Origin of the sequence: Halomonas borealis (genome assembly GCF_004798905.1) — a bacterium.
GTDB classification, from domain to species: Bacteria; Pseudomonadota; Gammaproteobacteria; order Pseudomonadales; family Halomonadaceae; genus Halomonas; species Halomonas borealis.
In genome coordinates, this window is record NZ_SDMO01000012.1 from 57,672 (window position 1) to 114,396 (window position 56,725).

The 56,725-nt window shown below is 64.2% G+C and carries 36 protein-coding genes, 1 tRNA gene and 1 pseudogene (1 of these 38 running past the window's edge); 20 read left to right on the forward strand and 18 right to left on the reverse strand.

Features of this window, described 5'->3' with window-relative positions:
• Positions 1–856 carry the 5' portion of a ferredoxin family protein gene (locus ETC07_RS12195; protein WP_136248795.1) on the reverse strand. It extends 113 nt beyond the left edge of the window, so 856 of the gene's 969 nt are visible here — the first part of the coding sequence; its start codon is at positions 854–856; its stop codon lies beyond the left edge, outside the window.
• Positions 853–1,695, reverse strand: coding sequence for an ABC transporter ATP-binding protein (locus ETC07_RS12200; RefSeq protein WP_136248796.1), 843 nt, complete (start codon positions 1,693–1,695; stop codon positions 853–855). Before ETC07_RS12200 ends, ETC07_RS12195 begins: the two co-directional genes overlap by 4 nt.
• Before the next feature lie 487 nt (positions 1,696–2,182).
• On the opposite strand from ETC07_RS12200, the gene ETC07_RS12205 reads away from it, so the two are divergent.
• From ETC07_RS12205 to ETC07_RS12225, 5 genes are all read left to right on the forward strand, one after another.
• On the forward strand, positions 2,183–3,940 hold the full coding sequence (locus ETC07_RS12205; RefSeq protein WP_240724636.1) for an IucA/IucC family protein: 1,758 nt from the start codon (positions 2,183–2,185) through the stop codon (positions 3,938–3,940).
• Positions 3,933–5,306, forward strand: a complete 1,374-nt coding sequence (locus ETC07_RS12210) for a type III PLP-dependent enzyme (protein WP_136248798.1) — start codon at positions 3,933–3,935, stop codon at positions 5,304–5,306. The genes ETC07_RS12205 and ETC07_RS12210 overlap by 8 nt, the downstream gene beginning before the upstream one ends.
• A gap of 7 nt (positions 5,307–5,313) precedes the next feature.
• Positions 5,314–7,188, forward strand: coding sequence for an IucA/IucC family protein (locus ETC07_RS12215; protein WP_240724637.1), 1,875 nt, complete (start codon positions 5,314–5,316; stop codon positions 7,186–7,188).
• Complete coding sequence (locus tag ETC07_RS12220) at positions 7,182–8,045, forward strand: HpcH/HpaI aldolase family protein (protein WP_136248800.1); 864 nt, start codon at positions 7,182–7,184, stop codon at positions 8,043–8,045. Before ETC07_RS12215 ends, ETC07_RS12220 begins: the two co-directional genes overlap by 7 nt.
• A 104-nt stretch (positions 8,046–8,149) precedes the next feature.
• Positions 8,150–10,063 carry an IucA/IucC family protein gene (locus tag ETC07_RS12225; protein WP_240724638.1) on the forward strand — a complete coding sequence of 638 codons (1,914 nt, stop codon included), beginning with the start codon at positions 8,150–8,152 and terminating at the stop codon, positions 10,061–10,063.
• Between the two features lie 239 nt (positions 10,064–10,302).
• On the opposite strand, the gene ETC07_RS12230 is transcribed toward ETC07_RS12225, so the two are convergent.
• The 6 genes from ETC07_RS12230 to ETC07_RS12255 all read right to left on the reverse strand — a co-directional run bounded on the left by ETC07_RS12230 (position 10,303) and on the right by ETC07_RS12255 (position 18,131).
• Positions 10,303–10,926, reverse strand: a complete 624-nt coding sequence (locus ETC07_RS12230; RefSeq protein WP_136248801.1) for an RraA family protein — start codon at positions 10,924–10,926, stop codon at positions 10,303–10,305.
• Between the two features lie 227 nt (positions 10,927–11,153).
• Complete coding sequence (locus tag ETC07_RS12235; protein ID WP_136248802.1) at positions 11,154–12,212, reverse strand: FecCD family ABC transporter permease; 1,059 nt, start codon at positions 12,210–12,212, stop codon at positions 11,154–11,156.
• A 2-nt stretch (positions 12,213–12,214) separates the two neighbouring features.
• Positions 12,215–13,213, reverse strand: a complete 999-nt coding sequence (locus ETC07_RS12240; protein WP_136248803.1) for a FecCD family ABC transporter permease — start codon at positions 13,211–13,213, stop codon at positions 12,215–12,217.
• Complete coding sequence (locus ETC07_RS12245) at positions 13,207–14,229, reverse strand: ABC transporter substrate-binding protein (protein WP_136248804.1); 1,023 nt, start codon at positions 14,227–14,229, stop codon at positions 13,207–13,209. Before ETC07_RS12245 ends, ETC07_RS12240 begins: the two co-directional genes overlap by 7 nt.
• Positions 14,226–15,707 (reverse strand): DHA2 family efflux MFS transporter permease subunit, encoded by a 1,482-nt coding sequence (locus ETC07_RS12250; protein WP_136248805.1) that lies wholly within the window; start codon positions 15,705–15,707, stop codon positions 14,226–14,228. The genes ETC07_RS12245 and ETC07_RS12250 overlap by 4 nt, the downstream gene beginning before the upstream one ends.
• Positions 15,708–15,962: 255 nt before the next feature.
• Positions 15,963–18,131, reverse strand: coding sequence for a TonB-dependent receptor (locus ETC07_RS12255; protein ID WP_240724639.1), 2,169 nt, complete (start codon positions 18,129–18,131; stop codon positions 15,963–15,965).
• A 195-nt stretch (positions 18,132–18,326) separates the two neighbouring features.
• On the opposite strand from ETC07_RS12255, the gene ETC07_RS12260 reads away from it, so the two are divergent.
• A complete protein-coding gene (locus tag ETC07_RS12260) occupies positions 18,327–19,991 on the forward strand; it encodes a multidrug ABC transporter permease/ATP-binding protein (RefSeq protein ID WP_136248807.1) in 1,665 nt (554 codons plus the stop codon).
• A 131-nt stretch (positions 19,992–20,122) separates the two neighbouring features.
• Positions 20,123–22,264, forward strand: coding sequence for a TonB-dependent siderophore receptor (locus tag ETC07_RS12265; RefSeq protein WP_136248808.1), 2,142 nt, complete (start codon positions 20,123–20,125; stop codon positions 22,262–22,264).
• A gap of 61 nt (positions 22,265–22,325) precedes the next feature.
• Here ETC07_RS12265 and ETC07_RS12270 read toward each other — a convergent pair whose 3' ends face one another.
• The 4 genes from ETC07_RS12270 to ETC07_RS12285 all read right to left on the reverse strand — a co-directional run bounded on the left by ETC07_RS12270 (position 22,326) and on the right by ETC07_RS12285 (position 26,595).
• Positions 22,326–22,868, reverse strand: a complete 543-nt coding sequence (locus ETC07_RS12270) for a peptide-methionine (S)-S-oxide reductase (protein WP_136248809.1) — start codon at positions 22,866–22,868, stop codon at positions 22,326–22,328.
• Positions 22,869–22,901: 33 nt separating this feature from the next.
• Positions 22,902–24,905: a Fe(3+)-hydroxamate ABC transporter permease FhuB gene (gene fhuB, locus ETC07_RS12275; protein WP_136248810.1), complete on the reverse strand. Its 2,004-nt coding sequence runs from the start codon at positions 24,903–24,905 to the stop codon at positions 22,902–22,904.
• Positions 24,895–25,734 (reverse strand): iron-siderophore ABC transporter substrate-binding protein, encoded by an 840-nt coding sequence (locus tag ETC07_RS12280; protein ID WP_240724640.1) that lies wholly within the window; start codon positions 25,732–25,734, stop codon positions 24,895–24,897. Before ETC07_RS12280 ends, fhuB begins: the two co-directional genes overlap by 11 nt.
• A gap of 93 nt (positions 25,735–25,827) precedes the next feature.
• The gene (locus ETC07_RS12285) at positions 25,828–26,595 is read right to left on the reverse strand and encodes an ATP-binding cassette domain-containing protein (RefSeq protein WP_136248812.1); all 768 of its coding nucleotides are present in this window, start codon (positions 26,593–26,595) and stop codon (positions 25,828–25,830) included.
• Positions 26,596–26,848: 253 nt separating this feature from the next.
• Here ETC07_RS12285 and ETC07_RS12290 point away from each other — a divergent pair, with 253 nt between their 5' ends.
• The gene (locus ETC07_RS12290) at positions 26,849–28,648 is read left to right on the forward strand and encodes an ABC transporter ATP-binding protein (protein WP_136248813.1); all 1,800 of its coding nucleotides are present in this window, start codon (positions 26,849–26,851) and stop codon (positions 28,646–28,648) included.
• A gap of 19 nt (positions 28,649–28,667) precedes the next feature.
• Here ETC07_RS12290 and ETC07_RS12295 read toward each other — a convergent pair whose 3' ends face one another.
• The 5 genes from ETC07_RS12295 to ETC07_RS12315 form a co-directional block, all read right to left on the reverse strand.
• The gene (locus tag ETC07_RS12295; protein ID WP_136248814.1) at positions 28,668–32,597 is read right to left on the reverse strand and encodes an AAA domain-containing protein; all 3,930 of its coding nucleotides are present in this window, start codon (positions 32,595–32,597) and stop codon (positions 28,668–28,670) included.
• Positions 32,598–32,902: 305 nt separating this feature from the next.
• Positions 32,903–34,990, reverse strand: a complete 2,088-nt coding sequence (locus ETC07_RS12300; protein WP_136248815.1) for a TonB-dependent siderophore receptor — start codon at positions 34,988–34,990, stop codon at positions 32,903–32,905.
• Between the two features lie 104 nt (positions 34,991–35,094).
• Positions 35,095–36,036: a helix-turn-helix transcriptional regulator gene (locus ETC07_RS12305; protein ID WP_136248816.1), complete on the reverse strand. Its 942-nt coding sequence runs from the start codon at positions 36,034–36,036 to the stop codon at positions 35,095–35,097.
• Positions 36,033–36,818, reverse strand: a complete 786-nt coding sequence (fhuF, locus tag ETC07_RS12310) for a siderophore-iron reductase FhuF (RefSeq protein ID WP_136248817.1) — start codon at positions 36,816–36,818, stop codon at positions 36,033–36,035. Before fhuF ends, ETC07_RS12305 begins: the two co-directional genes overlap by 4 nt.
• A 272-nt stretch (positions 36,819–37,090) precedes the next feature.
• On the reverse strand, positions 37,091–39,211 hold the full coding sequence (locus ETC07_RS12315) for a TonB-dependent receptor (RefSeq protein ID WP_136248818.1): 2,121 nt from the start codon (positions 39,209–39,211) through the stop codon (positions 37,091–37,093).
• Positions 39,212–39,461: 250 nt separating this feature from the next.
• On the opposite strand from ETC07_RS12315, the gene ETC07_RS12320 reads away from it, so the two are divergent.
• Both ETC07_RS12320 and ETC07_RS12325 read left to right on the forward strand, forming a co-directional pair.
• Complete coding sequence (locus ETC07_RS12320; RefSeq protein ID WP_136248819.1) at positions 39,462–40,499, forward strand: hypothetical protein; 1,038 nt, start codon at positions 39,462–39,464, stop codon at positions 40,497–40,499.
• Between the two features lie 78 nt (positions 40,500–40,577).
• A tRNA-Ile gene (locus ETC07_RS12325) sits at positions 40,578–40,654 on the forward strand.
• 97 nt (positions 40,655–40,751) lie between these two features.
• Here the strand turns inward: ETC07_RS12325 and ETC07_RS12330 are convergent.
• Positions 40,752–42,602 (reverse strand): 3'-5' exonuclease, encoded by a 1,851-nt coding sequence (locus ETC07_RS12330; protein WP_136248820.1) that lies wholly within the window; start codon positions 42,600–42,602, stop codon positions 40,752–40,754.
• A 359-nt stretch (positions 42,603–42,961) separates the two neighbouring features.
• Here ETC07_RS12330 and ETC07_RS12335 point away from each other — a divergent pair, with 359 nt between their 5' ends.
• From ETC07_RS12335 to ETC07_RS12380, 10 genes and pseudogenes are all read left to right on the forward strand, one after another.
• Positions 42,962–45,352, forward strand: coding sequence for a DNA/RNA helicase domain-containing protein (locus ETC07_RS12335; RefSeq protein WP_136248821.1), 2,391 nt, complete (start codon positions 42,962–42,964; stop codon positions 45,350–45,352).
• 107 nt (positions 45,353–45,459) lie between these two features.
• Complete coding sequence (locus ETC07_RS12340; RefSeq protein WP_136248822.1) at positions 45,460–45,816, forward strand: nucleotide pyrophosphohydrolase; 357 nt, start codon at positions 45,460–45,462, stop codon at positions 45,814–45,816.
• 221 nt (positions 45,817–46,037) lie between these two features.
• Positions 46,038–46,814, forward strand: coding sequence for a type IV toxin-antitoxin system AbiEi family antitoxin domain-containing protein (locus ETC07_RS12345; RefSeq protein WP_136248823.1), 777 nt, complete (start codon positions 46,038–46,040; stop codon positions 46,812–46,814).
• Entirely contained in the window at positions 46,804–47,724 is a 921-nt protein-coding gene (locus ETC07_RS12350; RefSeq protein ID WP_136248824.1) for a nucleotidyl transferase AbiEii/AbiGii toxin family protein, read from the forward strand. Before ETC07_RS12345 ends, ETC07_RS12350 begins: the two co-directional genes overlap by 11 nt.
• 103 nt (positions 47,725–47,827) lie before the next feature.
• Positions 47,828–48,283, forward strand: coding sequence for a hypothetical protein (locus ETC07_RS12355; RefSeq protein ID WP_136248825.1), 456 nt, complete (start codon positions 47,828–47,830; stop codon positions 48,281–48,283).
• Between the two features lie 124 nt (positions 48,284–48,407).
• Positions 48,408–49,511: a dsDNA nuclease domain-containing protein gene (locus ETC07_RS12360; protein ID WP_168709222.1), complete on the forward strand. Its 1,104-nt coding sequence runs from the start codon at positions 48,408–48,410 to the stop codon at positions 49,509–49,511.
• Positions 49,512–49,531: 20 nt separating this feature from the next.
• On the forward strand, positions 49,532–51,235 hold the full coding sequence (locus tag ETC07_RS12365) for an SMC family protein (RefSeq protein WP_136248827.1): 1,704 nt from the start codon (positions 49,532–49,534) through the stop codon (positions 51,233–51,235).
• Positions 51,236–51,350: 115 nt separating this feature from the next.
• Positions 51,351–52,043: a hypothetical protein gene (locus ETC07_RS12370; RefSeq protein ID WP_136248828.1), complete on the forward strand. Its 693-nt coding sequence runs from the start codon at positions 51,351–51,353 to the stop codon at positions 52,041–52,043.
• Positions 52,044–53,104: 1,061 nt separating this feature from the next.
• Positions 53,105–53,212, forward strand: a pseudogene (locus tag ETC07_RS16525) (IS481 family transposase); the annotation flags it as partial.
• Between the two features lie 347 nt (positions 53,213–53,559).
• Positions 53,560–56,725: Ig-like domain-containing protein (locus ETC07_RS12380; protein WP_168709223.1), on the forward strand; the 3,166-nt coding region annotated here is incomplete at its 3' end.

The window sequence follows — 56,725 nt, forward strand, 5'->3', positions numbered from 1 at the left end:
GGCCCTCCTGCTCGCCGGCCTGCCAGCGGACCGGCAGCCGCCGGCGGGAGCCATCATCGTCACCATCGTCATCGATCAGGGCGTCCTCGACCGAGGCCCTGGCATGGTGGCCGCGGGCCGCGAGCCACTCCAGCGCCGCGACCTGGGCGCATTGCTCGACGGGCGTCAGCCGCGAGTCGCCGCGGTAGCAGGGCAGGTAGGGACGGTCCTCGCCCTCGGCCTCGAGCAGCCCCGGCACCTCGGCGGGGGTGATGCGGCCATACTTGCGCAGGGCGGGCAGCACCAGGGCGCTGGTGGCTAGCCGGCAGCCGCCCAGGTGAGTGCTCTCCCAGACCTCGAAGGGCCGCTCATCACGCGCCACGGCGCCGGCGATGGCCTGGTAGGTGGCATAGCCGAACTTGGCACAGCACTTGTCCTTCTTGCCGTGGGTACAGCACAGGATCAGCGGCCGGGTCACCTTCCCGACGGCCCAGGCGTCCAGCGCGGCGTCATCGGCGAAGGCCGCCAGGAAGGCCTCGAGTTCTTCCCGCGGGACCCGATACTCGCGGCATTCCGGCATCAGGAAGATGCGGTGGAGCTCGGCGTCCTCGCCGCGGCGGTGGATCAGGTTGACGCGGCGTCCCGCCTCGGCGAGGGCCCCGAGGCGCTCGCGCACCGCCTCGGGCATGTCCTTGGCCTGGCGCAGGCTGCGTAGCCACTTGGGGCGTGGCCAGCTGATCAGCAGGTTGCGCTCGGCGTGGGCGGCGCTACCCACCAGCGGGTCGCCGATGGCCAGGCTGTCCTCGGCGCAGAAGCGTTGGGCCGGTCGGGGGTTGGACGACCCTCGACGTTCCTCGGCGTGGCTGGGCGCGGTCATGGTGCCTGTCCTGCCAGCATTTGGCTCGGCGCCTCGGACCTGGCCAGCCGCGGCACGCAGACCGGCTGCCCGCTGTGGGGGTCGCGGATCACGTTGGCGTCGAGGTCGAATACCCGCTTCAGGTTGGCGGCGGTGAATATCTCGCCTGGTGTACCGCGTTCCAGGATGCGGCCGTCGCGCATCATCACCAGCTGGTCGGCGTAGGCCGCCGCCAGATTCAAGTCGTGGAGCACCACCAGCAGGGTACGGCCGTGCTCGTGGGCCAGGCGGGCGAGCAGGTCCAGCAGGTCCACCTGGACCTTGAGGTCGAGGAAGGTGGTGGGCTCGTCGAGCAGCAGCAGCTCGGTCTCCTGGGCCAGCACCATGGCGATCCAGCAGCGCTGGCGCTGGCCCCCTGAGAGCGCATCGACGCCGCGTTCGGCGAAGTCCGTGACATCGGCATAGGCCAGCGCCTCGCGGATGGCGCGGGCATCCCGTTCGGCATCCTGCCGCCACCACCCCTGGTGCGGGAAGCGTCCCATGCCGACTAGCTGCTTGACCGTGAGCCCCTCCGGGGCGGCAGGGCCCTGGGGCAGGATACCCAGGCGCTGCGCGACCTCGCGGGTCGGGCGGCGGTGGATGTCCTGGCCATCGAGGCAGACCCGGCCGGCGCTGGGCGTCAGGGTGCGCGCCAGGGTCTTCAACAGCGTCGATTTTCCGCTGCCGTTAGGGCCCAGCAGCACCGTCAGCTTGCCTTCGGCCACCGCCAGGTCGACGCCGTCCAGCACGCGGCGGGACTCGTATCCGGCGCGCAGGGCTTCGCCTGTCAGTCGCGGCGGCTTGGCGGGTGTCGAGGACATGGGAGGCCCGTGGTGTGATCTCGGAATCAAGGCACCCTAAGGCAATGAATTCTCATTTTCAATGAATGTAAACATCTTCGCTGTATCGTTCGATGCGCGGAGGGTTGGGGCCTAGACAGTCGGGCAGCAAGTGATTATCTTAACAATTCTCATTTGCGATACTGGGTTTGGATCAACGAGGCAAAGCCGGCGCTGCCCCGTCAGCAGGCGGCGATGCCATCGCCTGCAGGTGATAGCGCCGTTAGCGGGAGGGGCTTCGGCCAATGCCGGCGACTCTCTCGATGGCCATGATCATCCCCAACACCCCATGACGACTTCGCAAAGTGATGAGCGAGGGACACGCGGACTCACCGCTCGACGCATGCCGAGGACCGATGGACCGGCAAGCTACCGGTAGGTGAGTCGTCACAGGACGCAATCTTGCGGAGGCCACATGCGCTACGCCCGTTGCTCTCGTCGATCCGACGAGACGAGCCGACATGCATCCATGCATGCGTTGCTGAATTGCATCATCAAGGAAGTGGCAATCCCCCATGACAGCCTGGCCCATCGCTGGCCGGCCCATCGGGAGGGCCTGCCGGAACCGCTGCCTGGCACGCCGCTGCTGATCGAATGGTCGGCCTCGCTTGCGCTGTTCGTGATGGTGGACCGGCGTTCGGTGATCGGCAGCCACTTCTATCTCTCAGAGGTCTATCTTCGGGAGGCGGGGGCCACCGGCTGGTGCATCCCCGGAATGGCGGAGCTGATAGCCTCTCTGCTGGCGCACTGCCGCTGGCACGACGGGGCCCTCAACCGGGAACTCTGCGAGCAGGTCCTGCACAGCCAGGACGTCATGACGACCATCGTCGCCCATGCCGCCGACCGTCCCCGGCTCGATCCGCTGGCGGATTACCGGCGCAGCGAGCAGGGGCTGTGGTTCGGCCATCCCAACCACCCCACGCCCAAGGCCCGGCAATGGCCGTCTCACCTGCGGCAGGACAGACCCGCCTACGCGCCGGAATTCGGCGCCACCACGCCCCTGCACCAGTTTTCTTTCCCCGTGGCCGGGCTCTGCGTCCAGGCCAATCGCCTGAGTGCCCCGGACGTGCTGCCGCAGGTGGCGGATCAGCGCCATGCCGAGGGCGGCGATCGTGTGGTGCTCAGCATGCACCCGGTGCAGGCCGACCTGTTCCGCCGGGATGCCCGGGTGGCGGAGATGATCGAGAGCGGTATCATCGGCGATCTCGGCCAGAGCGGCTGGCAGGCCGCGCCCACCGCGTCGATGCGCACCTGGTACCTCGAGGGACATCCCTGGTTCCTCAAGGGGTCGCTTAACGTGCGCATCACCAACTGCGTACGCAAGAACGCCTGGTACGAGCTGGAGAGCACGCTGATCATCGATCGCATCATGCACCGGCTTGCCCAGCAGCAGGACGCGGCACTCCAGGCGCTGTGCGTGGCCCAGGAGCCGGCCACGGTGCACTGGACCCCCACCGCGGGCAGCGATGACGACCGGCGCTGGTTCCGCGAGCAGACCGGCATGATCCTGCGGGAAAACTTCTGCGAGCGCTTCTCCCCCGAGCGTTGCCTGCTCAGCGCGACGCTGTTCGCCCGGGATGCCCAGCTGGCGCCCATGGCGCTGGCCTTTATCGATGGGGAAGCCTCGGAAGATGGTGGTGAGCCCCTGCCGCCGGAAGGCCGGGTCCGGCAGTGGTTCCAGGCCTACCTGAGCACCTTGGTGGCGCCGGTGCTGGGGCTGTTCTTCCGCCACGGCATCGTCATGGAGCCCCATCTGCAGAATTGCGTGCTGATCCACGAGGCGGGCATGCCTCGGCGAATGCTGCTGCGCGACTTCGAGGGGGTCAAGCTGACCCACGACAAGGGCGTGGACTGGCTCGCCGGAGAGTCGTTGCCTCCCCGGGTGAGGGAGTCGATGACCTATCACCGCGAGCAGGGCTGGAACCGCATCGCCTATTGCCTGCTGGTCAATCATGTCGCCGAGGCGATCCTGGCGCTGAGCTGGCAGCGCCCGGACCTGGGCGAGGCGCTGTGGCAGGACACCCTGGGCGAGCTGTGCCGGGTGCGACGGACCCTGGGCCCGCAGGCTCCCGAGCTGGATGCCCTGCTGGCGGGAGGCGAGCTGCCCTGCAAGACCAACTTCAAGCTGCGGCTGATGGCGAAGGCGGATCGCCAGGCCGAGTACGTGGCGTTGCCGAACCCCTGGTATGCCACCCAGGCCGTGAACCGGGAGGTGGCCTATGGCTGAGCCCGCCGTGATTCCCGAGCACACGATTCCCAAGCGCATACTCGCCGCCATCGATGACCATCGACGGGCCTGCGATGACCCCATGGCGGCGTTCTTCTACGACCTGCCGGCGCTCAAAGCCCATGGCCGCGCCCTGAAGGCGGCGTTACCCCTTGGCGTCGAGCTCTACTATGCCATCAAGGCCAACAGCGAGGCGGCCATCATCGATACGCTGGCGCCGATCGTGGACGGGCTGGAGCTATCGTCCGGCGGCGAGATCGCTCGGGCCTGCGCCAGCGCGACGCCGCGCCCCTGGGTGCTCTCCGGCCCGGGCAAGCTGGACGCCGACATGCGCGAGGCCATGGCTCAGGGCGTCGAGGCCTTTCATGTCGAGAGCCTCGGCGAAGTGGCTCGCCTGCAGGCGATCGCGGCCTCGCTGAATCATGTCCAGCCCGTGCTGCTACGCATCAATCCGACCCTGCCCGAGGAGTTCTCCAGCCGCCTGCGTATGGCCGGCACCGCCACGCCCTTCGGCATCGACGAGGCGCAACTGGCCGATGCCGTGCGAGCGGTCGACGCCGCCGAGAACCTGGCCCTGGTCGGCTTTCATGTCCACGCGATGTCGCATCAGCGCTGTGAGCGGCGGCATCAGCGGCTGCTGGACGCCTACCTGGAGCGCTGGCCCCGCTGGCGCGCGCTGGCACGCGACCCCGAGCGAGTCACCCAGCTCAATGTGGGCGGCGGCATCGGCGTGAACTATCTTCAATCCTCTTCGCTCCACCCGCCCGCGCAGTTCGACTGGGCCGGCCTGTGCGAGGCCCTGGGAGCGCGCCTGGCGGCCATGCCCGAGCCGCCTAGAGTGCGCTTCGAGATCGGCCGTTTCCTCTCGGCCTTCTGCGGCTACTACGCCATCGAGGTGCTCGATACCAAGGTCAGCCACGGGGAAGGCTTCCTCGTCTGCCGGGGCGGCACCCACCAGTTCCGATTGCCCGCGGCCCAGGACCACGATCACCCGGTCATTCACCTGCCACACGACCCCGAGCGGGCGAGGGCGGGGGAGCGCCGTCCCTGGACCGTGGTGGGCCAGCTCTGTACCCCCAAGGACGTGCTGAGCCGCCATCAGGCGCTGGCTGGGGTGGCGGTGGGCGACCTGCTGGTGCTGCCGCTGGCCGGTGCCTATGGCTACAACATCTCCCACGCGGACTTCCTGTGCCATCCCCGTCCCGAGCAGGTCTTCGTCGGCGAGCCCCAGGATCGCCGTGAGCTCGAGGCGCGAGAGAGCGGGCGCGCCGAGCCCGCGAACTGGGCCCGCGAACTGAGCCAAGGCTCTGACCGAGCCACTTTGCCGATCCATGCTTTTTCGAAGGTAGCCTATGTCATCCCATGAACGCGTTATGCCGCCGGCCACGGCCATCGAGGACGATTCCGACGCCCCGCTATCCACTGCCACGCCGTTCGGCGCCGCGACGGACTGGCGCCATCACGCCCGCATCGAGCGGCGAGTCGTCGGCCAGCTGCTGCAGACCCTGCTCTTTGAGGACGTGCTGCCCTATGAGGCAGTCGCCGAGCCGGCATTCGGCAACACCGGGGCGACACGATTCGCCCTGACCCTGGGCGAGCGTCGCTATCGTGTCGGCGGTTGGCAATGCCACAGCTTCGATCTGATTCGCCTCGATCACGCCACCCTGGCGGTCGAGGGGCCGTCGGGATCGACGGAGCCGGTGAGCCTGCAACGGTGCCTCGAGGATATCGAGACGGCCCTGGGCGAGGCGACGATCCAGCCTGGCTTCGTCAATGAATTGACCCAGACCCTGATCAAGGACCTGCAGTCGGCCGCCTGGCCGGTGCCCTATACCGAGACACCGCAGGCGCTGGGCGCCGATGCCCTGGAGCAGTACTTCACCGACGCCCACAGCTATCACCCCTGCTACAAGTCGCGGCTCGGCTTCTCCCTGCGCGACAACCAGCGCTACGGGCCGGAATTCGCCCGGCCACTGCGGGCCCTGTGGCTGGCCGTGCCGAAACGCCTGGCCCATCAGGGCGCCGTCGACGGCTTGGCGCTGGCCGATCGGGTCGCCGAGGACGCCGGCCCGCGCGTGCTGGCGAGCCTGGACGACTACCTGGCCCGGCACCAACTGGCGCGAGACGAGGTCGTGCCGATGCCGGTGCATCCCTGGCAGTGGGAAAACGCTCTGGTGCCGGCGCTCTACCCGGAGCTCGCCAGCGGCGAGATCGCCGTGCTGGGCGAGGGTGAGGCGACCTATACCGCCCAGCAGTCGATTCGCACCCTGGCCCCAGGCGAGTCGGAAAAGCCCTATCTCAAGCTGGCGATGAGCATCACCAATACCTCCAGCACCCGCATCCTGGCGCGCCACACCGTGACCAACGGCCCCATCATCACCCAGTGGCTCCAAGGACTCATCGACACCGACGCCACCGCCAGGGGCGCGGGATTCGTGATCCTCGGCGAGGTGGCCGGCGTGGCGCTGGACGAACGGGCTTTCTCGGAGGCCCGCTACGACGACGTCTACGGCCAGGTCGGCGCGATCTGGCGCCAGAATATCGGCGACTTCCTCGAGGGCGGCGAAGGCGCCGTGCCCTTCAATGGGTTGAGCCAGTTCAGCCGAGACGTTGAGGGCGAGCCCGACGGCCCCTTCATCGCGCCCTGGGTGGCGCGCCACGGGCTGGAGGCCTGGACCCGGCAGCTCGTGCGTGTCGCGACCCTGCCGATCATCCACCTGCTGTTCGCCGAGGGCGTGGGCATGGAATCCCACGGCCAGAACATCGTGGTCATCCATCGCGACGGCTGGCCGCTGCGGGTGGCGCTGAAGGATTTCCACGACGGCGTGCGCTTCAGCACCGCCCATCTGGCTCGCCCCGAGCTGGCCCCGGCCCTGGCGCCCGTGCCCGAGCGTCATGCCGCCCTCAACCGCAACTCCTTCATCGTCACCGATGACCCGGAGGCGGTCCGCGACTACTCCTGCGATGCCTTCTTCTTCATCGCCCTGGCGGAGATGGCGATCTTCCTGCAGCGGCACTTCGGCCTGGCGGAATCCCGCTTCTGGGCCATGACGGCGGAGGAGATCACGGCCTACCAGCGCGCCCATCCCCAGCACGCCGAGCGTTACCGCTGCTTCGATGTCTTCGCGCCCCAGTGGGAGGTGGAGGCCCTGACCCGCCGTCGACTGTTCGGCGACGAGGCCCCCCAGATCAAGCACGTCCCCAATCCGCTGGCGGCCTTCGCGCCGGGCGAGGAGGACGCATGCTGAGGACCAACCGGCTCAAGCGGGCGCTGGCCGCAGGCCAGGAGGTCCACGGCATCATGGCCTCGCTGCCCACGGCCGCCTCCATCGAGCTGATCGCCGAGGCGGGCTTCGACTTCGTGGTGATCGACACCGAGCACGTGCTGATCAACCCGGAAACCGTCGAGCACATGATCCGCACCGCCGAGAGCTACCAGTTGACGCCCCTGGTGCGGGTGGCGGATGCCGATCCCAAGACCCTGCTGCGCCTGCTCGACGGCGGCGCCCAGGGGATCGTGCTGCCCAATGTGGAAGACGCCGCGACCCTCGCGCGTGCCGTGGCCGCCTGCAAGTACGCCCCGGAGGGCCAGCGCAGCCTCAACGCCGGGCGGCCCGGATCCTTCGGCAAGGCCTCCCTGGCGGACTACGTCGAGGCGGCCAACCGGGAGATCCTGGTGGTCGCCATGATCGAGAGCCGCCAGGGCGTGGAGCGGATCGGCGACATCTGTATGGTGCCGGGCCTCGACCTGGTGCTGGAAGGGGCGGCGGACCTGTCCCAGTCCCTGGGGGTGACCTGGCAGTCCGGCCATCCCGAGGTCGTCCAGGCGCTGGAGGCGGTCCAGCGCACGGCGAGCGAGCACGATGTTCCCTATTGCGCCTTCCTGCGTGACGCCAAGGCCAAGACCCGCTGGCGTGCGCGGGGCGTCAGTACCTTCATGCTGGGCGACGAGCGTGGCATCGCCTTTCGCGCCCTGCAGCGGGCGCTCGGCGAGGTCCGAGCGCCGGTAGAAAACGATGGCCGGGCGCCGGTGGCAAGCGATTTTCGGGCGTCGGTAGAAAACGATGGCCGGGCGCCGGTGGCGAGCGAGGTCCCCGATCCATGAAGTCTCCGATGGCGAATGTTTCTTCCACGGCGAATCGGCCGGGCGATGGCGCCCTCGAGCGTGCCGATCCCTCTCTCTCCTTCACTGCTATGGAGTGCACGACCATGAAATCTCTCGATGCCCAGCGCCATGCCGAGGCGCAGATCCTGCAGTCGCTGGTGGATGGCCTGCTGGTCGAGGGCCTGCTGGATGACCTCGGCGCGACCTGGCAGGCGCCCTTTGAGGCCGACGAACGGCTCGCCCGACTGCCGGCGTTCCGGCCCCACCTCGCCGATCCCGAGGCCCGTGTCTGGCGCTGGCCGCAGGGCCCGCACCGGGGTATCGTCATGCTGCTGCGGCCCGGCATCGCCCAGGCGTGGGAGAAGGCGGCCCACACGCCGGTGATCCTGTGGGATCACGACGGCGGGGACGGGGTCTCGCTCGATCCCGTGGCCTTCATGCGCCGGGTCTTCGGGGCCGCGTCCGACGACGATCAGGCCCTGAGCCAGGGTCAGAGCGTGTTCCTCCAGGCGCTGGCCGATAGCCTTCGGCAGGCGCAGAGCTCGGTGGACCACCGGGTGGAGACCCACCACCTGCCGGGGCGCGACACCGCCGCGCACTTCGCGATCATGGAGCAGTGGGCGTCGCTGCTCGACCGGCCTTACCACCCCACGGCCAAGGCCAAGCAGGGGCTCAGCGAGGCCGAGTATCGCGCCTACATGGCCGAGTTCAACGCCCCCATCCGACTGCGCTGGGTGGCGATGGCCCGCGACCGGGTGATGACCGGCGCCGGCGTCGATGAAGATTGCCCCGCGCCGGTGCAGTGGCTCGCCGGTGACGCGGCTCGCCAGGCCCTCGAGGCGGAACTGGCGTCGCGGGGCCTGGCCAGCAGCCACGTCGCCATTCCCGTGCATCCCTGGCAGCACGAGCACGCGCTGCCCCGTTGGTTTGAGGCGGCCTTCGCGGCGGGGGACTGCGTCTCGCTGGACACGGTCACCGAGCCCTGGCTCGCGACCTCGTCGCTGCGCTCGTTGGCCCCCACCACGGCGAGCCCGCACTTCCTGAAGCTGCCGATGGCCATCCATTCGCTGGGTGCTTCCCGCTACCTGCCGGCGGTCAAGATGGCCAACGGCGATCTCAGTGCCCGCCTGCTGCACCAGGCCAGGGACAAGGACACCCGGCTCGCCGAGGGGCTCCACCTGTGCGACGAGGGCAAGTGGTGGGCCTATATGCCGGAGGGGGCGACGCTGTTCGACGAGGCACCGCGGCATCTCTCGGCCATGGTGAGAAGCTACCCCCGCGCGCTGCTGGACGACCCGGGCGTGCGCCTGGTGCCCATGGCCACCCTGGGCACGCCGCTGCCGGGGGGCGAGCATCATGTGTTCGACGACTGGCTGGCCCAACGCGGCATGTCCGCCGATTCCGCCTCGGTGCGCGCGCTGTTCGGCGAGCTCTGCGACACCTTCTTCGACATCAACCTGCGGCTGTTCCGCCTCGGCATGCTGGCGGAGGTGCATGGCCAGAACGCCGTGCTGGTGTTCGAGGAGGGCCGCTGCCAGGGGCTGCTGCTGCGCGATCACGATTCCCTGCGGATCAGCGTCGCGCGCCTGGAGCGGCACGGCATGCAGGACCCTTGCTATTGCATCAAGCCTGGCCACGCCAACACCCTCTATCACGACAGCCTCGAGGCCCTGCTGTTCTGGCTGCAGACCCTGGCGATCCAGGTCAATCTGCGCGCGATCATCGACACCCTGGCGGAGTACTACGCGCTGCCCGCTCCCGAGCTGTGGAGAGTGATGGCCGCCCGCCTCGAGGCTCGCATCGACGCCATCCCCTTCGACGATCATGATCGCGACATGCTCAAGGAGCGGCTCTTCGAACGAGAGCGGTGGCCCTACAAGCGGCTTATCGCGCCGATCATCGAGCGAGCCGGCGGGCCGGGCAGCATGCCCTTCGGCACCAGCTCGACCTGCAACCCCTTCCTTCGGGTCGGCCGACCCGCCCAGCAAACGGTCGCCGAGGCGCTGACCGAGGCCTGAACTGCCACAACGGCCGACCCTTGAGGAAGACACCGCCCGACATATCGTCGGGCGGTGTCTTATGGGGGCGGCATGTTCAGCGCAGAGGCGTTGTCAGGGAAGCGCTGAACAAATTGGCGAGCGGGATGAAGCGCAAGGCGCCCGCAGCGCAGCAACCGGAGCCTATGGGATATAGGTGAGGCTTGCGAGCAGCGCGTAACGCAGCGACTCGCCCGCGCAGACATTTGTACGGTGCTTCCCTAGCGGAACCACTCGGGAAATTCGGCCTCCAGGGCATGGCGTTTTTCCTGCTCCTGAGCCTGCTTGGCCTCGGCGGCGTCGGCCAGGGCGTCGGCACGATGCGGCGGAACGACGAAGAGGCCGTCGTCGTCGCCCACCACCAGGTCGCCCGGGTGGATGGTGACGCCGTCGATGGCCACCGGCACGTTGATCTCGCCCTCCAGCTCCAGCGCCCGGGTGGTCAGGGGGCTGGTGGTGCGGGCGTAGGTGGGCAGGTCGAGCCGGGACAGGGCGTCCCAGTCGGTGATGGCGCCGTTGGTGACCACGCCGGCGAGCCGCTTGCGCAGCGCCGCGTAGGCGCGAAACTCGCCCCAGCAGGCGCGTCGTTGGTCGCCGGATGTGTCGATCACCAGCACGTCCCCCGGCCCGGCCATCTTCAACGCCTCGCGGATGATGCTGCCGTCGACATGGGGAATCCTCACCGTCAGGGCGGTGCCGAGCAGCCGCACGGGACGCCGGATCGGCGAGAGGGCGGTGATGGCGCCGAAGTCGGTGAAGTGTCCCAGGGTGGAGGTGGCAATGGCGTGATAGCGCTGCCGTTGTCGCTCGGTGATCGTGTCCTGACGAGGGACGATATGGAACATGGGCTCTCCTTGCTGGGTCGAGGGGGCTGACCGCTTCGCCTTGTCCCCGGCGGCCATTACCAACGTGTGTCTGGAAACACGCTCCTAGGCTTTGTCTGAAAAGTCGGCGAGCGAAGGCCAGACAAGGAAAAAATCGGCGAAAAGACGGAGTTTACGGGGTGTAAATGAGTACTTTGAGTCGTTTTTTAACGCCGTATGGCCGAGCGCAGCCAGTTTTCGGACAGAGCCTAGTGACGCTGGCCGCGGGTGCGATGCAATAGATAGACGAAGAAGGGCGCGCCCACCCCCGAGACGAAGATGCCGGCGGGGAGGTCCTTGGGCAGGAAGGCCACCCGACCGAGCAGGTCGGCGTAGAGCACGATCAGGGCGCCCACCAGGGCGGCGGCGGGCACCAACCGGGCGAAGCCCCGGCCCACCAGGCGGGACGCGATATGCGGGGCGATCAGGCCCACGAAGCTGAGTCCGCCGGCGAAGGCCACGGCCGCGCCCGCCAGGGCCACGCTGCAGGCCATCAGCACCAGCCGGCTGCGCAACAGGTTCACCCCCAGCCCCTGGGCCACTGCATCACCCAGCGCCATGGCGTCCATGTGCCGGGCATGGGCCAGGCACAGGGGAAGGGCCACCAGCAGCCAGGGCAGCATGCCCAGCACGTCCTGCCACTGGGTGGCGTAGAGGCTGCCGGTCAGCCACACATAGGCGGTCATGGCGGCGGCATCGTCGCTGATCACGATCAACAGGGTGGTCAGGGCCCCCATGGCGGCGGAGAGCCCGATGCCGACCAGCACCAGGCGCGAAGGGCTGACGCTGCCCTTCCAGGCCAGCAGGAACACCAGCAGGGCGGCGATCAGCGCACCGATCAGTGCGGCGGCCGGCAGCCAGTGGATACTCAATGTGGTGCCGGCCAACGCCAGGAAGGTCACGGCGGCAAGTGCAGCGCCGCTGGTGATGCCGATCACGTCCGGCGAGGCCAGCGGGTTGCGCACCATGCCCTGGAGGATGGCGCCGGCCACGGCCAGGGCCGCGCCCACCAGCACGGCCAGCAGGAGGCGCGGCAGGCGCAGCTCCCAGACGATGAAGGCGATATCGCTGTGCTGGGGCGAGGCCAGGGCGTGCAGTATTTCACCAAACGAAGTGGGGAAGCTGCCGAGGCCGAGCGACAGGCCCATGCTGGCCAGCAGCACCAGCCCGAGCAGGCCCAGAAGGCTTAAGTAGCGCGCCCGGCCGGCATCGGCGGTGGCCGCACTCGAGGGCGTCAGGCGATGGTTCAGGGAAGGGGAGTGGGTCATGGTCAGGCCGGCTTCCTGCGCGCCAGATGGATGAAGAAGGGCGTGCCGATCAGCGCGGTCATCACGCCCACCGGCACGTCCTGAGGCGCCATCAGGAAGCGCGAGGCCACATCGGCCAGCAGCAACAGGCTGGCGCCCAGCAGGGCACAGGCCGGCAGCAGCCAGCGGTGGTCGACGCCGAAGAGCCCCCGGGCCATGTGCGGCACGATCAGGCCGACGAAGCCGATCATGCCGGCCAGCGCCACCGAACTGCCGGCCAGCAGGATCACCGCCAGGCCAAGCAACAGCTTGATGGTGCCGGCGCGCATGCCCAGCCCCTTGACCATGTCATCGCCCAGCAGCAGGGCGTTGGCGTGGCGGACGAGCAGGGCGCACAGCAGCAGGGCGGCGCCGAACAGCGGCAGCAGCGGCACCACCAGTGCGAGCTCGCGGCCGGAGACGGAGCCGGCGAGCCAGTACAGCACGCTCTCGAAGCTTTGGCGGTCGATGATCAACAGGCCCTGGCTGAACGAGACGAACATGGCGGTGACGGCCACCCCCGCCAGTACCACCCGCAGCGGCGACAGCTCCCCATGACGGCCGCGGCTCAGCAGCACCACCAGGCAGGCCGCCACCAGGGCTCCCAGTAGTGCCGCCCAGACCACCTCGGCCGGAGCGTGGAGGGGCAGCAGCGAGACCGCGATCACCACGAAGAACATGGCCCCGGCGTTGATCCCGAGGATACTCGGCGAGGCCAGCGGGTTGCGGGTCAGGGTCTGCATCAGGGCGCCGGCGATGGCCAGGCTTGCGCCGACCAGGGCGGCGATCACCGCCCGCGGCAGGCGTTCCGTGAGCAGGATGATATGCGCGACCCGGCTGGGGTCGTAGTGCAGCAGCGCCTCGCGGAAGTTCGGCCAGGCGATCTCGGTGGTGCCCAGCATGACGCTCGCCACGAAGGCCGCCATGACCAGTGCCAGGCCCAGCAGCAGCCCGGCGATTCGAGAGAGTCGGTGATTCAGCATCCGGCGGGCTCCTCGTCTCGCGTCTGGATCAGCGCGGATGCGGCGCAGGTGGCGGCCGGCGCGGTGGATGGGTGGGGTTTCTCCAGCCCGTAGTGGGCGTAGAGATCATCGAGCATGGCGTTGGCGGCGAGGATGCCGCCGCCCATGATCCAGTTCACCGCATCCACCTCGTAGACACGCTCGCCTTCCACGGCGTCCAGCCGCTGCCACAGGGGGTGGGAACGCCAGTGTCGGTAGTTGCGGGCGATGGCGGGGTCGTCCGGCTCCAGCAGCACGAAGATCACGTCGGCGTTCAGGACGGGAATGTTCTCCTCGCTGGTCAGCTTCATGCCCCAGCCCTGGTCCTGCACGGCGTCCGGTTGCTCGAAGCCCAGCTCATCGAGGACCGAGCCGGCGAACCCGGTGGAATAGAGACGCACATGGTCGCTCTTGAAGCGCACCACCGCGGCCTTCTGTGGCCAGGCGTCGCCCAGGGTGTCTTCGATCCGCCGGCGAAAGTCGGCCACTCGAGCGTCCCAGTCCTGCATCAAGGCGCGGGCCCGGGCCTCCCGGCCGGTGGCCTCGGCCACCAGCGCAAGGCTGGCCTTGAAATCGAAGACGCTGCCGGTGGCGACGGTCGGCGCGATCTGCTCCAGCAGCGGCCGGACCCGCTCGTGGCGAAAGCGTGTGGCCACGAGCAGGTCGGGGTCCAGCCAGGCGACCTTCTCCAGGTTGGGCTGGGTCTCCAGGCCGACATGCTCGACGCCTTTGAGCGCGTCGCGCAGGTAGCGATACATGGGCTTCTCCAGCCAGGAATCGACGACGCCCACCGGCGTGAGGCCGAGCGCCACCGCGCTGTCCGTCGCCCCCTGGTAGAGGGTGACGACGCGCTCTGGCGTGGCGGGGACGCGAGTGTCGCCGAAGGCATGGGTGACGAGGCGCCCGTCGCGGGTATCGCCGGCGGTGGCGCCCAGCGGCACCAGAGCCATCAGCAACGCCGCCAGCCAGTGGCGTCGGGTCCGGGCACGAGGGGTCATTCCGGCCTCCTGGGGGATACGGGGTTCAGGGCGTGTTCGGGGGCGCAAGCCGTGCAGGCGGCGTCGCCTGACGAGGCAGGCGCTTGCCGGGTCACGGCGCGTCCCAGCCTCCAGGCCAGCGGCAGGCAGAGCGCAGCGATCGCCGCCAGGGCCAGGAAGGCCTGATGGAGGGCGGAGGCGCTCGCCTCGGCATAGGGCATCCCTCGCTGCAGCGCGGCATTCACCGCCGTGTCGTAGTAGAGGGAGAGCGCGACGATGCCAAGCGACGAGATCAGTCGCCTGGCCATGTTGTTCATGGCCGAGGCCTGGGCGACGCTGTGCTCGGGAAGGTCCCGCATGCCCACGGTGGTGGAAGGCAGATAGGCGCCGCCGAGGCCGAGGCCGCGCAGGCCCATCCAGGCCGCAATGATCCACACCGGCGTGGCCTCGCTCAGGGTAGCGAGCCCCGCGAGGCTCACCAGGGTGACCAGCAGCCCGGCCCCGATGCACCACTGCGGTGGGTAGCGATCGATCAGCCGTCCCGCCATCGGCGAGCAGCAGGCGGCGGCAAGGGCGGTGGCCAGGAATACCAGCCCGGTGGTCAAGGGGCCGAAGCCCAGCGTGGCCTGCATCCACAGTGGTACCAGCAGGATGCAGCCGAACTGGATGATCGCCTGCAGACAGGCCAGGATGACGCTTAAGCGATACCCCGGACGGGCAAACAGCGAGAGATCGAGCAGCGGTGCCTCGGTGCCTCGCTCGATGCGCACGAAGGCCACGAGGGCCAGCAGGCCGGTGGCGAGGGGTAGCAGGGCCTCGAGGCGCAGCAGGTCCGTCAGCGTTTCCACGCGACTCAGCGAGAAAAGCACCGCCCCCATGCCCAGGGTGATCAGCACGAAGCCGGGCAGGTCGAAGCGGCGCCGGCGATTGGCGGGGTCGGCCGAGAGATAGCGGTAGCCACACACGAGCCCCAGCAGCGCGAAGGGCATGTTCATCACGAACAGGGCCCGCCAGTGGCTGACCTCGAGCAATAGCCCGCCGACGCTCGGGCCGATGGCCGGGGCGATCATCACGGCGAAGCCCCAGACCCCGCTGGCGCGGCCTCGCTGGTCGCTGGGGTAGGCGGAGAAGATCAGCGACAGCGACAGCGGAATCATCAGCCCCGCCGCCACGCCCTGCAGCCCGCGGGCGAGGGTGATGCCGGCCAGGCTCTGGGCCAGGGCGCCGAGGGCGGAGCCGGCCAGAAATCCCCACAGCCCCAGCAGGTAGATGCGCTTGCGGCCGAAGCGGTCGGCCAGGTAGCCGGTCAGCGGCATGGTCATGCCCATGGTGATCATGAACAGGGTCACCACCCAGCTGACGTCCGTGGCGCTGGCATCGAAGACGGCCATCAGCTCGGCCACGGCGAGGTTCAGGGCGCTGTTGTTGAGGCTGACGGTGAAGGTGCCCAGCAGCACGCTGAACAGCACCTTGCCGCCAGGCGTGGACGTATTCGACATGGACACTCACGGCGTGGGGCACGGCAGGCGTCGGCCGGGAAGAACGGCGCTACCATCGGCATCATGGGGCTGAAGGATGACACGGCATGGCTGCAAATGCAAAGCGTTATCAATTGGGTGCGATGGCGTGAGCCGTGAGGAAGGCACGCTGGGCGGGCCTGACGCGCCAGGCCGGGCGCCTCGGCGATCGGGTGAGCCAAAAAAAGCGGCGCCTCATGGCGCCGCTCAACAAGCCAGTTCAATCGGACGCGCGGTTCAGAAGTCGAGCTGGTAGCTCAGGGTGAGGGTGCGGCCTCGGCCCTTGAAGTACAGGTCGTCTTCGAGTGTGGAGGACTGCGGGAACGACTGTGAGTAGTAGGTGAAGTAGTCCTTGTCGGCGAGGTTCTCGATGCCCAGGCTGGCGCGGCCCACCGGCAGGCGATAGGACAGCGAAGCGTCGACCAGGCCATAGCCGTCGAATTCGAGCGCCGGATCGTCGAAGCTACGATCACGGTAATAGCTGTACTGCAGATGGGTGGAGAGCTTGTCGTTCCAGGCCGCGCTCCAGCCGAGCTTGAGGGTATCCGGCGCGATGTCCCGGCCGGTCAGTTTGGTGTCGACCTGGCCGTCGCCATCAGCGTCAGACTCGCCCTCGGCATGGGTGTAGGTCAGGCGCAGCTGGTGGGCGTCGCTGACCCGGGCCTCACCGGTGATCTCGTAGCCCTGGATCTCGGTCTTTTCGCGCTGCACCCGGTAGTTGCCCTGGGCATCGGGTTTGATGCGCTGACCGAGGTCGGAGTTCGACTCGTAGTAGCTCAGCTCGAGGCCGTAGCGGTCCCAGTCGAAGCGGGCGCCGATCTCGCGGTTGTCGGTGACGATGGGCGAGAGGTCGATCAGGGTATCGACGTCCTGGCCGGGGGAGCCGACACCGCGCAGCACCCGGCCGACGTCGGGCATGCCGAAGCCTTCCGAGTAGTTGGCGTAGAGCTGGGCCCATTCGGTGGCCTGATAGACCAGGCCGGCGTTGAACAGTGTCTCGTCGAAGTCGGGATTGCCGCCGTCCACCGAGACCCCGTCATTCTCGACGCTCGTATCGCGGTCCACGGTCGAGTAGTCGTCGACGTTCAGCTGGGCATGCTCCTGGCGGACCCCGGCATGCAGGCTCAGCGAGTCGGTCAGCGCATAGTCGCCCTGCAGGAAGGCCGCCATGTTGCGGAACTGACTCTCTGGCACATACTGGCGGTCCGTCTTGACCAGCACCTGCTGGGTCTCGTCCTGCAACAGGTCGAGGCCGGTGGTCAGGGTCAGGCGATCGTTAAGCAGGCCGTCGCGGCTCAGCGTGAACTTGGCGCCGACCTTGTCGGACTCGTTGCGGGTATGGTCGTAGAGGGTATTACCCGCGGTATCCTGATAGGGGAAGGAGCCGAGACCGGTGGCCCCGAACTGGGCGCGGAAGCGTTGGGTGTACAGCTGGGCGTCCAGCTCGTTGCCGTACCAGTCGGCGTGGGAGTAGGACACCCGGGCGGTGGTCGCCTCGTTGTAGCCAGGGTCGCTGGCCGGGGTGCCCTTGCGTGCCGTGGTGGCGATGCCTTCGGAGCGATCCCCGGATACCGGCACGTAGTCGTCGTTCATCTCGAGATCGTAGTGATTCAGCGACAGTTCGAGATTCTGGTCGCCGTCGATCCAGTAGCCCAGCTTGCCGAAGAAATCATAGCTCGCGGAGTTCTGGACTTCGCCATGATAGGCGATGCCGACCAACTCGTCGTTGCCGTCGTAGAACACGCCGCGTTCTTGACGGCTGGCGGCCACTACGTAGTCCCAGTCGCCGGTCTGGCCGCTGAGGCGGTAGTCCAGCTTGTGGCCGAAGCCATCCGAATCGACGTCGTCGTCGCTGGTCAGGCTGATGCCGGCATGCTGGCGGATTCCGGCGCCGTCCGGCTTCTTGGTCACGTAGTTGATGATGCCGCCGGTGGCGCCCAGGCCGTGCTCGGCGCTGGCGCCGTGGATCACCTCGATGCGCTCGACCATGGACAAGTCGATGGTGTAGCTATCGCGGCCCCCGTCGCGCAGCGGATTGGACTGGGGCACGCCGTCGACCATGAACAGCACCGAGCGGCCGCGGAAGGTCTCGCCGGTGTTGTTGAGCTTCTGGCGGCTGGGCGAGTAGGAGGGAACCAGGTTGCTGAGCACCTGGCTCGGGTCCTGGGTGATCGCCAGCTGCTGCTCGATCTGCTCGCGGGAGATGACCGTGATCTTCTGCGGGGTCTCGCCTTCGCTGCTGTTGTTGCGGGTGGCGGTGATCACCAGCGGGTTCAGCGTCGAGTCGTCGGCGCTATTGTCGGTGCCTGCCGTGGTGGCGGTCTGTGCCAGGGCCGAGGCGGGCAGGGCGGAGCAGAGCGCGAGGGGCAGCAGGCGCAGTCGGGCATGGCGAGGTCGTGCAGGCATGGGCATGGCGAGGTGGATCCCTTGTTCGATTCGATAAGATGGCGTTGTTGTTATCGGCAGTAGGTGAAGCACAAAGCCGAACGATAAACTTTTTCATTTGCGCCTGCAATGTGATGCCCGCCATGAGTGTCGGTGGATTGACGCCGGCGCCTCGAAGCGGACAATGCCTGTCGCCCCTCAAGACAAGGATTCCTCGTGGAACTGCTGCGCGTCGTCTATCGCCATTATCGCTGGCCCTTCCTGGCCGTCATGCTGCTCAGCCTGGCCAGTGCCGGTCTCGGTATCGGCGCCATCGCCTTCATCAACCGGCGGTTGATCGAGACGGTCGGTGACCCGATGGGGGTGCTACCGGCCTTCCTCGGGGTGATTGCCGCACTGCTAGTGGTGACCCTGGCCTCGCAGCTGGCGCTGACCACCCTCGGACATTATTTCGTCTATGGCCTGCGCGGGCGGCTGGTCAAGCAGATCCTCGACACCGATATCGAGCGCCTCGAACGGCTCGGCAGTGCCGAACTTCTGGCCAGCCTGTCGAGCGATGTGCGCAACGTCACCATCGCCTTCGTGCGCCTGCCGGAGCTGATCCAGGGGGTGATCCTGACGTTCGGTTCGGCACTTTACCTGGGCTGGCTGTCGCCGGGACTGCTGTGGGTCACGGCCGTGTGGCTGGCGGTGACCATCGCCGTCAGCTCCTGGCTGGTGGCGAGGGTCTACCGCCACCTGGGCCGCGTGCGCGAGAGCGAAGATCGGCTCTATCGGGACTACGAGGCGGTCATTCATGGCCGCAAGGAGCTGGCGCTCAACCGGGGGCGGGCGAGGCGGCTCTATGCCGAGCGCTACGAGGCCGATGCCCGTGACTATCGCGAGCAGATCATCCGCGCCGATACCTATCACCTGAGCGCGGTCAACTGGTCGAACATCATGATGCTCGGCGCCATCGGCGTGGTGTTCTTCCTCGCCAACGGCCTGGGCTGGGCCAGCACCTCGGTGGCGGCGACCTATTCGCTGACGCTGTTGTTCCTGCGCACACCGCTGATCCAGGCGGTGGGCGCGCTACCGACGCTGCTGAGCGCCCAGGTGGCCTTCGACAAGATCGCGGCGCTGGAGCTGGCCGAGCCCGAGGCGGATTTCGCGGTCGCCGAGGCTCCGCCGGGCGACTGGCAGACCCTCAGCCTGCGCGGCGTGTGCTTCACCTATGCCGGTGCGGGCGGTGCATCCGGCTTCCGGGTCGGCCCGCTCGACCTGACCCTGAAACGCGGCGAGCTGGTGTTCCTGATCGGCGGCAACGGCAGCGGCAAGTCGACCCTGGCCAAGCTCTTGACGGGGCTCTACCGGCCCCAGCAGGGCGAGCTACTGCTGGACGGCGAACCGATGAGTGACGCGCCGGCCTATCGGCAGCGCTTCTCCGCGGTCTTCACCGACTTCCATCAGTTCACGGAACTGGTCGGCCCCGAAGGCGAGCAGGCCGATCCGGCCCTTGTCGAGGCCTGGCTGGAGGACCTGGCGATGCGCGACAAGCTGGCCTTCGAGGGGCAGTGTGTCACCAATCCCGAGCTCTCCCAGGGGCAGCGCAAGCGGCTAGCGTTGTTGATGGCGGTCGCCGAGGAGCGCGATCTGCTGCTGCTCGACGAATGGGCCGCCGATCAGGACCCGCAGTTCCGCCGGGTCTTCTATCGTGACTTGCTGCCGCGTCTGCAGGCGATGGGCAAGACGGTCTTCGCCATCAGCCATGACGACCACTACTTCGATCGAGCCGATCGACTGCTGGAGATGCACGACGGGCGGCTGAGCGAGCTCACCGGCGCCCAGCGCCATCGGGTCAGCCGCGACGCGGTGGCACGGCTCGATGCCGCGAAGCCATAGCCGGCGCGAGGGGCAGGGCATCCGAGTTGTCTGTGCAAATAAAAGCCATTAACATTTGACGCCGGTCAAGCCCGAACGTGGCGTTCCGTGTTGGCCTCCCTTGTCCCCTCGAACCGTAAGGCATCGACATCATGATTCCCGCATCCCGCCGCTCGTGGCGGCTGTCTCCCCTGGCCGCCGCCGTACGCTATGGCCTGGGGCTTTCCTTGGTTGGGGCTTCCTCCCTGGCGCCGGCCCAGAACGACGCCACCGATATCGAGACCGACACCGTGGTGGTCAGTGCCTCGGCCCTGAAGGTGGATACGCCGACGCTCGAGACGCCGAAGGCGGTGAGCGAGGTGGGCCGTGACGAGTTGGACAAGCGTTCCGTCGATAAGTATGACGAGACGTTCCAGTACCGCGCCGGGGTGGTCTCACAGCCCTATGGTTCGGATAACAACGCCGACTGGATGCTGCTGCGTGGCTTCAGCGCCGAAGGTTCGACCTATCAGGATGGCCTGCGGCTGTTCCGCACCGGTGGCTATTTCTGGTGGATGACCGAACCATTCGGGCTGGAGCGGGTGGAGCTGCTCAAGGGGCCGTCGTCGATTCTTTACGGCGAGGCGCCCCCCGGCGGGGTGGTCAATGCGGTCAGCAAACGCCCTACCGCCGAACCGCAGGGCGAACTCGAACTGCAGGTGGGCAACAAGGGTCATCGCCAGATCGGCATCGATACCTCGGGCCCGGTGGCCGGCCACGATGACATGCGCTATCGCCTGGTGGGCATGGTGCGCGATGGCGACGGTGAGCTCGAAGGGTCCGAGAAGCAGCGCTACTACTTCGCGCCGAGTCTGGCGGTCGATGTCTCGGACGACACGACGGTGACGTTCCTGGCCAGCGTGCAGAAGGATGAAGGCGTGCCGACTACCGGATTCTTCCCGGCCCAGGGCACACGCGAGGGCACGCCGTTCGGCAAGATTGACCCGGACACAAACCTCGGCCAGCCGGACTACGATAACCTCGACCAGCGCCAGCTTTCGCTGGGCTACGAGCTCGAGCACCACCTCAACGATACCTGGGCGTTCGAACAGAACTTCCGTTACAGCAACCTCGATCTCGAGCTGCGCACCGTCTACCCCAATTCCTATGTCACGCCCCCGCGCAGCATCTCGCGCGGCGTCGTGGATCGTGATGGCGAATATGATGCCTTCACCCTGGATAACCGCCTCATCGCGCGAACCTACACCGAGCACACCGAGAACACCCTGCTGCTTGGGGTCGGCTATCAGCGCCTCGACCTCGAGTACGACAACGCGGATAGCTTCAGGACCCTGGGTGATGGCTCGTCCTATTTCGTGAACATTGACAGCGTCGACATGTTCGACCCGGACCACGATGCTTTTACCGCTCCCGATACTGGCGACCCGACGCATCACGATGTCGAGAAGGAGCAGATCGGCGTCTACGTGCAGGACCAGTTCCGCCTCAACGACGAGTGGATCTTCCTGGCTGGTGCACGCTACGACAGCGTCGATAGCCGCGATGTCTATAGCGACGAGACCGGCCGCTCGCAAGCGGGTTACGATGACGGTCAGCTCTCGTTGACCGGCGGCGTCATGTATCTGGCCGACAACGGCCTGTCTCCTTATATTAGCTATAGTGAATCCTTTACCCCCCTGGCCAGCACTAATGTCAGCGGCGAGAGCTACGAGCCGCTGGAAGGCCGCCAGCTGGAGGCGGGCATCAAGTATGCGCCGGCCGGCTTCGACGGTTACTTGACCGTCTCGGCGTTCGACCTGGAGGAGAGCAACACGTTGATCGCCAGCGAGGCGGGCGTCCAACGCCAGATCGGCGAGCGCAACTCGACCGGGGTCGAGGTCGAGGGGATGGGGTATCTCACCGACAACCTCAAGCTCACCGCCTCCTACACCTATACCGACACCCGGGTCGATGTCAGCGAGAACCAGCAGGACGAGCGAGCGGCCCTGGTGCCGTATCACATGGCCTCGGCCTGGCTCGACTATGACTTCACCGGCACGTTCGACGGCCTGTCGGTCGGCGGCGGCGTTCGCTACGTGGGTTCCACCGCCAACAGCCCGAGCGCGAGCGAAGACGCCAAGGTGTCGTCCTATACACTCTATGACGCGATGGCCAGTTACGAGATCACCCCGTCCTGGAAGGCGCAGCTCAACGTCACCAACCTCACCGATGAGGAGTACGTCAGCGGTTGTGACTTCTATTGCTACTACGGTGAGTCACGCAGCGTGATCGGTAGCCTCAGCTACCGCTTCTAAGCCGCGTCATCGCTCTGCTACTGCGCCCGGCCATTCCTTGGCCGGGCGCTTTCGTTGGTGCTCAGTCAAGGTCGACGAGGCCGGCGCCCGCCAGCCGTTCCCGGTCGACCCAATCGGGAAAGCCGGCCAGCAAGTGCTTGAGCTTGGGGGCGATGCGGCGTTGGCAGAAGGGGCGTTCGGGGTGGGCGAAGAAGTAGTGTCGGTAACGGGTGTCGGCGGGGCGAAAGCTGGCCAGCGGCAGGGCGCGGGTCACCAGCGGCGCTGAGAACTCTGCCTGCTGGCGTTCGAGGACCGTTTGCGACGCCTGGCGCCACCCCGTGTCGTCGGCGTAGATCGCCGAGGGGTAGGCATCGCGGCGCGCATGGTTCGCGGTGCAGCGGTGGGTCTGAAGGTGGGCGGCGATCAGCGCCTCGAGCGGCAACCGGCGTGGGTCGAAGTCGACGCGCACCGCCTCCACGGGGGTGGCGTCGTCTGGGGCGGTAACGAAACCGGGCAGCGCCGCCTGGACGCCGATCAGCGCCTCGCAGACGGCCTCCATGCACCAGTAGCAGCCCCCGCTGAGGGCGATTTGCGCCGTCGTGTAGTGATTGTTGGAGCGAGGCATGGCGGGTCGTCCTCGGCATGATGTCGCGTCAGTCTACAACCGCCGGAGCCCCCACATGAAGTAGGCGCCGCCCAGCAGCGAAGCGACCAGGCCGGCGGGGATCTCCTGGGGGAACAGCAGCTGGCGACCCAGCCAGTCGGCCAGGACCATCAGCGTCGCGCCGGTCAGCGCCGCCCCGGCCAGGTGCGCCCGGGCGCGGGTGAAGCCCATCAGCCGCGCCATGTGCGGGGCCAGCAGGCCGACGAACGACAGCGGGCCGACCACCAGGGTGGCGGCGGCGGTGAGCAGGGCGACCAGCAGCAGCAGGCTGAGCCTGGCCCGGCGCAGGTCGATGCCCAGCGACGCGGCGGTGGCGGCGCCCAGCGGCAGGATATCCAGCCAGCGGGCGAGCGGCGCGGCGAGCAGCGCCAGCACCAGCGCCGCGCCGGTCACCGTCAGCGCGCTGGCCGTGTCGACGTAGTAGGTAGAGCCGGAGAGCCAGGCGATGACCTGCTGGCCGCGGGGGTCGCCACCGGCCAGCAGGATCGCCTTGATCGCCTCGAACAACGCGGTGATCGCCACCCCGGTGAGCAGCAGCCGTTCCGGCTGGAAGCCGCTTTTGCGGTTGACCATCACCAGCACCGCGAGGGCGGCGAGGGCGCCGAGCACACCGGCGCCGACCAGCATCGGGTTGCTCGGGGCGGGGATCAGGAAGATGGCGCCCATCAAGGCGATGGCACTGCCACCGCTGATGCCGAGGATCTCGGGGCTGGCCATGGGGTTGGCGGTGAGGCGCTGGATCAGGGTGCCGGCGATGGCCAGCATTAGCCCGCAGCCGGCGGCGGCCGCCAGGCGTGGCAGGCGCCACTGCAGCAGCTCGCCATCGAGAGGCGAGGCCCACTGCCAGCCCGCGGCGCCTTGGCCGGCCAAGGCGCCGATCACCACCACCGCGATCAGGGCCAGGGCCAGCCCGGCGGCCAGCCGGCGGGGGGCGGCATGGCGAGCGGTGGGCGTGCCGGAGGGGCGCGGCGGCGCCGATCCATGGAGGCGCAGGCGCGGGATCAGCCACAGCAGCAGCGGGGCACCCAGGGCGGCGGTGGTGGCGCCGGTGGGGATGAGCGTGGGCAGGATGCCCGAATAGCGTTGTAACAGCTGGTCGGTGGTGGCCAGCAGCAAGGCACCGAGCAGGGTCGACCAGAGCAGCCGCGTGCCTAGCCGGCGGGCGCCGGCCAGGCGCACGATGTTGGGCGCCGCCAGGCCGATGAAGCCGATCACGCCGACTACGCTGACCACGCAGCCGGTCAGGAACACCGCCAGGCCCAGCCCGCCCAGGCGCAGCCACTTGAGCGATACGCCGAGGCTGCGAGCGCCGGCCTCGTCCAGCTCCAGCACCGCCAGCGGACGCAGCAGCCAGGCGGCGCCGAGCATGCCCAGCGCCAGGCGCGGGGCGAGGAAGGCGGCGTCCTGCCAGCCGTTCTGGGATAGCGAGCCGGCGCCCCAGATCAACATGCCCTTGAGCGCCTCCTGGTGGAACAGCAGCAGCACCATGGCCAGCGCGCCGAAGTAGAGGTTGACCACCAGCCCGCCGAGCACCACCACCATCGGTGAGAGGCCGCGTCGCCAGGCCAGCGCGAACACCAGCCCCATGGCCAGCCCACCGCCGGCCAGCGCCACCCACTCGCGGCCCAGCACCAGCAGCCCCGGCGCCAGCAGGCTGGCGGCCATCAGCGCCAGGTTGGCGCCGCTGGCGACGCCGAGCGTGGTGGGCGCCGCCAGGGGATTGCGTAGCACCTGCTGCATCAGCACGCCGGCCAACGCCAGGCCGCCGCCGGCCATCAATGCCATGGCCAGCCGCGGCCACCAGGCGAAGTGCAGCACCAGGGCCTCCGTAGAGGCGGAGGAAATATTCACCAGCGATGCCAGCCCCGCTGTGAGGCCGGGCCCGGCGTGCAAGTGAGCGAGCGCCAGCCCCGCGCTCAACAGGCCCAGCAGCAGACAGGCGCGCCCCGGCGTCAGCCGGCGGCGTGGCGTGGTGTGCGGTAGCGCGTCAGCGGTCATCGTCGTTCTCCAGGGCACCGACCAGCTGGTCGGCGAAGCGCCGGGCCGAGGGCAGGGCGCCGAAGCTCCACACCGGTGCCAGGGTCAGGGGCTCGCCCCGGCTGCGTTCGATCAGGCGTTGCCATAGGCCGCTCTCGGAAAGCGTCGCGCGGACGCCGGCCGGATAGGGCTCGACCACTACCAGCCGGGCATCGAGCCCGGCGAGGGCCTCGATGGCCACCAGCGAGAAGCCCCAGGCGTTGGTGGTGCCGGTCCAGGCGTTGTCGAGCCCGAGGCGGTCGAGCACGGCCTGATAGAGGCCATTGTCGCCGAACACCCGCACATGGCGGGCGTCCATGAACTGCACGACCAGCAGCGGCGGCGCGTCGTCGTCGAGCCGCTCCTGCTTCAGGTGCTCGAGGTGCGCTTCGGTGTCCTCGATCAGTCGCGTGGCGGCCGCGTCACGATCGACCAGCGCGGCGACCTGGTGGGTCAGCTCGCGCATCTCGGTCCAGGTGTCGCGGCCGGGGGTGTAGAGCGCCAGGTTCTCCACCGGGGCGATGCGCTCGAGGCGCGGGGTGAGGTTGGAGAACATCGGCGTGACCAGGATGCGCTCGGGATCGAGGCTTGCCAGCAGTTCCAGGTTGGGCTGGGTACGCAGGCCCAGGTCGGTGACCGAGCTGGGCAGCGCGGGCTCACGGACCCAGGCGTGATAGGCATCGACCTGGCCGACCGCTACGGGCGGCGTGTCGAGCGCGCTCAGGGTCTCGGCCAGGGTCCAGTCGAGGGTCGCCAGGCGCGGCGACTCGGCCAGCGCCGGCAGGGCATGGAGCAGCAGGGCAAGCAGCATGAGGAACGGGCCGGCGAGCCAACGGCTGGCCCGATGACGAAGGCGGTACGGGAGAGACAAGCGAAACTCCATGAACGAAAATCGAGCGACGGACTAGTGGGCGATGGCGACGCGATGCTCGCCGACGGGATGACGCATCACGTGCATGGGAATGCCGTAGATCGCCTCCAGCGTGTCGCCGGTCATCAGCTCGGCCGGGGTGCCCTGGGCCAGCAGACGCCCCTCGTGAAGGGCGACCAGGCGGTCGCAGTAGCGCGAGGCCATGTTGATGTCGTGGAGCACGATGATCACCCCCAGGCCCAGCTCTTGGGAGAGCCTCTGGATCAGGGCCAGCACCTCGACCTGATGGGCGATGTCCAGCGCCGCCAGCGGCTCATCGAGCAGCAGGAAACGACTGCCCTGGGCGATCAGCATGGCCAGCCAGACGCGCTGGCGCTCGCCTCCGGAGAGGGTGTCGACCAGGCGGTCGGCGAAGGCCTCGGTATGGGTCAGGGCGATGGCTCGCTCGACCTGCTGGCGATCCTCGCGGGTATGGCGGCCCAGCAGGCCGCGCCAGGGGTAGCGGCCGAAGGCGATCAGTTCGCGGCAGGTCAGGGTCTCGGCGCTGGGCAGGTGCTGGGGCAGGTAGGCTACCTGGCGGGCGAACGCGCGGTGACCCCAGCCGCCGAGCGGGCGGCCGTCGAAGCGGATCGTACCCTGACTGGCGGGCTGTTGCTGGGCCAGCAGCTTGAGCAGGGTCGATTTGCCGGAGCCGTTGTGGCCGATCAGGCCATGGATCCGGCCTTCCTCGAAGCGCAGGTCGATGGGATGCAGCAGGCGTTTACCGTTGACGTCGAAGGTCGCGGCCTGGGCTTCGAACATGGTGGACTCCGTGGCTCGTCGAGGGCGCCTCGACCGCGGAAGCGGGCGGCGGCCCGAGGTTACCTGGAATAAGAATGGTTATCAATGGTGACGTGTGGCGCATCGCGGCCTCCCGGCGAGGGGCTGGGTGACAGGACTGGGTATCCGGGGCCGGCGACAGGGGGGCGGCCCCGGGGTAAGGTAGCCCTCCTCTGTCCGGTGGCCCCTTGACGCCGCCGGGCGATGTTCCCCGCGCTGTCATGGAGAGTCACGCATGTCGAGTACCAGTAGCTTCCGGGCCCTGGGGCGTCTGTTGCGCTATGCCCGCGGTCACCGGCGGCGGATCGTCGCCGCCACCGCTTGTTCGATCATCAACAAGCTGTTCGATATCGCCCCGGAGATCCTCATCGGGGTGGCCATCGACGTGGTGGTCAACCAGGAGGACAGCTTCGTCGCCGGGCTCGGTTTCACCACGGCCCGGGAGCAGATCCTGATCCTCGGGGTGCTGACCTTCTTCATCTGGGCCGGCGAGTCGCTGTTCGAGTATCTCTACCAGGTCCTGTGGCGCAACCTGGCCCAACGACTCCAGGCCGAGCTGCGTCAGGACGCCTACGAGCACGTTCAGCGCCTCGACATGGGCTTCTTCGAATCGCGAAGCTCCGGGCAGCTGGTGGCGACCATGAACGACGACGTCAACCAACTCGAGCGCTTCCTCGATGGCGGTGCCAACGCCATGATCCAGGTCGGCGTCACCGTGGTGGCGGTAGGAGCGGTGTTCGTCGTGCTCTCGCCGCTGATCGCGCTGCTGGCCTTCACGCCGATCCCGCTGATCATCTGGGGCGCCTTCTACTTCCAGCGCAAGGCGGGGCCGCTGTACGCCGAGGTGCGCGAGCGGGTCGGCGAGCTCGCAAGCCGGCTGTCCAACAACCTGGCAGGCATCGCCACCATCAAGAGCTTCACCGCCGAGGCCCGCGAGGCCGAGCGCCTGCGCCAGGCAAGCGAAGCCTACGTGGCGGCCAACCGTCGGGCGATCCGCCTCAGCTCGGCGTTCATTCCGGTGATTCGCATGGCGATCCTCGCCGGCTTCCTGGCCACCTTCACGGTGGGCGGGATGATGGCGCTGAACGGTGAGCTCAACGTCGGCGCCTATGGGGTGCTGGTGTTCCTCACCCAGCGGCTGCTGTGGCCGCTCACCGGGCTGGCCCAGGTCATCGACCTGTTCGAGCGCGCCATGGCCAGCACCCGGCGCATCCTCGACCTGCTGGGCACGCCGATCCTGGTGCGTGACGACGCCGATCGGCCACTCGCCGCGCCGGTACGCGGCGAGGTGCGCTTCGAAGACGTAGCCTTCCGCTATGGCGAGTCCGGCGCCGGGGTCGAGGGCATCGACCTCGCGGTGCCGGCGGGGCATACCCTGGCGCTGGTCGGCGCCACGGGCTCCGGCAAGTCGACGCTGATCAAGCTGTTGTTGCGTTTCGTCGAGCCGGCCGCGGGGCGAGTGAGCGTCGATGGCCAGCCGCTCGACGCGGTGTCGCTGATCTCGCTGCGCCGGGCGATCGGCCTGGTCAGCCAGGACGTCTACCTGTTCGAGGGCTCGATTCGCGACAACATCGCCTATGGCAAGCCCGACGCCGAGGATGCCGAGATCGTCGAGGCGGCGCGTACCGCCGAGGCCTGGGGCTTCATCCAGGCGCTGCCCGAGGGACTCGACACCGCGGTGGGCGAGCGCGGTGTGCGGCTCTCCGGCGGCCAGCGTCAGCGGCTGTCGCTGGCCCGGGCGCTGCTCAAGGATCCGCCGATCCTGGTGCTCGACGAGGCCACCAGCGCGGTGGACAACGAGACCGAGGCGGCCATCCAGCGCTCGCTCTCGCGCATCGGCCATGGCCGCACGGTGATCATGATCGCCCATCGGCTGTCGACCATCGTGCATGCCGACGAGATCGCCGTCATCGAGGCGGGCCGGGTGGCCGAGCGCGGCACCCACCGTGAGCTGCTGGCCCACAACGGGCGTTACGCCGCCCAGTGGCGGGTGCAGACCGGAGAGCTGGAGCTCGCGGAGCAGCCGTTCGGCTGAGGCGAGGCGATGAGGGAGTTCAGGGCGCGGACACCGAATCGCTGGCGGTGATGGTGGGGGAACTGTCGCGCAAGGTGGCGAGAGTCTCGGAGGCGCGGGAGATCAGCGGCCGCGCCTGGGGGCCACGCACCACGCTGCTGCTTTCCAGCATCCGGTAGGCGCCATTGCGGTCGGCCGAGAGCCAGTTGAGCGAGCCGCACGCGTACAGGTCCTGATCGACCAGCAGCATCTTGGCATGCAGGTGTCGACACAGGCGGAAGGTGACGCCGTAGCGATCGGCAAAGGCCTGCAGGTAGTCGTGAAAGCCGAGTCGCCGGTCCTTCCACTTGGCGCTGCTAAACACCTCGTCGAGGTAGATGCGAACCGGTATCTGCCGGGAAGTGGCACCGGTCCGTCGGCGCAGCGCCTCGAGCGCCTGCACTAGCTCGGCGCGCTCGAGCTCGCGTTGCAGAACCCAGGGCGACAAGATGCATATCTGCTGACGGGCGTTGGCGATGGCGGCAAACATCAGAGCGTCATGATCGGCGTGCTCGAAGATGACCTCGATTGTCGAGGCATCCGTGTCATCTATCCGGGGCGTGAAGGCCATCGGAATATCGCCGCCCGGGTGGCGGGTCAAGTAGCGATAGAGCAGGCCCCGCGGGCTGCTGTCCGGCTGGCGTCCCAGCAGGTGCATGTCACCGACGAAAATGAAGTGATCCTTGGCGCGGGAGACGGCCACGTTGAGCATCGAGCGGGACCGGTCGATGAAGCGACCGTCGACCGTCCCCGCGTAGACGCCGGAGAACAGCACCACGCGCCGCTCGGCCCCCTGCAGCGAATGCACCGTGCCGACGGTCAGCTGGCTGGCCGCCTCCTCGCCCAGGGTCTGTCGCAGCTGCCGCTTGATCGCCTCGGCCTGAGCCTTGAAGGGCGTCACCACGGCGACGAGCGAGGAGAGCGCCACCGGCCTTTCGCCCTCCTGGTAGCGGGCGACCATGGCCTCGGCGTGCTCGGCGATCCATTGGCTGATCGCCAGCGCTTCCGTCTCGTTGACACGGGAGGTGCCATGCATCTGGCACTGGCCATCGATGTGCCAGTAGCTCAGCGGCTGGAGCTGCGCCAGGCGTAAGGTCGGCCGGTCGCCACTCTCGGGGCCTGGGGCTGCGTCGGTCTGCAGAGGGGCCTGCGCGGCGCCGCGCTTCGGGGTCAGCAAGCCCTCGTAGCAGAGCGCGTTGCAATAGTCGATGATTTCATCGAAGCAGCGACGGTGCTCATCGAGGAACATGCCGGGCGGACCGCCCGTGGTACCTCGTTGCCGTCGCAGGTAGTGGTAGGCACAGGCCTGCTGGGCGATGTACATCACCGATCCCTGCGTCGGCCCCTGCCCCAGGGTGTTGATAGCTGCCACGCCTGCATCGTCGTCGGTGGCGGTGATAAGCCGACTCTCGGCCAAGTTCTGGCGCTCCAGGGTCTCGCCGAGGGTAGCTACCGGGGCGATCTGCTGGGTGTCGCCCACCACTAGTGCGCGCTTGGCCAGTGCGAAACCGGGTGCGGCGACCTCGGGACTGACCTGGCCGGCCTCGTCGACGATCAGCAGATCGGCCAGGCCGAAGGCCAGCGTCTGGCGCCCGCCGCGATAGACCTGAAACAGCGAGGGCAGGGCGCTGAACGTCGAGACGATGGCTGGTGCCACCATGGCGTACAGGCCCAGCACGCGTTCCAGTTCCCCGGGCTTGGGGTGCCAGCCGCCGCCGGCGGGAATCTGCTTCAGTCGCTTGAGTTGGTCGTGATCCAGCGCCAGCAGCTCTTCGGCCTCGAGCAAGGCGCGTCCCTCCCAGTAGTGGGTGGCCAGACGGAATAGCGTGAAGCGCTGAGTGGGCTCCAGGGCTGCGTCGGCGCTGGCCACCAGCTCATCCGCCCGGGCGCTCCAGTCGCGATGCCCGAGGAGGATGCCGACCGGCGAGTCGGCCTCGAAGTGCTCGTCCAGTTGTTGCCAGCACCGATCGAGCCGGGCATGCAGCTCGGCGTGGTGCCGGCGCTGTTGCTCCACCTCCGCCCGGCAGGCGGCGTGGCGCGTCTCGGTATCCCGAACGGCTTGGGTGGCAGCGATGATGTCGGCGTCGAGTCGTGTCATGACCGCCTCAAGGCGCCCACGCTGGCCTGCCGCCTTGCCCGTGGCCGCCAGCCGTTCGTGTAGAGTGGCGGCCTCCACGGCTTCGCTGCTGAGCACTACCGCTTCGAGCTTGCGCCTGACGGGGGGAAGAAAGTCGAACAGCGATAGCCAGCTCGGTGCCTGGGCCAGTGCCTGAGTGAGGCCGTCGCGGGTATGACCGAGCGCCTCGAGTGTCTGGCGCGCCTGCGCCTGCTGAACCTGCTCGGACTCGACTGCCTGCCGGGAGTGGGCCAACGCTTGGTCAGTGTCCTGGCACGCCTGATGCAAAGCGGGAAGGGTTTCCAGGGTGGCGCGGAGCGCATCAATGGCCTGGCTGCGCTGGCAGATATCTTGGTGCAGGGCATCGACGAGGTAGCGGGTGGTGGCACTGGGCTCAAGGTCGTGCAGCGTCTCGCTGTTTCCGAGGTCGGGGACCGTGCTAATCCAGGCGCCGCCATGGCTGTTGTATTCGGCCATGGCGGTCGCCAGCCGCTCGCGGTCGGTCAGACGCTCGAGCAGTTCTTGAAAGTACATGGGAGCGCTGTGGTCCTGCATCGCCTGGGTGGCCTGCTGCTTGGCCCGTCGCAGCGCCCTGGTGCTGGGGCGATAGGTGCCGTAGCTCCATACCAGCGAGTCGGGTAGCCAGCGCCCGGCCAGCGGGCCGGAGCCGGCGTCGAAGTCCTTGTGGAAGGCGGCGATGATATTGGTCACGGCCTGGTTGGTGGCGCTGGCGCCGACGATGATCGGTGGGCGTCTGGCTGCCTCCCGTGCTGCCTGGGTCCAGAGGTTGGCCACGATGGAGAGCAGCAGCGTGGTTTTGCCGGTACCGGGCGGGCCGTTGATCGCCAGCATCTCGCCGTCGCCGGTGCCCAGCACCAGGTGGTTCATGGCGTGGCGCTGGGCCTCGGCGAGGGGGTGTCGGCCGGTGGAATGGGCCAAACGCTGGCCGAACCCCTGGAGGTCATCGAGGAGGGGCCGTTCGTCGGCCGGCGCATCGGCGGCAAAACGCCGGTAAAGCGCCGGTGCCTCCGTCGTATGATCGAGCAATTCGTCGAAGACGCGCACCTGCTGGCGGATGGCTGCATCCGACAGCGCGTCACTGCTCAGGAAGCAGGCCCCGCCGCCGGTGGGCACCTCGGCGAGAGGTATCAGCGCGCCGGATTCCAGGGCCGAACGGTGGGTGGCACAGGCGGCTTCGCGCAGCGCGTCCAGGTAGGCCATGGCGCTCGACCAGGCGGTTCGATGGGCTTTTTCGACCTCCTCCAGTTGCCGTTGGAACTCCGGCGAGCCAGGTGCAGCCGTGCAAGGCTCTGGCAATGTCACGGGCGGAGCGGGGGCGAACGGATGGGCGCTGCGAAAGGTATCATGGTCGTGTAGCAGTGCCATAATCGGCTGATCGGAGCTCTCCCAGTCCGGTGCCAGCAGGTCGCGCGGGATATAGGGTTGTGCCGCGGGCCATAGCCGCCGGCTGTGGCGATCGAGCAAGACCGGCAGAGCGAAGGGCAGCCACATGGGCGACGAGCCCGCTTCATCTCCATGGCGAGTGCTGGTCAGGCCGTGGTCGTGCTTCAGTACCCAGGCTTCGGGGAACAGGGTTAGCGCCTGAGGCTCCGTACGCGTGGATGGCTGCCGATCGGCCCCGGCAAGCCGAGTGTGCTTGGGGGGTGGCGGAAGGGTTTCAACAATACCGCGCTCGCGACAGCTCATGGGCTGGGCAATCAGCCCGTGTTTCTGCTGTGGCCGGCACCCGGCTTCGAAGACGGTGTCGGCCAGGCAGCGACGCCAGAAGGTCGTCTTGCGGTTAATGATCGACATGGCAATTCCCTTGCGACCGGCTCAGCGTGAAAAACCCTCGATTATCAGTGGTTCATGGCATGAAGTCGAGTTGGGGGGCTGCGGGCCTGTTGCTTCAAGGCGAGTGGATCGCCAAGCGCCTTGATGATGGGGCGAACGCTCTGGACTTGGATGGTCGCAGCGTCCCCGGCAGTGGGCGAATGATGCGTCGTGTCGCCCTGAGGCCCATGGCGATTCACGGAGAGGGGGAACTCATCCTGTCTGGATAAGCAAACACCGGCGGCCTTCGGGCCGCCGGTGTGCGTCATGGGGGAGACTCGGTGGGATCAGAAGTCGTAGCTGACGGTGGCCTTCACGCTGCGTTCGGCACCGAAGTAGCAGTAGTCGAGGCTATAGCAGGAGGCCACGTAGTCCTTGTCGAGCAGGTTGTTGACGTTGAGCTTGGCGGTCACGCCTTCCATTCCCATCTGGCCGAAGTCATAGCCGATCATGCCGTCGAGCAGGGTGTAGCTCGGCACTTCGCGGGTGTTGTCGCGGTCGGCGTAGCTCTCGGTGTAATGGCGCACGCCAAGGCCGGCATCCAGGCCGCGTAGCGGGCCGCTGGAGGCCTCATAGAAGCCCCACAGGGTGGCGGTCTGTTTCGGCACCTGGTTGACCCGGTTGCCTTCGTAACCGTTGTCGGTCTCCTCGAAGGTGGCATCGGTGTAGGCGTAGCCCGCATGCATGCTGAGGTCTTGCGTCAGTTGGACGCGCGCTTCCAGCTCGATGCCCTGGGACTGGATCTCGCCGATGGTCTCGTATTCGGCCGCGGGGTTTTCCTTGGTGGCCACGTTTTCCTGGGTGATATGGAAGGCCGTCAGGCTGTACTGGTCGGCCGTGCCGGTCGGCTGGACCTTGATCCCGGCCTCGACCTGCTCGCCTTCCGTCGGCTCCAGGATGGTGCCGTCGGCCTTCGAGAGGCTGTTGGGCGAGAACGAGGTGGTGTAATTGATGAAGGGTGAGACACCGTTGTCGAAGCGGTAGAGCAACCCGGCGCGACCGCTGAACTGGGTGTCTTCCCGGGAGTTCTCGTCGCCGCTCAGCTTGCCGACGTTATCGATCTCCACCCAGTCATGGCGCGCGCCGAGCATGGCATGCCAGTGGCCCCAGTGGATCTGGTCCTGGAAGTAAGTGCCGATCTGCTCGAGCTCGCGGTCCCGTTCGAAATAGGTGGTGACGCCGGTGGGAGTCGCTCCGTACTCAGGGTCGAAGACGTCGATCGGGGTCAGGGCCCCGTAGGCGTCTTCGGTGTCGGTCTGGCGGTACTGGTAGTCGGCACCGAACAGCAACTGGTGGTTCACGTCGCCGGCCTCGAGGCGATATTCGAGCTGGTGATCGACGGTCCAGGCCTCGAGGCTCTCCTCGCCCTCGAGGTAGCCACGGTTCATCTCGGTGTCGGTGGCATAGCCGGTGACGTAGGCCTGCTCGATGGCGACGTCCGACTCCAGGTAGCGCACCTTCTGGCGGGCGCTCAGGTGGTCGGTGAAACGGTGCTCGAGTTCGTAGCCCAGCAGGTTCTGGTCGCGCTCGAAGACATCGTGGCCGGGCTCGCCCTCGAAGGTGTCGTTGTCGATGCGGCGGCCGAAGCGGCTGGACACCGCGCCCTCATAAGGCATGCCGGCGTGATAGCCGCCCTCGGGCTCACGGGAGAGATAGGCGTTGAGGTTCAGCGTGGTTTGATCCGTGATGTCCCAGGTGACGCTCGGCGCGATGGCATAACTTTCTTCCTCGACCGGCGCGAACTGGGTGTCCTGCCCGCGGGTGATGCCGGTGAGGCGGTAGGCGGCGCGCTGACTCTCGCCGAGGCTGCCGGTGACATCGAAGCCCGTATGGTATTGATCTCGGTTGCCATACCCGGCTGTGACCTCACCCGTGACCTCGTCGGTGAATGCCGGGCGCTTGCTGGTCAGCGCGACCAGGCCTCCCGGAGAGGCGCGACCGTAGAGTACCGAGGCCGGCCCCTTGACCACTTCCATGGACTCCAGCATGTAAGGGTCGATCTTGAGCGAGGAGAAGGTGCCGGCATCGCCCATCACCTTGAGGCCGTCGAGGAAGGTGTTGCTCACGCTGCCATCGGTGAAGCCGCGCAGGACGATGTAGTCGTAGCGATTGGACGAGCCGATCTGGTCGGTGAAAGCACCGGGCGTGTAGTCGAGCGCCCGCTGCACCGTCTCGGCTCCCTTCTGCTCCCATTCCTCGCGTTCCACCCGTGAGGTGGCCTGGGGCGTCTCGTTGAACGGTGTCTCGGTCTTGGTGGCGGCCTGGCCGGTGACGGTCACGGTATCCAGAGACGTGGCTGGCTCGGCGAGCGCGTTCAGGCTGGTGCCGGCGGCGGCGAGCGCTACCGCCAGCGCCAGGGGGCGAGGGGTCGGCATGAGGGGGTCCTTGGTGTGAATGGGTGTCGCCAGGCAATGAGAATTATTACTTTTTATGGGGTGGGCCGAGGTATGCGCGGCGCTCACTCGTCTATGCGCGGCGCTCAGGCATGGTGATGCAGGGAACTCGGCGCTACGCCGTAGCGGCGGCGGAAGGCGGTGGCGAAGTTGGAGGCGTGGCGATAGCCACAGAAGTGGGCGGCCTGCTGCACGCTGTAGCCATGGCACAGGTAATCGTGGGCGAGGCTCAGCCGGCAGTCGCGCAGGTAGTCGAAGACGCTGCGGCCGAAGGCGGCCGGGAACTTGCGGCGCAGGCTGGCGGGGCTCATGGCGGCCAGCCGGGCCAGGGTCTCCAGGCGATGCTCGGCGGCCGGTGTCTTCTCTAGCGTGGCGCGTACCCGTTCCAGGCGTTGGTATTCCCCCGGGGGTAGGCGGGCCGGCGGGCCGGGTTCCGGGGCCATCGCCAGCGGCAGGCCGTGGGCCAGCAGCTGCAGGCCGAGGCCCTCCATCAGCAGGCCCTGGGCGCGGCTGGGCAGCGGCGCGACCAGGGCTTGTTCGAGCCCCTGGAGCAGCGGCGCCGGTGGCTGCCAGGCATGCATCCGCGAGCCCTCGTCGCTCGCGGATGCCGCGCCCAGTTCGGCCAGGCGCGCCTCGCTGAGGCCCAGGGTCAGGGCGCGAATGCGTTGCCCGGCTGGCTGGGTGGCCTCTAGGCCATGGCGGCTGTCGAGCCGCACGCTTAGCGCCGTGCCCGGCGTCAGGGCCAGGGTGCGGTCCGCCAGACGGACCTCGGCCCGGCCCTCCAGCATGACCACGATCGACAGCGGCGAGGGCACCCGAGAGCGGGAGTCGTAGCGATGCAGCACCTCCACGTTCGAGGCCACTAGCTCCATGCCCTGACCCAACGCCATTTCGTGGACCTCGCCGCGTACCACCGGTTCTTCGGCTCGGGCGTGCAGCGTGGGCACGCGGTATTCGATGCCGTAGCGTCGCCCGTAGGCCTGCAGGTCGCGGGCGGTGTGCTGGCGCACCGCGGAGGCGGCGTTCATGAGGTGGCCCGCCTTGCTTCCTGGACTGGCTCGGCGTTGGTGGCTTTCGCACCCTTGGCACCGTGTCGGCATTCCAGTGGGCAGTTGCCGCAGTAGTCGAGCTCGTCGATCAGGTAGCGGATGCAGCACAGCCGCCGGATGCGGCTCGGCGATTCGGGGGTGGTGGGCTCGACATAGCGCACCGGACGATGCAGGGGGTTGCGTCGCCCATCGGCCAGGTGGCGGCTGGCCATCAGCCGGTGGGCCTCTTCGGCGCCATGGGGCGAGGCCATGGGGTGGCTCGGCAGGGCGCTGGCGAAGTATTCGAAGTAGTTGCCGGCGTTGCTCCAGAAGACCTTGGGCGAGGCCCCGGTGGCCGAGGCCAGGGCCTCGATCAACGGCGTCAGATGGCCGTCGAGCAGCGTCGCGAAGCGGGTCAGGCCGTCGAGATCGCCGAGCGGCCGGCCCGCATGGTTCAGGTGGAGCCCGGTGGTCTGTCCCTCCGGCGATTGGTCGAGGCGTAGCTCGTCCAGCCCCAGCGGCAGGTCGCGTTCGAGCAGCAGGTTGGCCGCCAGGCCATGGGCGCAGAGCGTACTGAGATGCCACTTCGACCACAGCGAGGCGACCGCCCGGCGATCGCCGTGGCCGTACTGGGCCCCGAAGCGATCGAATAGTGCATCCAGGTAGGTCGGGTCGAGCAGCCGGCGGGCGGGGATGCTGTCGGCCGTGGGCGTCGTCGTGACCTGTGGGGGCGGCAGATGCTGCAGGGGGCCGATATAGAGCTGCGACAGCGCGAGAGTCATGGCACGTTCACCGGCGAAGGAAACGTTGGCATGTTATATTAAATGGTAATCGTTATCAAAATGGCGGCGGGAAAACGACAGCGCCCACCGAGGGTGGGCGTGGTGTGGGGCGAGAGCCATCCGTTGTCGTATAGAGCCAGGAAGCGCTGATTCATGTCGCGAGCCAAGATCGCTAGGCTCGTTCCGGACGAACCAACGTACTTCCCATTTCCGGCTTTCCCCTTCCCACGTCCCTGTGGGCCGTCGGGCGCAGCAATAAAGGCGTGTTTTCCTTAGTAGTCCATCGACCAGTTCAGGGTGTAGGTACGGCCGCGACCCTGATAGTCGTAGAGGTATTCCGGACCGTAGCGGGGGGAATAGAACATCGCGGCGCGTTGCCCCCAGACGGTGGAGTAGTCCTCGTCGAGCAGGTTGGCGACGCCGAGGCTGATCTCCCCGACCGGCAGGGCCTGGCGGAGGTTCAGGTCCAGGGTGGTGAAGCCGTCGATCCGGCGGTCGTTGTCATCCTCTAGGTCGAAGGCATGGTTGGCCTGCAAGCGTGCCGCGCGCTCGCCGCGGGGATCCTGCCAGCCGAGGAAGGCGGTGGCGGAGGATAGCGAGGCGTAGCGGGCATCGCGTTTCTCCCATTCGCCGTCGGCGTTCTCCTGCTCGGAACGTACCAGGTGCAGGGTCGTGCCGGCCTCGAGGCCACCATCGAAGTAGCGAGTCACGGCGCCCTCGAAGCCGTAGTCGCGTTTCTTCTCCTCGACCACGCTGACGCTGAGATCTTCGGCGTTCTCCACGGCCTTGTCGGACCAGGCGTAGTAGAGCGCCGCCTGGGTCACCCAGGCGCCGCTGTTGTAGCGCCAGCCCAGCTCGACCTGGTCGGTCTTGATGGCGGACAGCGGGTTCTGATCGACGCTGACCTCGGCGCTCTTGCCGTAGTACTTGGCCGGGTCGGGTAGCTCGAAGCCCTGGCTGAACTGCAGCCAGTTCTGGTGGCCATTGCCGTAGTCGTAGAGGGCGCCGGCGTTGATCAGGGTGGCGTCATAGTCGTTCTCGCCGCCGGGGATGCCCTGGAAATCCTCGATCTCGACGTCCATATGCTGGCGACGTACCCCGGCGGAGAGCTGCAGCCCATCGGTGGCCTGCCATTCCCCTTGGGTGAAGGCCGAAATGCCATCGACTCGGTAGCCAGGATAGCGCGGTTCCACGCCGCCCTCCTGCTGGACCAAGCCGCCGGTGGCATCGGAGACGGCCTTGTCGAAGATCATCTGGTTGGCGTCGAAGGTCTCGCGGTCCAGGTCCAGGCCATAGCTCAGCGACAGGGTGTCGGTGAGGTCGGCATCGAACAGCGCCTTGAGGCCCGAGAGGTCGGTGTTCTGCTGGGAGGCGCGGAACTCCGAACCGCCGGTCACCGGGTAGGGGAAGGCCTGGAAGTTGGCGTCTTCCTCACGGTGGAAGGCCTGCAGGTAGAAGTCCTGGCCGAGCAGGTCGGCGTGGTGATACTGCAGGTTGAGCATCTTGCGGTCGGTGGCCGGGTCGCGGTCGGAGGCGTAGCCATCGCGGATCTCGGCGTCTTTCAGGTCGGGGTTGGTGGCGTCCAGGTTCGGGAAGTAGACCCCGCGCTCCCCCTCGTAGCCGGATCGGTACAGCTGGGCGCCGAGCTGCAGGGTCTGCTGCTCGGTCAACTGCACGTCGAGGCTGCCCATGACGTCGATGCTACGGTTGTCCTGCAGGTCGGTCTGGGCGATGTCGGGGAAGATTGCGTCGCCGTTCGCATCGAAGTGGCGTCCGTTGTCCTGGTAGGCCACGGCGAGGCGGCCTCGTACGGTCTCGTTGCCGCCGCTCACCGACTGGGCCAGGCGATAGTCCAGGTCATCGGGGTCGTTGAAGCCGGTCGTCATGCCGGCCTCGGTGGCCATGTGGATGCCGTCCTGGTCACCCTTCTTGGTGATGATGTTGATCAAGCCCCCGGTGGCGCCACCGCCATACAGGCTGCTGGCCCCCGATAGCACCTCGACGCGCTCGATATTGAACGGATCGATGGCATCGAACTGGCGTGATAGGCCCCGTGAGCTGTTCAGCGACACGCCGTCGATCAGCACCTGCACGCTGCGCCCGCGCATGTTCTGGCCGTAGTTGGTGCGGCCCTGGGGTGCCAGGTCCAGGCCGGGTACCAGCTTGCCCAGGGCAGTTTTCAGGTCGGCGCCGGTGCCCAACTGTTCCTGTAGCTGCTGCTGGTCGACGACCCAGACGGCGCCGGGAATTCGACTGATCTCGGTGGGGGTGCGCGAGCCGACCACCACCATGGTGTCCTGAATGTCGGTCTCACCGGTGGTCTGGGCGAATGCCGGGCCGGAGAGGGCGCCGGTCAGGGCCGCGAGGCTGGCGGCCAGATGACGTGGGTTCATGTATCCCCTGAATGATTATGATAATGGATGTAAATTGCATGAAGCGTGGCGAGTATAGCCAACGTTGCAAATAATAAGAAAGGTTCTTATTCGTAATTCTGGTCGAATCAGGAGGGGCAACGGCTAGCCAGGGCTAACCCGAGAGATAACAGGGGCGCGCCATGGTCGCGTCGGATCAATGCCGTCGCGCGAGGCCCGGCGGCTGTATTAGGCTGGGTGAGCGTCGCATTCCCACCATGGAGGCTGTCCTATGGCCCAAGCCCGTATCCTTCAGCAAGGCATCATCCATTGTTTCCCCGCCGGCCTGCGTGACGAGCACGGCGAGATCGTTAACGCCGAGATCTCCGCCGTACTCTACGATGGTGAGAGGCTGCTGTTGGCTAGCGACAAGCCAGTGCCTGGTGAGTCGCGCTCGGCGGTCTTCGCTCTGCCGTTGACGTCTGAAGGCCCCGATGACACCCGGCTTGAGTACCTCACCGCCGCTCGGCTCCAGCAGGCGGTGAAGTACGAGGACTTCGCGTTGACCACCGATGGTCGCCACGTGCTGGCGGTGACCGGCTTCGACCGCATCGATGATGAGAGCCACGCGCTGAACGACTACAATCATCTGCTGATCTGGCCGCTCGGCGAACCCGGGGCGGTGCAGGTGGTGGACCCCGACCCGCGCGACGGCGTGGAGGGCTCGCTGGAGTTGCGCCGCAAGCTCGATGCGGCCATCGGCTGTCCCTATTACAAGCTCGAGGGGCTGGCCACCGTGCCCGGTGACCGCGGCGACGGCCTGCTGCTGTTCGGCGTGCGCGAGCAGGGCAATGCCCATGATGATTTCGACTACGTGAGCCGCGTGGTCGGCGCGCATTACCAGATCACCGACGGCGGCAACATCGAGTTCGTCGACGCCCTGCGCGAGCACTTCCGCTTCGTGCCCCACGAACAGGATGGCGTGCGCTTCGAGTGTGGGCTCTCGAGCCTGGAGTACGATCCCTACCATGCCCGGCTCTACCTGCTCACAAGCTTCGAAGTTGAAGAGGGCGGCGAGGAGCGCATTGGCGGTTATCTGTGGGAGCTGAGCCTGGAGGAGTTCCGCGACGGCGAGATCCCACGGCTGGTGACCACCCCCGAGGGCGAGCCGCTGGAATTCGAGCACAAGGCCGAAGGCCTGGCAGTGCTCGACCGCGAGCGACTGTTCGTCGCCTACGACAACGACCGCAACCTTACGCTTGGCAGCGTGAGCGAGCGCGATGAGCGTCATGCCTGTGAAGCGCCCTACACTGTGCTTGGGATGGTGTGATTCGCCGATGCTACATTCGACGCGGACAGCCGCTGGCCTCGGCCGGCGGCTTTCGCTATCATACGCAGCCGCTGATAAGGGCCTATAGCTCAGTTGGTTAGAGCAGGGGACTCATAATCCCTTGGTCGTAGGTTCAAGTCCTACTGGGCCCACCAACTATCAACGAGTTACAGCACGTTTCTCCCTTCCTTCCGCTGTACTCGACTGTACCTGTCTACACGCCCGATTTCGGGCCGAATCTGACGGCTTCGCTCAGGCCGAGGCGAGCTCCGTCAGCCGCCGTGTGTACCAGTTCGTCTGGCAGCTCGTCACCAGCAGGCGACGGTGGGCGCGGGTCATGCCGACGTAGAGCAGACGCGCTTCCTGGAATTGTTGTTCCTCGTCGTTGCTCAACGCCCCGAGCCCACACAGCAGCACGGTGTCGAACTCTAACCCCTTGCTGCTCTGACGGCTTAACAGCACTACCTCATCGGCGTGTGGATCGTAACGGCGCTTGTCGGCGGATTGCTGAAGGCATCGATTGGGGATGCCGGCTTCCCGCAGGACCTCGTGAAAGAATCGTCCCTGAGCATTGCCGGTATATACCACCGCGATACTGTTCAACTCGCTGCCCTGGTCACGCCATGTCTGGATGCAGCGCACCAAGTAACGTGCCTCATCATGGGCGCTGCTGAAGCATCGAAAGGCGGGCTTGGGTCCGCTCACTCCGGCGACTTCCGGGGTGATCAGCGGAATATGGTCCTCGTCGGCGTCCTGGGCCTCCAGGAAATCCCGGGCAAAATCGTAGGCAAAGGAGAGAATTTCCCGGGTATTGCGATAGTTCAGTTTGAGAATCGTGGTGCGCCCACGTGCCTGCACTCCGGCCGAGGAGAGCGGAAACTTGAGTGAACTCTTCTGATAGATGGACTGGGCATCGTCGTAGAGTAGCAGCAGTGAGTTGATGTGCGGATCGATCATCTGCACCACCAGCTTGAGCCAGGCCTGCTCGAAGTCGTGGCCCTCGTCGATCATCACTGCACCGTACTGCGCCCGGGGAATGAGTGCCGCATCGACGGCCTGGATGACGCTTTCCACCTGACGTTCCCAGACAGGCCGGTTCCCCGGCAGCGTGTCGACGTGGTAAGTCTTCAGCTGCAGGCCGCACCACTCATGGAAATGGTGAACCTTGACCTTTTCGGTGAGTCCTTTTTCGGCGATGAAACTGCGCAGGCGAGCGGCCAGAGTAATGTTGAAGCACAGCACTAGGATCGGTTTGCAGATGGCGCGTGCCAGATGCAGGCAGCGATATCCGAGAATCAGGGTCTTGCCGGAGCCGGCGACGCCATGGATGACCCGATGGCCATCGCCCATGCTTCTCGCCAGCTGCTCCTGGTGCAAGTCCATGACGCGAACGATGTCTGGAACGAGAGGCTCGGACGACGCGTCCTCCTCGCTGGCATCGTCACCGAAGAGATCTTGCGTAGGCGCATCGATGCGTACCTCCGGGAACAGCTGCCAGCGAATCCGGTCGATCTGCGGAACGCTGAGCTTCTCACCAAACCGATACTCGAACATGTCCCAGAGCCGCTGCTGGAAGGCTTCCGGGTCGGTTGTCGTTTGCATCTCATCCTTGCAGATGACGCGCTGTGCCGGCAGCAGCGTTTCCTGCTCGGCCCCCGGAACGGCCCGATTCCACTGCTTACGTGTGATGTTGGGCAGCACCACGCCGTGCCCGTAGGGAAAGCAGAGCTTGCCCTGGTAGCGCGCATCGGACTGAGTGAGCTGAGGGTCACGCTTCAACTGATCGATGGCAGCGAAGGCGCACTGGCGGGCCTGGGCCAGCGGGTTACTAACCGTCTTGCGGCCCTCCTGGGTATCGATCACGACGCTGTCCGGAGTGATCGAACGGAGGGTCTCGATCTTCCAGTCCTTGACCTCGAGAAACAGCAGGCCGCGCGCCGGGTGCAAGATGATGAAGTCGGGGTAGCGGCGCCGTCGCCCTAGCGGAATGTCGTACCAGACGAGGTAGTCCTCTTCCAGCAGGCTCTCCAGGCGACGACCAAAGCGGCGCTCTCCACGCGTCATGCGGGCGATGGTGGTGAGCGAGGGAATGATCGTGGCCATGGTGTCGGAGTTCCGGTGGTGAGCAATCGCCCGCAATGTGCATCTCGTATACTAAATCACCTTAGTGATCCGAAGGCGTCTATTCAATGAGTTCATCCTAAAGTCTGGGTATTCCGATAGCGTCTCGCTGTGTCCGGAGAAAGCTCCTGCGTTCTCAGAGGCTCGCTGGATGAATCACTGGGGAGGAAATGCCAGCACAGCCGTCGGTCTCTGGCAATGATGACTCGGAGTTCCCCTATAGCTTACTGTGACTACAATATGAAGTTTAGTTGATATTATGGCGGTTCCATAATCGCCATAGTGGCCTAAAAGCGTGCTTGGGGTTTTATAAAAACCTGTTCATAAAGGATTTTTCTGGAATGCTGGTCTACAACGCCACCAAGCAGCAGTTCATCGATGATGTGCGAGCCAACGTCATCACCGATGCCATCGAGAACGAAGTGGCACGTAGACTGAACCGCAACTCACCGCGCAGTGAGGTGACGTCGTGGGAGAATTCTCTGCGCTTCATGATGAGCGCGCTACTGGACGAGGCGATTCCCGCGTCGGCCGGGGTGGCCATCGAATACAACATCCCGCTGACCAATCGCCGTGTGGACTTCATCCTGACCGGCAAGAACCACCAGCGGGACGATGCGGCGGTCATCGTGGAACTGAAACAGTGGCAGTCCGTCGAGGTGACGAAGAAGGATGCCATCGTGTGCACCCAGTTGGGCGGCGGCGTACACGAGACCAACCATCCGTCGTATCAGGCGTGGTCCTATGGCGCGCTGATCGAAGACTACAACGAGACGGTACGCTCCGAGTCGATCCGCCTGGTGCCCTGCGCCTACCTGCACAACATGAAGCAGGGGGACGCCATCAATGATCCCTTCTACGAGTACCACACGCGCCGTGCGCCGGTCTTCATCTCGCAGGATGCCTTGAAACTGTCGGCGTTTCTGAGCCAGCACATAAAGTACGGCGACAGCAACAACATCATGTATCGCATCGAGCACGGTGTGATCAAGCCGAGCAAGAACCTGGCGGATGCCCTGGCCTCGATGATGCAAGGCAACGCCGAGTTCCTGATGATCGACGACCAGAAGCTGGTCTATGAAACCGCCATCGATCTTGCGCATCGCGCGGCCAGCGGGAGCAAGCAGTGCCTGATCGTCAAGGGCGGGCCAGGCACCGGCAAGTCGGTAGTAGCCATCAACCTGCTGGTGGAGCTGACGAAGCGCGAGATGATGACGCAGTACGTCTCGCGCAACTCGGCCCCTCGGGAGGTCTTCAAGAAGAAGCTGACCGGCACGCGCAAGAAGACCCACATCGATAACCTGTTCAAGGGCTCGGGCAGCTACGTCAACGCCGAGCCAGATACCTTCCATGCACTGATCGTCGATGAGGCGCACCGCCTGAACGAGAAATCGGGCATGTATCAGAACCTGGGAGAGAGCCAGGTCAAGGAGGTGATCGCCGCGTCACGCTTCTCGATCTTTTTCATCGATGAGGCGCAGCGTGTCACGCTGAAGGACGTGGGCTCGGTCGAGGAGATCCGGCGGCGGGCAGCCGAGTGCGGTGCCGATGTACACGAGCTTGAGTTGGCCTCGCAGTTTCGCTGCAACGGCTCGGATGGTTATCTGGCCTGGCTCGATCATGCGCTGCAGATTCGCACCACGGCCAACACCGATCTTGAGGACATCGACTACGGCTTCCAGGTGTTCGATGACCCGAGTGCCATGCGCCGGGCGATTCTCGAGAAGAACCGCAAGGCCAACAAGGCACGCATGGTGGCGGGCTACTGCTGGCCATGGGCGAGCAAGAAGGACAAGCACGCCATGGACATCGTGTTTCCCGAACATGGCTTCGCGGCCCAATGGAACCTCGACGACGACGGCATGCTATGGGCGATCGCCGATGGATCAGCGAAACAGGTCGGCTGCATCCACACCTGCCAGGGGCTCGAGTTCGACTACGTCGGCGTCATCATCGGCGACGACTTCGTGATTCGTGACGGCCGCGTGGTGACGGACGCCGCCAAGCGGGCAGGGCAGGACCGCTCGGTGCATGGCTACAAGAAGATGCTCAAGGAGCAGCCCGAGCATGCCCGTGCCCGGGCGGACCAGATCATCAAGAACACCTATCGCACGCTGATGACGCGGGGCCAGAAGGGCTGTTACGTCTATGCCACGGATCCCGAGACCCGCGAGTACTTCGCGGCCTTCGCTCGTTCGCAGGCAGCCACCGAGCATACCGATCTGACTAAAGAGGCCGAGACGCTGGATGGATTGCACCTTCCCACCGTGACGCGTGATGAGGCCGCGCCGTTTGAGCGCCATATACCCGTGTACGATTTGAGCATCGCTGCCGGCGAGTTCAGCGAGATGCAGATCGCCGACGCTGAACACTGGGTCGAGCTACCGGACTTCATGCGTGCGAGCCCCGACCTGTTCGTCAGCCGGGTAGTGGGGGAGTCGATGAACCGGCGCATCCCCAACGGCGCTTGGTGCCTGTTCCGTGCCAACCCTGGCGGCACACGGCAAGGCAAGGTCGTCGTGGTGCAGCATCGCGCCATCGAGGACCCTGACCACGGGGGCAGCTTCACAGTAAAGCAGTATCAGAGCGAGAAGATCGAGGAATACGGCGAGTTCGTGAACCAGCGCATCGTGCTGAAGCCCCAGACCAACGCCTTCGGTTACAAGGACATCGTGCTCGAGGACGAGCTTGAGGATCTGAAGGTCATCGGCGAATTCCTCTCCGTGCTGTGAGCGAGTGGGCGGCCGCATCGCCGCCTATACCGATGCAGGCTAGATAGCGAGCGGAAGAGCAGGCATGCTCACCGCTATCCGATCCCGCAGAACCAGGTGAGCCCTAGATGTCAGACCCGTTCGAGCAGCTCCGCGACGCCATGGACCAGTTCGCCATCGAGCGCGACTGGGATCAGTTTCACTCGCCCAAGAACCTGGCCATGGCGCTGACGGTGGAGGCAGCGGAGCTGCAGGAGTGCTTCCAGTGGCTGACCGAGGCGCAGTCCAGGGAACTGGATGAGCAGCAACTGGCCGCCGTGCGCGACGAAATTGCCGATGTTCAGCTCTATCTGATCCGGCTGGCGGGCAAGCTGGACCTGGATATCGAAGCGGCATGCCGGGCGAAGATGGAGAAGAATGCGGAGAAATATCCCGCCGACCAAGTGAAGGGAAGTGCGAAAAAGTACACGCACTATCAGGGTTGACGTGATGTGTGGCCGCTTTGTCCCCCTGCAGCGGCCTTCTCAGCCTGGCCTCGTCCCTCAAGCTTCCTCCCGCTAAATTTGGACACAAGCAGGGACGGAGACTCAGCCTTTGGTTTAAATTCTATGCTAAAAACGGCATTGAATGGCGATTTTGTGCTTGAAGATAAACCACTGTGGTTTATTCTTCACTCTGAAGACGGAATTTAAGGCCGCTTTTTAACGTGAAAATAAACCAATTGCTGCACAAGATCCCGTATGGCGCCGTCGTGACGACCGCCTGGCTGGCGTCACACGGCGTCACATCTGATCAGGCGCGTAAGCTGGCCAGCAGTGGCTGGCTGCAACGCGTGGGGCACGGCGCCTACTGCCAAGCGGGGGAGCCTCTTACCTGGGAGAGCGCTGTTTTCGCCCTACAGGCGAGCGACGGCTCGGGGATGCCACCATTTTGGCCGGGTGGCCAGACGGCCCTGGCACTGCATGGCTTTGCCCACTATCTGCCCATGGGGGAGCGCACAACGCACCTGTATGGCAAGGAGGCCGCTCGGCTGCCCCGGTGGTTGAATGATGCCGAGTGGGCAGGGCGGATGGTGCTCCACTCTGAAAAGGGCCTGCCAGCGCAGCTTCCCGGCAGCTTCACGGACTACGCGCCGGATGGCAGGGCCTTCAGCTTGCAGGTATCGACCCCAGAGCGAGCGGTCCTGGAGTGGATCGCCGTGACGCCGAATGAGCTGCTGTTCAGCAGTGAGCTGGTGGACACCTTCGGCGGGCTCAATACGCTGCGTCCGCGCCGGCTGCAGGCATTGCTGGAGGGGTGCCGTTCGGTGAGAACCAAGCGTGCCTTCCTGGTGCTGGCTCGCTACGCCGGGCATGCCTGGTACGGTCGTCTGGAACCACGTCGACTGGACCTCGGCAAAGGCAAGCGGCAGCTCTGCCAGGGCGGCAAGCTGGACAGGGAATATCACGTGACGGTGCCGGAGGCGTTCCTGCATGCCGATTGACGCTCGCTACCACGAACAGGTCAGGCTGCTGGTCTCACTGCTGCCATTCCTCAATGACGAGCCGTGCTTCGCCCTGAAGGGCGGTACGGCCATCAATCTCTTCGTGCAGCCATTACCCCGCCTTTCGGTCGACATTGACTTGGCCTACTTGCCGCTGGAGCCCCGTGACGAGGCACTGCGACGCTGCCGCGAGGCGCTGCAGCGACTGGTAGAGACTTTCAGCGCCCGACTGCCAGGTGTGCGGGCCGAGCTTCAGGATAATCGCCGAGACGAGCTGAGGATCCTGGTGCGTCGAGGTCGCAGCCAGGTAAAGGTAGAGGTGTCGCCGGTACTGCGTGGCACTCTGCACCCGCCGCAGGAGCGCGATGTCGTGGAAGCCGTGGAGGACGATTACGGCTTCGCTGCGGTGCGGGTGGTGTCACTGCCGGACCTCTATGGTGGCAAGATCTGCGCCGCGCTGGATCGCCAGCACCCCAGGGACCTTTTCGATGTGAAGCTGCTGCTGAACCAGGGCAGCCTGGATCGAAGCGTATTCGAAGGCTTCCTGGTCTATCTGCTGGGGCACCCGAGGCCCTTAAACGAAGTGATCAACCCACGGCTGAAAGCGTTGGATGATGTCTACCGACATGAGTTTGTCGGGATGGCTAGGGCCGATATGCCGTTGCAGCAGTTGGAGGGCGCCCGGCATGAACTTCTGACGCGGCTAGGCCAGCTGATGACGGATGAAGACGTTCGCTTTCTTCTGTCCTTCAAGCAGGGTGCACCCGACTGGACGCTGCTTCCGCTGGCGGGCGTGGATCGGCTGCCTGCCGTGCGCTGGAAGCTAGCCAATATCCAGAGGATGGGGGCTGACAAGCACCGTCAGTCACTAGAGCTATTGGAGCAGGCCTTGGGCGGGCTTCGCCGATGATGCGGCATGCCCTGGCAGTTTAACGGCCTAAGTCGACTTCTCCTTATATCCTTTAAGAGCTAGGCTGTTACGCATAATTACGCCAGGCACAGGGGATGACACAGTGAACAGCAGGGAAGCTCAGTTCCAGCGGGACATCATCGAGGCCATAACGGCCTATCGCTGGGAGGTCGGCATAGCCGGCGGCTGCGAACATACGGGGGAGGAGGTCAGCGAGCGGGATCTCACCCACTATCACCTCACCAAGCGCAATGAAAAGCGTCTGCGCCAAGAAGGGGCTGAAGGCGACTACGGTCTCACTCCGGTCAGCGACGACGACAAGCTGCACTTCGTCAACGGCATCGGCGACCACACAGGGCGCGACGGTGCGGTTATGGCACAGATACAAAACCAATGCGAAGACCAGGTAATGCACGGCCTTTTCTTGAAGAAGGCTACTGATGCCGCGCTGGATGCTCATAGCGGCCACGAGAAGCTCAGCATTCCGCTGTTGGCGGAAGAGGAAACGGATAGGCAGTTTACGTCGCTGAGTTTGAGGCTGGTGGTAAGTTATGGCTGACATTTTAAAAATTTCAATAGTTTGTGAGCTAGTTGAGTACGCTGAGCAATGTTTTCGAGGGCGCATGTTTATTCAAGTTGACGTACATGCAGCTTAATACCTGTTGGGTCTTGAGGAAAATACTGTGACATCTGATATTCTGACTCAATTTTCAGCACTCCCACCAAGAGAGACGGCAGGCTCAAGCTCTTCGAACCGTTTTGACTACCAGAAAAACTGGTCAATTTGCCATTTCTTAGAGTTGCATCAAGATGGCAAAGATTACCTTGTTGTTTTCGATCATCATGAAGACACAGTGGTCTTTGATCATCGCACAATGCCTGATTCTGCCTGCTTTTATCAGGTTAAATCTAAGAAAAGCGGAAACTGGACGATTGCCAGGTTGGCTAAGTGCAAAGGTGAAGACCATGAGTCTTCTATACTTCGGAAGATTTACTCCAACTACGAGTGCTTTCCTGAGTTTGCAGTAAGGCTGGCATTTATTTCGAATCAGGGTATAAGTACCAAGGATAGAAAATCAGGAAAGAAAGTTGTCGTTTCAAGGTTGAGATTTGACGAAATGCACCTTGATGAAAAAACAATATGCTCAAATGCGTTAGAGTCAAAGCATAAGTCATATTCTGATTTGTCAGGCCTTAGGCTGTTCGAATTCGAGCGAACACTACTCACAGTTGAAGATCATGTCGCACAAACAAAAGGAAAGTTATCCGAGTTTTTTGAAAACCTTTTTCCAACAGAGACGATAAATATTGGTCTGGCATACAAAACTATTTTTGATGAAGTGAGGCGGAAAACTAATTTTGAGCACGCCGAAAGTTCAGGCCACTATCCGATTGTAAATAAAAGCCTTTCGAAAGATAGGTTTAATGAAATGCTTTCCGTCATGGTGGGCCAAAGAAGCAACGATCAGCGATGGAGCGATGCAAGCCAGATTCTGCTTAACGAGGGATGCAACGGGCTAGCTTTGAAGGGTATTAAAAATGCTTGGAATCAAATTATAATCGAAGAAATGGATTCAGGTAACGAGCAGTTCCAAGAGTTTTCAAAGCTTGTTAGATCGGTAGTGGAAAGCAAGACTGGAAGCGGAGATGTTACGATTATTGCGCTTGCAAAAGAGATCAGAGAAGAGCTTAGTACTACAGAGTCTTGGTTGTTTGGTGTCACGAAAATTGCAGCGATGATTTGTAGAGAGGTAACTAAAGATGAACAACTACAGGAAGTTGGTTAGGAAATTAAGGAGCAAGAGTCATGAAAAAATTGCTGTTAAAAAGCATGCTTCTCGTATCGCACGAAGAAAAGAAAGCTCTGGAAATAAAGTTCGATCCTGATGTGACTCTGATTCAGGGAGCTAACGACACTGGAAAGTCCTCAGTAATTAAAACGTTATTTTGGACCTTTGGTGCAGAGCCTCCGAAAATTCACCGAAGCTGGAAGGCCGCGGATATAGCGTCATTAGTTGAATTTAAGATTGATGAAGATAAGTATTTTATCTATCGTCACCGCCGCTCCTTCTCCCTGTTTTCAGGTGGAGGACACCTTCTAGGTTCTTACGAAAGTGTTACCAATGAGCTCGGTCCAGCTTTGGCAAAACTATTTGGATTTAATCTAAAAATTACAAATAGAGAGGGGATTCAAGAAACTCCTCCGCCTGCATATATGCTCCTGCCTTTTTACATTGATCAAGATAAAGGTTGGTCAGGAACCTGGTGTTCATTTAATAGGCTTGGCCAATATGCAAATTGGAAGCAAACCTTAACTAGCTACTTTCTCGGGCTAAGGCCCGACCAGTGGTACGCACTAAACGCAAAAATAAAGTTGCTAGATGAAGAAAAAAATGAGCCATTGAGACAGCTTAAGTCGATCGAGTCTATTGAGTTTAAAGCTATCCAAGAACTTTCTTCAGTAGATTTTAATATAGATCTCAGTGAGTTTAAGAAGGATGTTGATAAGCTTGTTTTGAAATGCAATGAATTGGAAAAGAATCAAGCCCAGTACAAACAGAAAATTTCTGAAGCTAGAACAGAGGAAGTTAGACTTAAGGCTCAGATAGAAATTGTCATCCATACTCGAGAAGAGTTGGATTCTGACTACGCTTATGCTCAATCGAGTCTGGGTAGTTCAGTTGATTGTCCAACTTGTGGAGCAGAATACGAAAACTCATTTTCAGAAAGGTTTGCAATTGCACAAGATGCAGAAACCTGCACGGATTTGCTTTCATCACTTAGGGAAGATTTAGCTCAGGTAAAGAAGCACATTGCGTCTATCGAAGATGAATTGAAGAAAGATTTTTTGCGACAATCTGAAATTGAGGAAATACTTTCTCGGAAGCGTGGAAAGCTTAAGGTCAAGGACCTAATTGATATTGAGGGAAAGAAGTCACTTTTGGAGCATTTGAAAACTGAAGCTAAAGAGATTAAAGCTTACTTAGGTGAGCTTGAGCGGCATCAAGCTGAGGCTAAAGAGTCCGCAGATAAATTTGATGATCCTGAAAGGCGAAAAACAATAGTTGAGACCTATGGAGAGAGGTTCGAGGTGAATGCTAGAAAACTACAAGTTACGGGGCTCAGTGAACATGTGTTCAAAAATGTTAATGCATCTATAGATGAAAGCGGAAGCGATCTTCCAAGGGCCGTTCTTGCATACTATTTTGCTGTTGTCTCTCTCATCGTAGAGGGTAAAGATGGGGTGAACTTTCCTTTAGTTATTGATGCTCCAAATCAACAAGAGCAAGATAAAGGAAATTTATATAATATCCTTGACTTTATTGTAAAGAATAGACCGAAAAACAGCCAGTTGGTTGTTGGGTTGGTCGATGATGCTAACGTTTATTTTCCTGGCAAGAGAATTTTACTTAATAAGAAGTACGCTGCTCTTGAATCTGGAGAATACTTAGAGCTTTCCAAGAAAATCCGCCACTTCGAAGTAGCTCATATGTCAGGAGCTTCAGAGTGAGCGTGGTATTACACCCAAAAATGATTTACATTGAACTATCTTTTCGCCACTTACTTTCAGTCATTCGCTTCAAGCAGTCGGCTGAAGACAGGCGCAGGGGCTATAGGAAGAAAAAATGAGAACACTGAATCCATCGAGTATTAAATCAGATTTTTTGTCTGGGCTTCAGGATGTGGAAGAAGCATATGTAAGCATGGCAGGCGCGGCTCTTTCCACTACTAATAGTAACCTTATGGCAGAATACACATTCTTGGGCGCATCTGTTCTTCTAGAAGGCTTTATAAGCGATCTGTTCATTGCATATATTAATCGCGACAATAGCGCTTTCGTAAACTATCTGACGGGGCATATGAAGATAGATGCTAGTGGTCTATATGCGAAGAGGGCTAAAAACATAGCGAGTATCGATATTACCTCCCATCTTTCCCAAGATTCGATACGAAACATTCTGGATCCTAATGGCTACAATGTGTCATTTGGGAGCTCAGATGATCTAAAGGAAAAGGCGGGAATCTGGCTAGCCCAGCCTTATCAGGGATACATTCAGGCAATAACGCCTGTGAATAGTGCAGTATTTGAAGCCTTCAAGGCGCTACGCAACTTCCTAGCGCACCGTAGCGCCTCGGCGAAGAGAAACATGCAGAACGTTTTGACGGACCACAATCTTCCACAAGTTTTGAGGCGTGGACAAAACCGCGTCCACTCCGTTGGCTATTATCTAGATTCCAGGCCAAATTATCGCGATGGCCATCGCTTGGAGAATTATCTAGCTGAGTCTAGGATTATCGCAGATGTTCTGTGCCCGTAGCTCAACAAGGCCTGTCACGGCTAAGCCCACTGCACTGAGTCTTGGCCCCGTTGAGTAGCCGCGCATATGAGGACGTTATATCAGAACTTACTAAAAGCCTGTTCTTTTCTGTAAGTGGTCAGTATACATTCGAGAGAAGCAGCCTTACGTTCCCTCTGAGGCATGCTATTTGAGATAGGAGAGGTCCCCAAACGGTACACCACCGGTACACACACCAGCTTCGTGTGCTATCCTCAACTTTCTCTAAGCTACTGATTTCAAAGAACTGTACCTTTCTCTCGATTACGGTTGCTTTTCCTTGGGTATCAGTATCTTATTGATTTATAAGCGAACTCATAATCCCTTGGTCGTAGGTTCAAGTCCTACTGGGCCCACCATTCAGACCAAATATCTCAGAATTTTCTATGGCGAGTCTCATACTCCAAGGCTACCGTTTCGGTACAGTACCGATTCTTCGGGGCCCTGGAACTTGTCATGGCCACCATCGTCAAGCCTCTCACCGGTAGCTGGAAAGCCGTCATCCGCAAGGCCGGCTGGCCCACTATCGCTAAGGCCTGCCGCACTAACGCGCGATGCCCAAGGCTGGGCTCGCAGCATTGAAGACGAGATGATGTGTGTCGTCTACGTCCAGCGCAGTGCCTCGAAGCGCATGGCGCTCGAAACCGCCCTCAAACGTTACTTGGCCGATGCCATCCCGGCCAAGAAGCCCATCACCCGGAAAAGCGAGCGCCACGAGGCTAACATGCTGAGTGAGCACTTGGGCAAGTATTTCCTCGCGGTCTCAATATTGAAATTGATAGCAGGTCGCGGGTATCTGCGGTTCGTTCTCTAAGACGTGTTGATCGTGGCCCGTGGGGTCTGAAATTCTCGGTTTTATGTTTCGGTTTTCATCGCATATTTATATGACGTGAGGTGCTGGCATTGGCGGAACTAGATGGCTAAACGCCGGAGGTAGGTGGAGAAACCAACACAAACCCTTTTCGGGCATGTGATCGGGTAGGTGTATATCGACATCACTACCTTCCTGTCAGGTGCTGGATGAGGGGGGGGGAGAGACGCTGCTTTCCGTCGCCATCGGTGCCACGCGGTGGGTCTATCTGGAGGGTAGGCGAAGCCAGTCAGCCAAGAATGCCAAGGCGGTCATGAAGGGGGTAGAAGAAAGGTCACCTTAGCCCTTTGCCAACTGCTGCATGTGGATCGGTGAGCGTAATCTAGTGATGTGATCCCGATAGCTAGGGTCAATGGCGTGGAGTCACGGGTTGCAATGACGTAGGAATGGCGGGGCAAGTGACCGCGTTTGCTCACCTATTGGATAGTCAATCACCCCTTGAATCCAATAGGTATTCGCTTCTAAGTTGGGGTTTCGCATAATTCAAGTCGAGTTTTCTGTTGAAAGATGCTCGTCATTTATTCTAAATACCTTATGAAAAGGATCTAGCAAGCCAGCTCGTCGACCGTTAAATAAGCGTGATTTGGATCAGGGAACCAGAAAAAACACAAGGAGTGTTCCATGGGGATGACTGTCAAGGTTAGCCGTCTAGGGGAAGAGCTCTCCAAGGCTGTCGAGTGGGAGGTCGAGGGAGATCTCGTTCTCGAGACGTCAAGCAATGTATTGCTGAATATCACTCCAGAAAATATCACTTCCCTTGTCAGGGACGGTGACGACCTAATCGTCGAGACGGCCGATGGCCAGGTCCTGAAGATTGTCGGGTTCTATACCGAGGCTGGCGAAGGGGCTAGTGAGCTTTATCTTGTTGATAATGAAGGTGGTGTTGTCTGGGCTGATCTGTCGCCTGCCGCCGAGAATGGCGTAGTTGCTGCGCAGTATGTTCCCCAGGCCGACATGGCTGGTTTCGAGATGGTGGCAGCGGCTGAAGAGAGTGGTGGCGTCTGGACCGGCGCTGCGATTCTTGGCGGCGCCGCTGCTGCTGGTTTGGCCGCTGCGGCAGCCGGTGGTGGCGGCGGTAGCGACGATGACGGCAGCGGCCAAGACCACGACGACGGCTCCGACGATGATGTTACCGCGCCGTCGGCACCGGAGATCGGTGCAATCCGTGATGATCAGGGAGCTGTCACCGGACCTCTTGCTAACGGTGATAGCACCGACGACGCCACTCCGACGCTGTCCGGTAGTGCAGAGGCGGGCAGCACGATCACCATCCGTGACGGTGATACGGTGCTGGGGACTGCCACCGCGGATGACAGCGGCAACTGGAGCTTTACCCCAAGCGAACCGCTTGCCGAGGGTAGTCACAGCCTTAGCGTTACCGCCACCGACCCTGCCGGCAATACCTCTGAGGCGAGTGATGCCGTGGAGCTGACGGTGGATACCGCAGCTCCTGAGGCACCGACCCTGAATCCGAGCGATGGCACCGTCATCAGCGGCAGTGCCGAATCCGGAAGTACGATAGCGCTCGACCTTGACGGCGATGGCACGGCGGACCTGATGGCCACGGCGGATGAGACAACTGGCGAATGGTCCGTGAAACCGACTTCGCCGTTGGCTGACGATACTGTCATCACTGTGACAGCCACCGACGCGGCGGGTAACGCAAGCCCAGAGGCCTCGTTGACAGTGGACGCCGCCGCCCCGGCGGCACCGGTCATCGCAGAGGTCGTGGATGACGAAGGCGACTTCACCGGGCCGCTTTCCAGTGGTGACAGCACCGACGATGCCACCCCGACGCTGTCAGGTACCGCAGAGGCAGGCAGCACGGTAACCATCAGGGATGGTGATACGGTGCTCGAGTCCATCACCGTAGCCGATAGCGGTAGCTGGAGCTTTACTCCGTCAGAGCCTCTCGCCGATGGTAGCCATAGCCTTACTGCCACCGCGACCGACCCTACTGGCAACACCTCGGAGCCGAGCGACGCCTTCGACGTCAGCGTGGATACCGCCGCACCTGAGGTGCCGACCATCACGTCGGCCTCGGACAACGTGGGTGATGTAACCGATCCGCTTGCCAGCGGCGACAGCACCGATGACACCACCCCGACGCTGAGCGGCACCGCCGAAGCGGATAGCACGGTGACCATCTTCGATGGGGACACCGTCCTGGGTTCCGCCGAGGCCGACGGCAGCGGCAACTGGAGCTTCACCCCAGCAGACCCACTGACCGCGGGTGATTACAGCTTCACGGCAACCGCCACCGATGACGCCGGTAACACCTCGGAGGCGAGCGACGCCTTCGACGTCAGAGTGGATACCGCCGCACCTGAGGTGCCGACCATCGCGTCGGCCTCGGACAACGTGGGTGATGTCACCGGGGAACTTGCCAACGGCGACAGCACCGACGACACCACCCCGACGCTGACCGGTACCGCCGAGGCGGATAGCACGGTGACCATCTTCGATGGGGACACCGTCCTGGGTTCCGCCGAGGCCGACGGCAGCGGCAGCTGGAGTTTCACCCCAGCAGACCCACTGACCGAGGGTGATTACAGTTTCACGGCGACCGCCACCGATGACGCCGGCAACAGCTCGGCGGTGTCATCTCCCGCTGTCGAGTTCAGCGTGGATACCACCAGCCCGGGTGGTGATGACGGCGCCGACGCCCCGACGCTGACGATTACCGAAGCCGCGGACGGTGCCATTAACGCCGACGAGCTGGCCGATGGCGTTCAGGCCAGCGTTGGCTTGACCGCCGGCACCCAGGCCGGTGACACCATTACCCTGAGCATCGATAATGCCGATGACGTGACCTACACCGTCACGGACGATGACGTCACCAATGACAGCGCCACGGTGGTGATCCCCAGCGATTCGCTGGTAGACGGCGATTACAGTGTCACGGCGGTGATCACCGATGAAGCCGGCAACAGCTCGGTGGCTTCCAACAACATCGACTTCACTGTGGATGCGACCAGCCCGGGGGGTGATGACGGTAACGACGCTCCGACGCTGGCGATTGCTGAGGCCGCGGATGGCCAAGTCAATGCCGACGAACTGGATGATGGCGTGCAGGCCAGCGTTGGCCTGACCGACGGCACCGAGGCCGGTGACACCATCACGCTGAGCATCGATGGGGCGGAGGACGTGACCTACAACGTCACGGCGGACGACGCCAACGCCGGCAGCGCGAACGTCGTAATTCCGAGCAGTGTCTTGGAAGACGGCGACTATAGCGTCACGGCAGTGATCACCGATGACGCCGGCAACAGCTCGGTGCCGTCCAACGGCATCGACTTCAGCGTGGATGGCACCAGTCCGGGCGGTGATGACGGTAACGACGCTCCGACGCTGGCGATTGCCGAGGCCGCGGATGGCATCAACGCCGATGAGCTGGCCGATGGCGTGCAGGCCAGCGTTGGCTTGACCGCCGGCACCCAGGCCGGTGACACCATTACCCTGAGCATCGATAATGCCGATGACGTGACCTACACCGTCACGGCGGACGACGCCAACGCCGGCAGCGCGAACGTCGTAATTCCGAGCAGTGTCTTGGAAGACGGCGACTATAGCGTCACGGCAGTAATCACCGATGACGCCGGCAACAGCTCGGTGGCTTCCAACAACATCGACTTCACTGTGGATGCGACCAGCCCGGGGGGTGATGACGGTAACGACGCTCCGACGCTGGCGATTGCTGAGGCCGCTGACGGCGCCATCAACGCCGATGAGCTGGCCGATGGCGTGCAGGCCAGCGTTGGCCTGACCGCCGGCACCCAGGCCGGCGACACCA

What these genes read in the sequence shown, in the direction of transcription:
- ETC07_RS12200 (WP_136248796.1), bottom strand. Translation starts at nt 1,695, where the DNA reads ATGTCCTCGACACCCGCCAAGCCGCCGCGACTGACAGGCGAAGCCCTG.
- ETC07_RS12205 (WP_240724636.1), top strand. Translation starts at nt 2,183, where the DNA reads ATGCATGCGTTGCTGAATTGCATCATCAAGGAAGTGGCAATCCCCCAT.
- ETC07_RS12210 (WP_136248798.1), top strand. Translation starts at nt 3,933, where the DNA reads ATGGCTGAGCCCGCCGTGATTCCCGAGCACACGATTCCCAAGCGCATA.
- ETC07_RS12215 (WP_240724637.1), top strand. Translation starts at nt 5,314, where the DNA reads ATGCCGCCGGCCACGGCCATCGAGGACGATTCCGACGCCCCGCTATCC.
- ETC07_RS12220 (WP_136248800.1), top strand. Translation starts at nt 7,182, where the DNA reads ATGCTGAGGACCAACCGGCTCAAGCGGGCGCTGGCCGCAGGCCAGGAG.
- ETC07_RS12225 (WP_240724638.1), top strand. Translation starts at nt 8,150, where the DNA reads ATGAAATCTCTCGATGCCCAGCGCCATGCCGAGGCGCAGATCCTGCAG.
- ETC07_RS12230 (WP_136248801.1), bottom strand. Translation starts at nt 10,926, where the DNA reads ATGTTCCATATCGTCCCTCGTCAGGACACGATCACCGAGCGACAACGG.
- ETC07_RS12235 (WP_136248802.1), bottom strand. Translation starts at nt 12,212, where the DNA reads ATGACCCACTCCCCTTCCCTGAACCATCGCCTGACGCCCTCGAGTGCG.
- ETC07_RS12240 (WP_136248803.1), bottom strand. Translation starts at nt 13,213, where the DNA reads ATGCTGAATCACCGACTCTCTCGAATCGCCGGGCTGCTGCTGGGCCTG.
- ETC07_RS12245 (WP_136248804.1), bottom strand. Translation starts at nt 14,229, where the DNA reads ATGACCCCTCGTGCCCGGACCCGACGCCACTGGCTGGCGGCGTTGCTG.
- ETC07_RS12250 (WP_136248805.1), bottom strand. Translation starts at nt 15,707, where the DNA reads ATGTCGAATACGTCCACGCCTGGCGGCAAGGTGCTGTTCAGCGTGCTG.
- ETC07_RS12255 (WP_240724639.1), bottom strand. Translation starts at nt 18,131, where the DNA reads ATGCCTGCACGACCTCGCCATGCCCGACTGCGCCTGCTGCCCCTCGCG.
- ETC07_RS12265 (WP_136248808.1), top strand. Translation starts at nt 20,123, where the DNA reads ATGATTCCCGCATCCCGCCGCTCGTGGCGGCTGTCTCCCCTGGCCGCC.
- ETC07_RS12270 (WP_136248809.1), bottom strand. Translation starts at nt 22,868, where the DNA reads ATGCCTCGCTCCAACAATCACTACACGACGGCGCAAATCGCCCTCAGC.
- fhuB (WP_136248810.1), bottom strand. Translation starts at nt 24,905, where the DNA reads ATGACCGCTGACGCGCTACCGCACACCACGCCACGCCGCCGGCTGACG.
- ETC07_RS12280 (WP_240724640.1), bottom strand. Translation starts at nt 25,734, where the DNA reads ATGCTGCTTGCCCTGCTGCTCCATGCCCTGCCGGCGCTGGCCGAGTCG.
- ETC07_RS12285 (WP_136248812.1), bottom strand. Translation starts at nt 26,595, where the DNA reads ATGTTCGAAGCCCAGGCCGCGACCTTCGACGTCAACGGTAAACGCCTG.
- ETC07_RS12290 (WP_136248813.1), top strand. Translation starts at nt 26,849, where the DNA reads ATGTCGAGTACCAGTAGCTTCCGGGCCCTGGGGCGTCTGTTGCGCTAT.
- ETC07_RS12295 (WP_136248814.1), bottom strand. Translation starts at nt 32,597, where the DNA reads ATGTCGATCATTAACCGCAAGACGACCTTCTGGCGTCGCTGCCTGGCC.
- ETC07_RS12300 (WP_136248815.1), bottom strand. Translation starts at nt 34,990, where the DNA reads ATGCCGACCCCTCGCCCCCTGGCGCTGGCGGTAGCGCTCGCCGCCGCC.
- ETC07_RS12305 (WP_136248816.1), bottom strand. Translation starts at nt 36,036, where the DNA reads ATGAACGCCGCCTCCGCGGTGCGCCAGCACACCGCCCGCGACCTGCAG.
- fhuF (WP_136248817.1), bottom strand. Translation starts at nt 36,818, where the DNA reads ATGACTCTCGCGCTGTCGCAGCTCTATATCGGCCCCCTGCAGCATCTG.
- ETC07_RS12315 (WP_136248818.1), bottom strand. Translation starts at nt 39,211, where the DNA reads ATGAACCCACGTCATCTGGCCGCCAGCCTCGCGGCCCTGACCGGCGCC.
- ETC07_RS12320 (WP_136248819.1), top strand. Translation starts at nt 39,462, where the DNA reads ATGGCCCAAGCCCGTATCCTTCAGCAAGGCATCATCCATTGTTTCCCC.
- ETC07_RS12330 (WP_136248820.1), bottom strand. Translation starts at nt 42,602, where the DNA reads ATGGCCACGATCATTCCCTCGCTCACCACCATCGCCCGCATGACGCGT.
- ETC07_RS12335 (WP_136248821.1), top strand. Translation starts at nt 42,962, where the DNA reads ATGCTGGTCTACAACGCCACCAAGCAGCAGTTCATCGATGATGTGCGA.
- ETC07_RS12340 (WP_136248822.1), top strand. Translation starts at nt 45,460, where the DNA reads ATGTCAGACCCGTTCGAGCAGCTCCGCGACGCCATGGACCAGTTCGCC.
- ETC07_RS12350 (WP_136248824.1), top strand. Translation starts at nt 46,804, where the DNA reads ATGCCGATTGACGCTCGCTACCACGAACAGGTCAGGCTGCTGGTCTCA.
- ETC07_RS12365 (WP_136248827.1), top strand. Translation starts at nt 49,532, where the DNA reads ATGAAAAAATTGCTGTTAAAAAGCATGCTTCTCGTATCGCACGAAGAA.
- ETC07_RS12370 (WP_136248828.1), top strand. Translation starts at nt 51,351, where the DNA reads ATGAGAACACTGAATCCATCGAGTATTAAATCAGATTTTTTGTCTGGG.